The sequence below is a fragment of the Streptomyces sp. LUP47B genome, from assembly GCF_001746295.1.
In the GTDB taxonomy this organism is placed as follows: domain Bacteria; phylum Actinomycetota; class Actinomycetes; order Streptomycetales; family Streptomycetaceae; genus Streptomyces.
The window spans coordinates 110,945-168,615 of record NZ_MJAH01000008.1; the positions used below are offsets into that span (position 1 = coordinate 110,945).

At 70.2% G+C, this 57,671-nt stretch carries 43 protein-coding genes and 1 pseudogene (2 of these 44 running past the window's edge); 37 read left to right on the top strand and 7 right to left on the bottom strand.

The genetic code is table 11. The annotated features are described in order from the left end of the window. The 4 genes from BFN33_RS24965 to BFN33_RS24980 form a co-directional block, all read left to right on the top strand. A protein-coding gene (locus BFN33_RS24965; protein ID WP_069762385.1) for a glycine betaine/L-proline ABC transporter ATP-binding protein crosses the window boundary here: on the top strand, positions 1-164 show its 3' end. The gene continues 925 nt to the left of window position 1, outside the view; only the last 164 of its 1,089 coding nucleotides appear in the window; the start codon falls outside the window, past its left edge; the stop codon is at positions 162-164. Next, a complete protein-coding gene (locus BFN33_RS24970; protein ID WP_069762386.1) occupies positions 164-2,173 on the top strand; it encodes a proline/glycine betaine ABC transporter permease in 2,010 nt (669 codons plus the stop codon). Before BFN33_RS24965 ends, BFN33_RS24970 begins: the two co-directional genes overlap by 1 nt. Before the next feature lie 13 nt (positions 2,174-2,186). Then, positions 2,187-3,152, top strand: coding sequence for an ABC transporter substrate-binding protein (locus BFN33_RS24975; protein ID WP_069762387.1), 966 nt, complete (start codon positions 2,187-2,189; stop codon positions 3,150-3,152). A gap of 180 nt (positions 3,153-3,332) precedes the next feature. Continuing rightward, positions 3,333-5,771 (top strand): FAD-dependent oxidoreductase, encoded by a 2,439-nt coding sequence (locus BFN33_RS24980; RefSeq protein WP_069762388.1) that lies wholly within the window; start codon positions 3,333-3,335, stop codon positions 5,769-5,771. Between the two features lie 39 nt (positions 5,772-5,810). Here BFN33_RS24980 and BFN33_RS24985 read toward each other — a convergent pair whose 3' ends face one another. Next, the gene (locus tag BFN33_RS24985) at positions 5,811-6,602 is read right to left on the bottom strand and encodes an IclR family transcriptional regulator (RefSeq protein ID WP_069762389.1); all 792 of its coding nucleotides are present in this window, start codon (positions 6,600-6,602) and stop codon (positions 5,811-5,813) included. Positions 6,603-6,786: 184 nt separating this feature from the next. On the opposite strand from BFN33_RS24985, the gene BFN33_RS24990 reads away from it, so the two are divergent. From BFN33_RS24990 to BFN33_RS25000, 3 genes are all read left to right on the top strand, one after another. Next, complete coding sequence (locus BFN33_RS24990) at positions 6,787-8,892, top strand: alpha-galactosidase (RefSeq protein WP_069762390.1); 2,106 nt, start codon at positions 6,787-6,789, stop codon at positions 8,890-8,892. A gap of 457 nt (positions 8,893-9,349) precedes the next feature. Beyond that, positions 9,350-10,951: a metallophosphoesterase family protein gene (locus tag BFN33_RS24995; RefSeq protein ID WP_069762391.1), complete on the top strand. Its 1,602-nt coding sequence runs from the start codon at positions 9,350-9,352 to the stop codon at positions 10,949-10,951. A gap of 76 nt (positions 10,952-11,027) precedes the next feature. Continuing rightward, positions 11,028-12,086 carry a LacI family DNA-binding transcriptional regulator gene (locus tag BFN33_RS25000; protein WP_079141006.1) on the top strand — a complete coding sequence of 353 codons (1,059 nt, stop codon included), beginning with the start codon at positions 11,028-11,030 and terminating at the stop codon, positions 12,084-12,086. A gap of 18 nt (positions 12,087-12,104) precedes the next feature. On the opposite strand, the gene BFN33_RS25005 is transcribed toward BFN33_RS25000, so the two are convergent. Further along, entirely contained in the window at positions 12,105-15,710 is a 3,606-nt protein-coding gene (locus tag BFN33_RS25005; RefSeq protein WP_069762393.1) for a LamG-like jellyroll fold domain-containing protein, read from the bottom strand. Positions 15,711-16,104: 394 nt separating this feature from the next. Here BFN33_RS25005 and BFN33_RS25010 point away from each other — a divergent pair, with 394 nt between their 5' ends. From BFN33_RS25010 to BFN33_RS25030, 5 genes are all read left to right on the top strand, one after another. After that, complete coding sequence (locus BFN33_RS25010) at positions 16,105-17,115, top strand: LacI family DNA-binding transcriptional regulator (RefSeq protein WP_069762394.1); 1,011 nt, start codon at positions 16,105-16,107, stop codon at positions 17,113-17,115. Between the two features lie 136 nt (positions 17,116-17,251). Continuing rightward, the gene (locus BFN33_RS25015) at positions 17,252-18,499 is read left to right on the top strand and encodes an extracellular solute-binding protein (protein ID WP_069762395.1); all 1,248 of its coding nucleotides are present in this window, start codon (positions 17,252-17,254) and stop codon (positions 18,497-18,499) included. Between the two features lie 20 nt (positions 18,500-18,519). Beyond that, positions 18,520-19,473 carry a carbohydrate ABC transporter permease gene (locus BFN33_RS25020; protein WP_069762396.1) on the top strand — a complete coding sequence of 318 codons (954 nt, stop codon included), beginning with the start codon at positions 18,520-18,522 and terminating at the stop codon, positions 19,471-19,473. Further along, the gene (locus BFN33_RS25025; RefSeq protein WP_069762397.1) at positions 19,470-20,279 is read left to right on the top strand and encodes a carbohydrate ABC transporter permease; all 810 of its coding nucleotides are present in this window, start codon (positions 19,470-19,472) and stop codon (positions 20,277-20,279) included. The genes BFN33_RS25020 and BFN33_RS25025 overlap by 4 nt, the downstream gene beginning before the upstream one ends. Positions 20,280-20,337: 58 nt before the next feature. Continuing rightward, a complete protein-coding gene (locus tag BFN33_RS25030) occupies positions 20,338-22,071 on the top strand; it encodes an amylo-alpha-1,6-glucosidase (RefSeq protein WP_069762398.1) in 1,734 nt (577 codons plus the stop codon). A 34-nt stretch (positions 22,072-22,105) separates the two neighbouring features. Here BFN33_RS25030 and BFN33_RS25035 read toward each other — a convergent pair whose 3' ends face one another. Further along, entirely contained in the window at positions 22,106-22,513 is a 408-nt protein-coding gene (locus BFN33_RS25035) for a RidA family protein (protein WP_069762399.1), read from the bottom strand. A gap of 375 nt (positions 22,514-22,888) precedes the next feature. Here BFN33_RS25035 and BFN33_RS50180 point away from each other — a divergent pair. The 5 genes and pseudogenes from BFN33_RS50180 to BFN33_RS25055 form a co-directional block, all read left to right on the top strand. Further along, positions 22,889-23,064: pseudogene (locus tag BFN33_RS50180) on the top strand (gamma-glutamyl-gamma-aminobutyrate hydrolase family protein); the annotation flags it as partial. A 164-nt stretch (positions 23,065-23,228) separates the two neighbouring features. Beyond that, on the top strand, positions 23,229-24,212 hold the full coding sequence (locus BFN33_RS25040) for a hypothetical protein (RefSeq protein ID WP_069762400.1): 984 nt from the start codon (positions 23,229-23,231) through the stop codon (positions 24,210-24,212). A gap of 75 nt (positions 24,213-24,287) precedes the next feature. Next, complete coding sequence (locus tag BFN33_RS25045) at positions 24,288-26,147, top strand: HSP90 family protein (protein ID WP_069762401.1); 1,860 nt, start codon at positions 24,288-24,290, stop codon at positions 26,145-26,147. Positions 26,148-26,149: 2 nt separating this feature from the next. Next, entirely contained in the window at positions 26,150-29,083 is a 2,934-nt protein-coding gene (locus BFN33_RS25050; RefSeq protein WP_069762402.1) for a hypothetical protein, read from the top strand. Between the two features lie 64 nt (positions 29,084-29,147). Further along, positions 29,148-29,996 carry an endonuclease/exonuclease/phosphatase family protein gene (locus tag BFN33_RS25055; RefSeq protein WP_069762403.1) on the top strand — a complete coding sequence of 283 codons (849 nt, stop codon included), beginning with the start codon at positions 29,148-29,150 and terminating at the stop codon, positions 29,994-29,996. Positions 29,997-30,005: 9 nt separating this feature from the next. On the opposite strand, the gene BFN33_RS25060 is transcribed toward BFN33_RS25055, so the two are convergent. Beyond that, complete coding sequence (locus BFN33_RS25060; RefSeq protein WP_069762404.1) at positions 30,006-31,211, bottom strand: metallophosphoesterase; 1,206 nt, start codon at positions 31,209-31,211, stop codon at positions 30,006-30,008. 153 nt (positions 31,212-31,364) lie between these two features. Next, the gene (locus BFN33_RS25065) at positions 31,365-32,831 is read right to left on the bottom strand and encodes a non-reducing end alpha-L-arabinofuranosidase family hydrolase (RefSeq protein ID WP_069762405.1); all 1,467 of its coding nucleotides are present in this window, start codon (positions 32,829-32,831) and stop codon (positions 31,365-31,367) included. A gap of 316 nt (positions 32,832-33,147) precedes the next feature. On the opposite strand from BFN33_RS25065, the gene BFN33_RS25070 reads away from it, so the two are divergent. Next, positions 33,148-34,578 (top strand): endo-1,4-beta-xylanase, encoded by a 1,431-nt coding sequence (locus BFN33_RS25070; protein ID WP_069762406.1) that lies wholly within the window; start codon positions 33,148-33,150, stop codon positions 34,576-34,578. 92 nt (positions 34,579-34,670) lie between these two features. After that, positions 34,671-34,955: a hypothetical protein gene (locus tag BFN33_RS25075; RefSeq protein WP_069762407.1), complete on the top strand. Its 285-nt coding sequence runs from the start codon at positions 34,671-34,673 to the stop codon at positions 34,953-34,955. A gap of 23 nt (positions 34,956-34,978) precedes the next feature. Here the strand turns inward: BFN33_RS25075 and BFN33_RS25080 are convergent, their stop codons facing one another. Further along, entirely contained in the window at positions 34,979-35,239 is a 261-nt protein-coding gene (locus BFN33_RS25080) for a hypothetical protein (protein WP_069762609.1), read from the bottom strand. A gap of 283 nt (positions 35,240-35,522) precedes the next feature. Here BFN33_RS25080 and BFN33_RS25085 point away from each other — a divergent pair, with 283 nt between their 5' ends. The 7 genes from BFN33_RS25085 (at position 35,523) to BFN33_RS25115 (ending at position 43,308) form a co-directional block, all read left to right on the top strand. Then, on the top strand, positions 35,523-36,359 hold the full coding sequence (locus BFN33_RS25085; RefSeq protein WP_059207550.1) for an SDR family oxidoreductase: 837 nt from the start codon (positions 35,523-35,525) through the stop codon (positions 36,357-36,359). Positions 36,360-36,365: 6 nt separating this feature from the next. After that, complete coding sequence (locus tag BFN33_RS25090) at positions 36,366-37,685, top strand: NAD(P)/FAD-dependent oxidoreductase (protein ID WP_069762408.1); 1,320 nt, start codon at positions 36,366-36,368, stop codon at positions 37,683-37,685. A gap of 54 nt (positions 37,686-37,739) precedes the next feature. Beyond that, positions 37,740-39,224: a cytochrome ubiquinol oxidase subunit I gene (locus tag BFN33_RS25095; protein WP_069762409.1), complete on the top strand. Its 1,485-nt coding sequence runs from the start codon at positions 37,740-37,742 to the stop codon at positions 39,222-39,224. Continuing rightward, positions 39,224-40,264 carry a cytochrome d ubiquinol oxidase subunit II gene (locus BFN33_RS25100; protein WP_069762410.1) on the top strand — a complete coding sequence of 347 codons (1,041 nt, stop codon included), beginning with the start codon at positions 39,224-39,226 and terminating at the stop codon, positions 40,262-40,264. Before BFN33_RS25095 ends, BFN33_RS25100 begins: the two co-directional genes overlap by 1 nt. A gap of 63 nt (positions 40,265-40,327) precedes the next feature. Beyond that, positions 40,328-42,100 carry a sodium:proton antiporter gene (locus BFN33_RS25105; RefSeq protein ID WP_069762411.1) on the top strand — a complete coding sequence of 591 codons (1,773 nt, stop codon included), beginning with the start codon at positions 40,328-40,330 and terminating at the stop codon, positions 42,098-42,100. A gap of 225 nt (positions 42,101-42,325) precedes the next feature. After that, the gene (locus tag BFN33_RS25110; protein WP_069762412.1) at positions 42,326-42,745 is read left to right on the top strand and encodes a hypothetical protein; all 420 of its coding nucleotides are present in this window, start codon (positions 42,326-42,328) and stop codon (positions 42,743-42,745) included. 20 nt (positions 42,746-42,765) lie between these two features. Then, a complete protein-coding gene (locus BFN33_RS25115) occupies positions 42,766-43,308 on the top strand; it encodes a gluconokinase (RefSeq protein ID WP_069762413.1) in 543 nt (180 codons plus the stop codon). A 46-nt stretch (positions 43,309-43,354) separates the two neighbouring features. On the opposite strand, the gene BFN33_RS25120 is transcribed toward BFN33_RS25115, so the two are convergent. After that, positions 43,355-44,317 carry a DUF389 domain-containing protein gene (locus tag BFN33_RS25120; RefSeq protein ID WP_069762414.1) on the bottom strand — a complete coding sequence of 321 codons (963 nt, stop codon included), beginning with the start codon at positions 44,315-44,317 and terminating at the stop codon, positions 43,355-43,357. A gap of 130 nt (positions 44,318-44,447) precedes the next feature. Between BFN33_RS25120 and BFN33_RS25125 the strand changes: the two genes are divergently transcribed. The 11 genes from BFN33_RS25125 to BFN33_RS25175 form a co-directional block, all read left to right on the top strand. After that, positions 44,448-45,380, top strand: a complete 933-nt coding sequence (locus tag BFN33_RS25125; RefSeq protein WP_176742466.1) for a cyclase family protein — start codon at positions 44,448-44,450, stop codon at positions 45,378-45,380. Between the two features lie 159 nt (positions 45,381-45,539). After that, positions 45,540-46,454: a YhjD/YihY/BrkB family envelope integrity protein gene (locus BFN33_RS25130; protein ID WP_079141008.1), complete on the top strand. Its 915-nt coding sequence runs from the start codon at positions 45,540-45,542 to the stop codon at positions 46,452-46,454. 79 nt (positions 46,455-46,533) lie between these two features. Continuing rightward, positions 46,534-48,120 (top strand): GMC oxidoreductase, encoded by a 1,587-nt coding sequence (locus tag BFN33_RS25135; RefSeq protein WP_069762415.1) that lies wholly within the window; start codon positions 46,534-46,536, stop codon positions 48,118-48,120. Beyond that, the gene (locus tag BFN33_RS25140; RefSeq protein WP_069762416.1) at positions 48,117-49,535 is read left to right on the top strand and encodes a DUF2252 domain-containing protein; all 1,419 of its coding nucleotides are present in this window, start codon (positions 48,117-48,119) and stop codon (positions 49,533-49,535) included. Before BFN33_RS25135 ends, BFN33_RS25140 begins: the two co-directional genes overlap by 4 nt. A 25-nt stretch (positions 49,536-49,560) precedes the next feature. Next, positions 49,561-51,378 (top strand): glycoside hydrolase family 15 protein, encoded by a 1,818-nt coding sequence (locus BFN33_RS25145; protein WP_069762417.1) that lies wholly within the window; start codon positions 49,561-49,563, stop codon positions 51,376-51,378. Positions 51,379-51,855: 477 nt separating this feature from the next. Then, positions 51,856-52,137 (top strand): DUF6400 family protein, encoded by a 282-nt coding sequence (locus BFN33_RS25150; RefSeq protein WP_069762418.1) that lies wholly within the window; start codon positions 51,856-51,858, stop codon positions 52,135-52,137. Continuing rightward, a complete protein-coding gene (locus BFN33_RS25155; RefSeq protein ID WP_059207539.1) occupies positions 52,124-52,369 on the top strand; it encodes a hypothetical protein in 246 nt (81 codons plus the stop codon). Before BFN33_RS25150 ends, BFN33_RS25155 begins: the two co-directional genes overlap by 14 nt. A gap of 96 nt (positions 52,370-52,465) precedes the next feature. Beyond that, complete coding sequence (locus BFN33_RS25160; protein WP_069762419.1) at positions 52,466-54,241, top strand: enoyl-CoA hydratase-related protein; 1,776 nt, start codon at positions 52,466-52,468, stop codon at positions 54,239-54,241. A gap of 63 nt (positions 54,242-54,304) precedes the next feature. Next, entirely contained in the window at positions 54,305-55,393 is a 1,089-nt protein-coding gene (locus tag BFN33_RS25165; RefSeq protein ID WP_069762420.1) for a hydrogenase expression protein HypE, read from the top strand. Between the two features lie 86 nt (positions 55,394-55,479). Next, a complete protein-coding gene (locus BFN33_RS25170) occupies positions 55,480-57,264 on the top strand; it encodes a nickel-dependent hydrogenase large subunit (RefSeq protein ID WP_069762421.1) in 1,785 nt (594 codons plus the stop codon). Then, positions 57,261-57,671: the 5' portion of a hypothetical protein gene (locus tag BFN33_RS25175; protein WP_069762422.1), read on the top strand. The gene runs 108 nt beyond the window's last position; 411 of the gene's 519 nt are visible here — the first part of the coding sequence; its start codon is at positions 57,261-57,263; its stop codon lies beyond the right edge, outside the window. Before BFN33_RS25170 ends, BFN33_RS25175 begins: the two co-directional genes overlap by 4 nt.

The following is a 57,671-nucleotide window of genomic DNA, read 5'->3' on the forward strand; positions in this document are numbered from 1 at the left end:
TGGACGGACCCGAGCTGGGTCCCGACGTCGTGGTGAAGGAGGCCACCCGGGCGGTGCTCGCGGCCGACAAGCCCGTCAAGGTCGTGGAGAACGGCAAGCTGATCGGCATCGTCGGCGACGAGGAGATCCTCGCGGTGGTCGCCGGGCAGGAAGGCGACGCGTGATGACCGTCGCCATCGAGAAACCCGGGAATCCGGGGCAGACGAAGCAGGCCGAACCGCCGCCGCCCGCCGCTCCGGTACGCAGGATCAGCCGGTCCATGGTGGTCGCCGCGATCCTGGCCGTCTGGCTCGTCCTCTTCGCCGTACTGCGCGGAAAGCAGACCCTGTCGCTGGCCGCGGCCGACCTCACCGATCTGCACCGCTGGCTCAACGACGTCAACGACTCCATCGGCGCCAACCGCAACTCCAACCCGCTCTTCCTGTACGGCTTCAACGAGATCCGGCTGGTCATCGACAACCTGGTGACCTTCGTGCAGGACCTGATCTCCCAGCCGTCCGGTGACCGCCCGCTCCCGCAGATCGGCTGGCTCGGAGTCGTCGGCCTCGCCGGCTACGTCTCCTGGGCGGTGGCCAACTGGCGGGTGGCGCTGCTGGCCGTGGCCGGCTTCACCTTCCTCGGGCTCCAGGGCCTGTGGCAGGAGAGCATGGACACCCTGGCCCTGACGCTCTCCGCGGTCCTGGTGGCGCTGCTGTTCGCCATCCCGCTGGGCGTGTGGGCGGGCCTGTCGGAACGGGCCAACCGGATCGTCACGCCGTTCCTCGACTTCATGCAGACGATGCCGACGTTCGTCTATCTGGCGCCGCTGACTCTGATCTTCCTGATCGGCGGGGCCTCCGCCACCATCGCCACCGTCATCTACGCGGCACCGCCGGCCATCCGCATCACGGCGCACGCCATCCGCTCCGTGCCCGCGACGACGGTCGAGGCGGCCGCCTCCATGGGCGCCACCCGCAGACAGTCGCTGCTGAAGGTCCTGCTGCCGATGTCCAAGCGGACCGTGGTGATGGGCATCAACCAGACCATCATGGCCGCCCTGGCCATGGTGACCATCGCGGCCCTGATCGACGCCCCCGGGCTCGGCAAGACCGTCGTCCAGGCCCTGCAGTCCCTCGACGTCGGTACGGCCTTCAACGCGGGCCTCGCCATCGTCGTCATGGCGATCGTCCTGGACCGGGTCACCACCGCGGCGAGCGGACGCGCGGAGGCGGCGCGGCGCTCCGGCAGCCCCCTGCTCAAGTGGCGGCGGCACCTGCTCGCCGCCGGGGGAGTGGTGGCGGCCGTACTCGTGTATCTGTCGCACACCTATCTGTGGGCGGCCGAGTTCCCCGGCGACGGCGGCACCGGCAGCAACATCGCCAAAGCGGCCGACAACGTGACGACCTGGGCGCAGGACAACCTGTCGGGGCTGACCAACGGCTTCCGCGACGCCATCACCAACGGCCTGCTCAACCCCTTCCAGACGCTGCTGACCGACTCCCCGTGGTGGCTCGTCGGTGCCGCCCTGATCGGGATCGCGGTGGTGCTGGGCGGTTGGCGCGCAGGTGTCACGACCGCCGTGTGCGTGGGACTCCTGGTCGCCACCGGCGTGTGGTCGGACGGTATGACGACCCTGGCCTCGACCCTCGTGGCGACCGTGCTGGTCATGCTGCTCGGCGTCGTCATCGGGGTGTGGATGGGACGCAGCGCGCTGGTGGACCGGCTGGTGCGGCCCACCCTCGACGCGGCCCAGGTCATGCCGCCGTTCGTCTATCTCGTGCCGTTCCTCGCCCTGTTCGGCGCGACCCGGTTCACGGCCATCGTCGCCGCGATCGTCTACGCGGCCCCGGTGGCCATCAAGATCATCGCCGACGGGGTGCGGACCGTGCCCGCGACCACGGTGGAGGCGGCCACCTCCACCGGGTGCAACACCTGGCAGATCATCACCAAGGTCCAGCTGCCGATGGCCCGCGGCGCCCTGACGCTCGCGACCAACCAGGGCCTGATCTACGTGCTGTCGATGGTCGTCGTCGGCGGACTGGTCGGCGCCGGGGCCCTCGGCTACGACGTGGTCGCCGGCTTCTCGCAGGGACAGCTGTACGGCAAGGGCCTGGCGGCCGGGCTCGCCATCGTGCTGCTCGGCGTCATGTTCGACCGGATCACTCAAGCAGCGGCTCGCCGCACCAGTAACTGAGGAGCACGACACGATGGCAAGACACTGGCGATCCGGCGCGGCCGGCCTGGCCGTCCTCGGCCTCACCCTCACGGCCTGCGGCGGCGCGAAGGTCGGTGACTCCTCGGAGGCCGGCGGCTCGGGCAGCTCCGGCAAGTGCGGCACCTTCAACCTCGCGGTCAACCCGTGGGTGGGCTACGAGGCCGACGCGGCGGTCGTCGCGTACGTCGCCGAGCACGACCTGAAGTGCAAGGTCACCAAGAAGGACCTCAAGGAGGAGATCGCCTGGCAGGGCTTCGGGACCGGCGAGGTCGACGCCGTCCTGGAGAACTGGGGTCACGACGACCTGAAGAAGAAGTACATCACCCAGCAGAAGACCGCCGTGGAGGCCGGCTCGACCGGCAACAAGGGCATCATCGGCTGGTACGTGCCGCCGTGGCTGGCCAAGGCCCACCCGGACATCACCGACTGGAAGAACCTCGACAAGTACGCCGCCGAGTTCAAGACCTCGGAGTCCGGCGGCAAGGGCCAGCTCCTGGACGGCGACCCGTCGTACGTCACCAACGACGAGGCGCTGGTGAAGAACCTGAAGCTGGACTTCAAGGTGGTGTACGCGGGCAGCGAGACCGCGCTGATCCAGGCGTACCGCAACGCCGAGAAGAACAAGGAATGGGTGATCGGCTACTTCTACGAGCCGCAGTGGTTCCTGTCCGAGGTGCCGCTGGTCAAGGTCGACCTGCCCGCGTACAAGACGGGCTGCGACGCCGATGCGGCCAAGGTCGCCTGTGACTATCCCGTCTACGACCTCGACAAGATCGTCAGTGCCAAGTTCGCGAAGTCCGGCAGCCCTGCCTACGACCTGGTGAAGAAGTTCAACTGGACGAACGACGACCAGAACACCGTTGCCAAGTACATCGCGGTGGACAAGATGACGCCGGACGCGGCGGCCAAGAAGTGGGTCGACGCCAACCGGGCCAAGGTCGACGCCTGGATCAAGTAGTCCGCTCGTGGACGCCCGGTGGGCGGTGCGCACTCCTGCGCGCCGTCCGCCGGGCGTTGCCGTTTTCCGCCCTGTTCCGTGCCGTCACCGGCCTCTTGACACCCATCCGCGCGGCGGGCACATTGAGTTGCGCAGCCTGAATCGTGTTGCGTACAAAGCAACTTAACCGGAGGTGCGGCGATGGCGGGACCCCGAGTGGTCATCATCGGAGCGGGCGTCGTCGGCGCGGCACTGGCCGACGAGATCTCGGCACGCGGCTGGACCGAGGTGACCGTGGTCGACCAGGGTCCGCTCCCGGCCACCGGGGGATCGTCCTCGCACGCCCCGGGCCTCGTCTTCCAGGCCAACTCCTCCAAGACCATGACCGAGCTGGCCCGCTACACCGTCGAGAAGTTCTGCTCGCTCGACGTCGACGGACAGCCCTGCTTCCTCCAGGTCGGCGGCCTCGAAGTGGCGACCACGCCCGAGCGCGTCACCGAACTCCACCGCCGGCAGGGCTGGCTCACCTCCTGGGGAGTCGAGTCGCGGATCGTGACCGCCGACGAGTGCGTCGACATGCACCCCCTGGTCGACCCCGACCGGATCCTCGCGGGCCTCCACATCCCGACCGACGGCCTCGCCAAGGCCGTCCTCGCCGTCGAGGCGCAGATCCGCCGGGCCACCGAGCGCGGAGTGACCTTCCTGGCCCGCCACGAGGTCCTCGACGTCCTCCAGGCCGACGGAGAAGTGACGGGCGTCCGCACCGACCACGGCGACCTGCGGGCCGACATCGTCGTGTGCTGCGCCGGCATCTGGGGCCCGAGGATCGCCCGCATGGTCGGCATGAACCTCCCGCTCACCCCGCTCGGCCACCAGCTCGCCTGGACCGGCCCGGTCCCGGCGCTCGCGGGCCAGACCGAGGAGGCGGTGCGCCCGATCCTGCGCCACCAGGACGCCGACCTCTACTACCGCGACCGCCACGACACCCTCGGCATCGGCTACTACGGCCACCGCCCCATGCCCATCACCGCCGACGAGATCCTCTCCGTCGACGAGGCCGACGGGATGCCGTCCGTCCTGAAGTTCACCGAGGACGACTTCGCGGACGCCTGGACCGAGACGCAGTCACTGCTCCCCGCCACCCGCGAGGCCAAGATCGAGGAGGCCATCAACGGCCTGTTCTCCTTCACCACCGACGGCCTGCCCCTCCTCGGCGAGTCCCCGGACGTCAAGGGCTTCTGGGTCGCCGAGGCCGTCTGGGTCACCCACTCCGCCGGCGTCGGACGAGCCGTCGCCGAGTGGCTGGTCGACGGCCACTGCTCCTCCTTCGACCTCCACGAGTGCGACGTCAACCGCTTCGAACCGCACCAGCTCGCCCCGGAGTACGTACTGGCCCGCGACTGCCAGAACTTCGTCGAGGTCTACGACATCCTGCACCCGCTGCAGCCGTCCGGTGACCCGCGTCCGCTGCGCACCAGCCCCTTCTACGCCCGCCAGCAGGAGCTGGGCGCCTTCTTCCTGGAGGCGAACGGCTGGGAGCGGCCGCACTGGTACGAGGCCAACGCGGGCCTGGTGGAAGGCCGTTCGATCGTCACCCCGAACGGCTGGGCCGCGCGGTACTGGTCGCCGATCGTCGGTGCCGAGGCCCAGGCCACCCGCGAGACCGTCGCGATGTACGACATGACGGCCCTCAAGCGCCTGGAGGTGAGCGGACGGGGAGCGGCCGACTTCCTGGAGCGGCTGTGCACCGGCAAGGTCGCCAAGTCCGTCGGCTCGGTGACGTACACCCTGCTCCTTGACCACGACGGAGGCATCCGCAGCGACATCACCGTCGCACGGCTGGCCCCCGACCTCTTCCAGGTCGGCGCCAACGGCAACCTCGACCTCGACTGGTTCACCCGCCACCTCCCCGCCGACGGCACGGTCCAGGTCCGTGACATCACCCCCGGCACCTGCTGCATCGGCCTGTGGGGACCGCTCGCCCGGGACGTCCTCCAGCCGCTCACGGACGAGGACTTCTCGGCCGCGGGCCTGAAGTACTTCCGCGCCAAGCGCGCCTACATCGGGTCCGTCCCCGTGACGGCGATGCGCCTTTCGTACGTCGGTGAGCTCGGCTGGGAGCTGTACACCACCGCCGACCAGGGCCTGAAACTGTGGGACACCCTGTGGCGGGCGGCCCGCCCGCTGGGTGGCATCGCGGCCGGCCGGGGCGCCTTCAACAGCCTCCGCCTGGAGAAGGGCTACCGCTCCTTCGGCACCGACATGACCTACGAGCACGACCCGTACGAGGCCGGGGTCGGCTTCGCCGTCAAGGCCGACAAGGAGGACTTCGTCGGGAAGGCGGCCCTGGAGCGACGCAAGGCCGACGTGCGGCGGAAGCTGACCTGCCTGACGATCGAGGACCCCCGGGCCGTCGTCATGGGCAAGGAGCCGGTGTACGACGGACAGCGCGCGGTCGGCTACGTCACCAGCGCGGCCTTCGGCCACACGATCGGCAAGGGCATCGCGTACGCCTGGCTGCCCGCGGAGCTCGCCGTGGCCGGCCGTGCGCTGCACATCGGTTACTTCGACCGGCGCGTGGAGGCGATGGTGGCCGAGGAGCCGCTGTTCGACCCGGCGATGTCCCGGCTTCGGGGCTGAGCGGGTCGTAGCCGAGGCCGGGCGCCCCAGCGCCCGGTGTCAGCCCAAGTGGCCGAGTCGGCGGCTGAGTTCGTCGGCGGCCTCGATCAGCACCGGTGCCAGCTCGTGCATCCGCTCCTCGGTGAGACGGAAGGCGGGACCCGAGGCGGTGAGGGCGGCGACGACCTTGCCGTCGCCGGAACGCACCGGCGCCGCCATGGCGTTGAGGCCCTCCTCGTACTCCTCCACCGTCAGGGCGTAGCCCTGCTCGCGGACCCGGACCAGCTCCGCCTCCAGCGTCTTGCGGGTGGTCAGCGTGCGTGCGGTCATCCGCTCCAGCCCCGCCGTGGCGACGAGTTCGGCCCGGCGCTGCTCAGTGAGATGGGCGAGCAGGACTTTGCCGCTCGACGTGCAGTGCATCGGCGTCAGCCGGCCGACCCAGTTCTGCGCGGTGATGGCGGACCGGCCGCGCACCTGGTCGAGGTTGATCACGTGATGGGACTCCAGGACCGCGATGTTCATCGTCTCGCCCAGTCTGTCGGCGAGGCGTTCGCAAATTCCGCGGCCGTGCTTGGTGACGTCGATGCGCCCGGTGACCGCGCCGGCCAGGCGCACGATGCCGAAGCCGAGGCGGTACTTCCCGCGCTCGCCCTCCTGCTCCACCATCCCGTGCGCCTCCAGCGCGCCGAGCAGACGGAACGCGGTGGACTTGTGGACGTCGATCGCCTCGGCCACTTCACTGACGCCTGCCTCGCCACGCTGGGCGAGGATCTCCAGCACGGTGACAGCCCGGTCGACGGACTGCACACCGCCACTGGACGTGCCCCCGGACTCGGTACCGTTGCTGTTCATGGCGGAACTCTATGCGAGCAGGTCAACAGTGCGATCGTGATCCGGTCGACGTCGGGGGCGTAGACCTGTCGACCCAGCTCTGCGGCACTGCCCGGCGCTCGCCGCGCGAGCTTGTGTGACCGGTCACATGCATGCGAGGCTTGTGAGCGGTCACATTGCCTGAGTGCCGGAAGGGGAAACCGCGTTGAGCGCAGCCGTCGGAACACTCGAGAGATCCCGCCTCTGGTCGCACCCGGAGCTCAGGCTGCACGCCGTCCTGGACGCCACGGGCTCGGTTCGGCTGGGAGCACCCGACCAGGACTGGGCCGGTCTGGTCCCCCTCGTCGAGGTCACCGCCACCGGGCACGGACGCCTGTGGTCGGGGGAGCGCTTCATCGAGACCGCGATCGGCGACCGCCTGACCTACCGCGACCACGAGACGGTCCGGGAAGAGGGCAGGGAGCGTACGACGATCCGGCTCGCGGACCCCGCAACCGGCCTGGTCGCCGAGGTGGTCCTGGAGACGGCTCCGGGTGCCTCCTTCCTGCGCTCGCGGGTCCGTCTGGTCAACGAGGGCAGCACGCCCCTCCGGCTGGAGAGCGTGAGCACCCTGACCGTCGGCGGCATCACCGACGCGGGCGGCGGTCTCGACGGACTGACCCTGCACTGGGCGGACAACGACTGGCTCGCCGAGTGCCGTTGGCGCGAGGCCTCCTTCCGTGACCAGGTCGTCCCGCTGAGCCGGCCCATGCACGGTCACGAGGGGCGCGGCTGCTTCGAGCGCTTGTCGCAGGGGAGCTGGTCCACGGGCAGGAACCTGCCGATGGGGGCGCTCACCGACCTGTCCGGCCGTACCTGGCTGTGGCAGATCGAGTCCAGCGCGGGGTGGCGCTTCGAGACCGGCGAACGCGAGGGCGCCGCCTACGTCGCCCTGTTCGGCCCCGACGATGCCCACCACCAGTGGCAGCACACCCTCGCACCCGGCGAGGACTTCCACACCGTTCCCGCCGTCCTCGTGCACGGCGAGACGGGCGGCCTGGACGCCGCCTTCGGTGAACTCACCGACTACCGCAGGCTGATCCGCCGCGACCACCCCGACCAACGCGCCCTGCCGGTGATCTACAACGACTACATGAACACCCTCATGGGCGACCCCACCACCGACAAGCTCCTCCCACTCGTCGAGGCGGCGGGGACGGCCGGCGCCGAGGTCTTCGTCATCGACGCCGGGTGGTACGACGACGACGCCCAGGGCTGGTGGGACGCGGTCGGCGCATGGCAGCCCGCCCGGGGCCGTTTCCCCGGCGGCATCCAGGAGGTGCTGGACGCGATCCGGGGGCACGGCATGGTCCCGGGGCTGTGGCTGGAGCCCGAAGTCGTGGGCGTGCGCAGCCCGTTGGCCGACACCCTGCCCCCCGAGGCGTTCTTCCGGCGCGGCGGCCTGCGTGTCACCGAACACGGACGGCACCACCTGGACCTGCGCCATCCCACCGCCCGGGCCCATCTCGACGCCGTCGTGGACCGGCTGGTCGGGGAGTGGGGCGTCGGGTATCTCAAGCTCGACTACAACATCAACATCGGACCCGGCACGGAGAACGGCCCGGAGAGTCCCGGTGCCGGTCTGCTGGGCCACCACCGCGCCCACCTCGACTGGATGTCCGCCCTGCTGGACCGGCATCCCGGCCTGGTCCTGGAGAACTGCGGCTCCGGCGGTCTGCGCATGGACTACGCCCAACTCGCCGTCACCCAGCTCCAGTCCACCAGCGACCAGCAGGACCTGCTGCGCTACCCGCCCATCGCCGCGGCCGCCGCCACCGCCGTGGCCCCCGAACAGGCCGCGGTGTGGGCCTACCCGCAGCCCGACCACACCCCCGACCGGATCGCGTTCACCCTCACCGGCGCACTGCTGGGCCGGATCCATCTCTCCGGCTTCCTCGACCGCATGGACCACGAGCAGTTCGAGCTCGTCCGCTCCGCGATCCGCGTGTACAAGGACATCCGGCCACAGATCGCCGACGCCCGTCCCTTCTGGCCGCTGGGCCTGCCGGACTGGGAGGACGCCTGGATCGCCCACGGGCTGCGGGGGCGCGACGCGACGTTCGTCGCGGTGTGGCGGCGGGAGCGGGCCGACGTCCCGGAGAGCCGTACGCTCACGCTCGCGCACCTGCGCGGCGTCGAGGCGCGGCCGGAGGTGCTCCAGCCCACGACGGCCGACGCCACGGTGGAGTGGGACCCGGCCGAGGGAAAGCTCACCGTCGGCCTGCCGCGCACCGACACGGCCGTACTCCTCAGGCTGGCCGCGACCGGCTGAGCGCGGCTGAGCGCCGCYCCGMCRGCCGTGAGCCCGTTSCGCCTCCACTCYCGCCGGCCGGCACCGCGYTGTCCCGCGCTCAGGCCGGCCGTGACCGCCTGAGCGCGGCTGAGCGCCGCTCCGACAGCCGTGAGCCCGATCCGCCACCACTCTCGCCGGCCGGCACCGCGCCGTCTCGCGCTCAGGCCGGCCCTGACCGCCTGAGCGCGGGAGGGGCGGGCCCGCTCTGTCCGCCCCTCCCGGAACCGGTCACGAGGTGACGTTCCTCTTCCGGCCCGGTGTCCCCGGAAAGCCTCTTCCGAGCGTCAACGGCCGGGCGTCCCCCGGCAAAGCCGGAGGCAAGATTTGTCCTCGTGGGCCGTCACTCCCGGCTCGACGACCGTCTGGCAACTCGGCGTTCACTCAAGTGCCGCCGAGGCGCGCCAGGGTGCGGTCGTCGTCAGCCAGGGAGGGCACCATGACCGCACAGTCAGGTCCAGGTTCATCGGACGGGTCGGCGAAGGCTTCCGAGGGGGTCAGCCGGCGGCACGCGCTGGGCCTGTTCGGTACGGCCGGGGCGGGCGCCGCCGTCACCCCGTTGCTCGGAGCGGGAACGGCGCAGGCCGCCCCCGCTCTTCATCTCACCGCCGACTCGTCCGGCGCACCCCCGGTCCAGGGGCTGCACCTGACCTTCGGGGCGGACCCGCGCACCCAGATGACGGTCTCGTGGCTCACCGACCGGCCGGTGACCAGACCGATGGTGCGCTACGGCACCCTGGAGCACGGCTTCGGCTCCAGCGCGGAGGCCCGGACCGTCACCTACGTCGACGGCACGTCCAGCCGCACCGTCTATGTCCACCACGCCGCGCTGGAACGGCTCCGCCCCGGCACCGAGTACATCTACCTCGCCACCCACGAGGGGGCCACCCCCGACAGCGGAACGTTCCGGACGGCTCCGCGCGGGCGGCGGCCGTTCACCTTCACCAGCTTCGGCGACCAGTCCGCGCCCCAGGTGACCTGGGCGGCCAACGGCACCCCCGCGCTGGACGCGAACTCCACCCCCGCGACCAAGGACATCGTCACCGGCATCGAGCAGGTCGCCCCGTTGTTCCACCTCCTCAACGGCGACCTGTGCTACGCCAACCTCGACGTCGACCGGGTGCGCACCTGGAACAACTTCTTCACCAACAACACCCGTTCCGCGCGCTTCCGCCCCTGGATGCCCGCGGCCGGCAACCACGAGATCGAGAAGGCCAACGGCCCGCTCGGACTCGGCGCCTACCAGACCTACTTCGCCCTCCCGTCCACCGAGACGGACGCCGAACTCGCCGGTCTCTGGTACGCGTTCACGGTCGGCTCGGTTCGCGTGATCGTGCTCCAGAACGACGACAACTGCCTCCAGGACGGCGGTGACATCTACGTCAGCGGCTACTCCGGCGGGCGCCAACTGGCCTTCCTGGAAAGGGAGCTGAAGGCGGCGCGGTCCTCCCGGGACATCGACTGGGTGGTCGTCGCCATGCACCAGGTCATGATCAGCTCCTCGGACGCCAACGGCGCCGACCTCGGCCTGCGGCAGAAGTACGGCCCGCTGTTCGACACGTACGGCGTGGACCTGGTCCTGTGCGGCCACGAGCACAACTACGAGCGCTCCCTGGCCGTCCGCGGAGTCGTCACCGGCAGCGAGACGCTGACCCCGAACCCGGTCTCCGGCGCCACCGACTCCATCGACACCGGCCTGGGCACCGTGCACATGATCCTCGGTGGCGGAGGCGTCTCCGGCACCACCAACCAGAACTTCTTCAAGGACGGCACCGCCAAGGTGATCACCTCCGTGTCGGCGACCCCCGGTGCCAACGGGAAGCGCACGTCCACCTACACCAAGGAGCAGGCGGTCTGGACGGGGGTCCGGGACATCGAGCACCCCTACGGCTTCGCCGCCTTCACGGTCGACCCCGGCCGGCACGCCGGTGACACCACCCGCATGCACGTGACCTACTACAACGTGAACAAGCCCGGCGGCGACCTGTCGGTCTTCGAGACGTTCACCCTGCACCGCCGCCGCTCGGACCACGCCGGTTAACGGCGTCTCCCAGGGGGTTCAGGCCTCGACCGGTCGCTCTGGCTAGGATTCGAGCTGCCGGACATCGGGAGACTCAATGACGCCAGTGGGAGGACAGGGCCAGAGCCCTGGCGCGCCGCGTGCCGTGGACGTGGCCAGGCTGGCCGGTGTCTCGCAGAAGACGGTCTCCCGGGTCTTCAACGGTGAGCGGTACGTGTCCGCCGATGTACGGGGACGGGTGCTCCAGGCCGCGGAGGAACTCGGTTACCGGCTGAACAGCGCGGCCCGGGCCCTGGCCTCGGGACGTACCCGATCCATCGGCGTGGTCGCGCTCGGAACCGCCCTGTACGGCCCCGCGTCCCTGCTCATCGGCATCGAGCGGGCCGCCCGGGACGCCGGTTACGCGCTCCGGGTCGTCAACACGCAGGAGGGCGATCCGGCGGGCGTCGCGGGGGCCGTGGAGTCGCTCCTCGAGCAGGGCGTGGACGGCATCGTCCTGTCCGAACCGATCGACGAGGGTTCGGTGCCGCTGAGAGCCGACGTCCCGGTCCTGGTCCTCGGCGCGCCCGCGACGTTCGGAGGCCCGCGTGCGGTGGCAGCGGGCGTCGGTGCCGAGTCACTGGCGCGGGCGGCCACCGAGCACCTGCTGGACCTCGGGCATCTGACGGTCCATCATCTGGCCGGTCCGCAAAGGTGGTTCGCCGCCCGGGACCGTCTCCGGGGCTGGCGGGCGGCGCTCGCGGCACGCGACAGGGCACAGCCGCCCGTCATCGAGGGCGACTGGTCGGCCGCGTCCGGCTACACGGCGGGCCGCGAACTCGCCGCCGCCCGTGACGTCACCGCGGTGTTCGCCGCCAACGACGACATGGCCGTCGGCCTGATCCGCGCACTGCTGGAAGCGGGCCTGCGGGTGCCGGAGGACGTGAGTGTCGTCGGCTTCGACGACATCCCCGTCTCCGCCTATGTCACCCCACCGCTGACCACCGTGCGCCAGCCGTTCGACGCCGTGGCCCGGGAGGGACTGCGGCTCCTGGTGCAGGCCATCGAGAAACCGGACGCCGAGCCGGCCCCGGCGACCGACCCACCGGTAGAGCTCGTCGTACGCGCCTCCACGGCGCCCCCGCCGGACCAGTGGGGAGGCACCGGCGGCGCCTGACGGCGCCGCCGGTGGTGATCACTTCTCCCGCGCGTACGGCGCCACGGTGATCCGGTCGATCAGCGGCGCGTACCGGGACCGGAGCAGCACTCCGGGGAAGGTCTCCGAGGCGTAGGTCGTGCCGTCGAAGTTCGGCAGCTCCTCGGAACGGAAGGCGATCGTGTTCTGTCCCTTCTTCAGGGTGACGGGGACGGTGAGCTCCCAGAAGTTGTTCTCGTGGAAGCTGTGCGGGAAGCCGACGCGCCGCATCCCGCCGCCGTTGACGGTGATGTCGGCGTGGCGGGCCAGCGGGTCCGGGTTGTAGTGGGTGGCCTCGGACTGCTCCGGGTTGGAGTAGCGGACGCGCAGCGCGTACAGACCGGCCCGGTCCGCGGTGACGGTGAACGTCGCGGTGTTGCCGTTGCCCGGGTCGCCGCCGATGCCGGTGATCGCCGTGCCGTCGGTGGCCAGGGACAGCGGGGTGAGTGCGGCCGAGCCCGCGAGCACCGCGTCCTGGGCCTCGTAGGTACGGGCTTTCAGCGTGCCCTCGGTCGGTGTGACCGTCAGGCGGTCGACGAGGGTGGCCGACGAACCGCCCGTCAGCGTCACCTTGTTGACGCCCCCGGACAGGGAGACCGCGACGCTGCTCCTGTTCTTGGCCAGGCGCAGGACGTCGTGTCCGTTCACGGAGAGCCGCGCGCCTGAGCCGCCGAGGGTGTCGACGTCGAGGGTGGCCTCGCGGTCGGCGGGGGAGTACACCCAGAACGTGGCGGTCTGGCCCTTGGCGAGCCGGGCCGCGCCCGAGCCGGTGGCCGCCCGCTCGGGCAGGGTGTAGACGGGCTGTGCCCCGCCGCTCAGCCAGGCCAGTTCGCCCTCGTGGACCTGGGTGCCGGCGGAGGCCTTGGGAAGGGCGAGGGTGAGGCGGTCGACGATGGCGTCACCCTTCGTCGCACGCTTGCCGTCGAGGCTCTTCGCCGCGAGCGTCAGGGTGTGCTTGCCCTTGGTGAGCTTCACCTTGGTGTCGGTGTGGTCCCACACCACCCACTTGTAGCCGAGCGGCAGATACAGCTGCTGTTCGCTGCCGGCCCGGCCGTCGACGCGCAGGAAGACATTGGTGGGCCCCTGCTCCTTCACCTTGTCGAAGGTGTTGAGGGAGTTGGCGAAGACGCTCAGGTCGTACGTGCCGTCCTCGGGCACGTCCACCGTGAAGTCGAGCGTGACGTCCGAGCCGGTGCGCAGTCCGCCCACGTCGTAGCCGCCGGAGGTGTAGAACTTCGACACGTCGGAGGTGGAACCCTCCGGGCCGTTCTTCGAGTAGCCGGACCCGGTGTGGGCCGCGTCCTCCGCCTCGTACGAACCCTGCCAACGCACCGGCGGGGACTGGGTCTTCGCCGCCTTCCCGGCCGGGCTGAGGACGATCTCGTACGCCGAGGACTCCTTCAGCTTCGGCAGCGCGCCGTCACCGAAGTCGACGGTGACCGTGCCGTCGTCCGCGACCTTCAGGTTCGTCTCCGTGAGCAGCTTCGGGCCGGAGGAGTCACCGACCTGCCCGCTCCACTCGATCTCCCGCACCCAGGCGTGCACACGGTCACCGAAGAGCTTCTTCGGGACGCCCGAGAAGGTGATGTGCCCCTTGCCCGTGGAGCCGCCGAAGAGCAGCCGGGCCTGCTTCTTCTTCTGGTCCAGCGTGGCCACGCCCTGCATCGTGTAGTTCTCGCCGGGGAACGGGGGCGTCACCGCCACCGTGTGCCCGCTCATCGAGGCGTACGAATTCAGCAGCCACCACTGGCCGTTGCCGCGGTTGGACTGCACCGCGGAGTCGGAGAGGTTGCCGTCGATGTTCCAGTACGCGATGTCGGCGTCCACCTTGGACTCCTCGATCGCGGAGACCCACTGGATCATCTGGCCGGGGACGGAGGTGTGGTAGTTGAAGGCGTACTCGTTGATGTTGACGGGGAGTTGGGTGCCCTCGCGGTCGGTGCCCTTGAACAGTTCCTTCTCCCACACCCGGTACTTGGCGACGCTCTCGCGCACCGCCTCCGGGTGGCTCAGCTCGTGCCAGGTGATGACGTCCGGGAGGGTGCCCGCGGCCAGGGCATGGGTGAGGAAGCCCTTCACCTGGTCGTACAGGACGCTGGTGTTGGGACCGGCGATACGGGCGTCCGGCATCTTGCCCTTGATGAGCTTGTACGCGGAGTCCCAGGCGGCGAAGTAGTCGTCGGGGTCGCTCAGCCAGCTGACCTTGTTGTAGCTCCACTGGCCGGTGCCGAACATGTTGCCCTCGGGCTCGTTGAACGGCACGAAGACGATGTTGTCCTGGTACTGCTTCGGCAGTTGCAGGACCTGGTCGACCTGCTTGGCGATCTTCTCCTCATAGAGCTTGAGTTTCTCCGCGGGGGTGTCGCCCGGCCACTCGTACGGGAAGCCGCGGTGGATGTCGGTCATGTAGATGTACACGTCGCCGTCGGTGGAGTCGGCGAGCGGCCTGACCACGTCCAGCGCGTCGGCGCCGGGATGCTGCGGACCGTCCTGCGCCTTGGTGGAGACCGTGCGCAGGCCCATGCCCTCGATGAGGTTGTTGGTGGGGACGTCCGGTCCGTACACGCCGTAGAGGGTGCCGGAGGCGCCGCCGTGGAACGCGCCGGTGTCCGAGCCGAGGTCGACGGTGAGCTGCCCCTCGCGGACCACGGTGACGTTCGCCCGCACCGCGCGTCCCGCCGCCGTGCCGGCCACCGCGAAGGTCCCGGGCTTGGCGTACTTCTCGGGCGGTACGGCGTCCCAGGTGACAGGCGTGTCGCGGTCGTAGCCGTCGGAGAAGCCGGCGCGGACGGCCGCCGGGAGGGTCGGGGCGGTCCCGTCGGTCGTACGGACGTCGAAGGACGTCTTCGAGAGTTCCTGGAGGGTCGGCACGGCACCGACCAGGCCGGCCACCTGCTCGGCACTGAGCGCCGAGTGCCATACGGCGAAGTCGTCGACGGCGCCCTTGAGCAGCGGGTCCGGGTAGAGGGACTTGCCTATGTAGCCGGCGGCGGTCGCCGAACCGCTCAGCAGGTCCTTGGCCTTGATGGCGGTCGCGGCGGAGGACACCGCCACTCCGTCCAGATAGGTGGTGAGCCGGCCGGCGGTGGTGTCGAGGGTGACGGTGACCGTCCGCCACGCGTCCGCGGGCAGTGCCGCGTAGCCGCGGACCTGGGTCTCCGCGCCGCCTCCTCCGGTGGTCACGGAGGTCTGGAACAGCCCGTTGCCGTTGTACGGCGTGCTGAAGAGGTACTTGGTGGTGTCGGTCCCCAGGTCGAAGATCCGCTGCCAGGACGATGTGTCGCCGCTCCACTTCACCCGGGCGGAGACCGTCAGGTCGCTTGCGTCGCCGACCACCTCGCGGGGCAGCCGGACGTAGGCGCCGTCGGAGGTCGGGGCCCCGCCGGGCAGGGCCAGTGCCTTGCCGCCGTCCGTGCCCGCCACGGACTGGGCCGTCGAGCCGTTCACCAGGCTCGCCGTGAGGCCGTTGCCCGAAGTGTCGGTGATCTTTCCGGAGGCGAGATCGTCCTGGTCGAAGGTGTAGCGGGCGGCGGGCCCGGGCGCCTCGGCCGCTTGCGCGGAGACGGCCGGCGCGGCCAGCAGGCCCGCGCCGAGGGCCAGCGCCATGGCGGCCGGCGCACGGCGGCGCGTGGATCTGTCAGCGGATGACATGGATACGTCCTCAATCGTCGAGTAACGGGTTCCGTCGGCCCGTCTCAGTCGCCGTCGAATCGGTTCGATCCAGGCAAGGTGTGGGGAGGGCGCGTGTAGGGGGATGCGGGTGCGGCGGCTCTGTGACGGTGGGTGCGAGGGAGTCGCCCTGGGCGACTGTGTCGAACCGGTTCGGCGAAGCTAGCACCGGGACATCGGGCCAGCAATCCCTTCGACACAGGGGATCTCGCCGTTTCTCCCACCCCGTCAGCGAATATGTTCAGGGTATTGACAGGCGTCGGGGCAGTTCCTACGTTCACTTCCACGCGAACCGGTTCGACAAGCCGGTCGCCCGTCCCAAGGAGTCGCCGTGAACATCGGTGAGATCGCCCGGCGGGCCGGTGTCTCGCGCAGCACCGTGTCCTACGCACTGAGCGGCAAGCGCCCGGTGTCCGAGGACACGCGACGGAAGATCCAGCAGGTCGTCGACGAACTGGGCTACCAGCCCAGCGCCAGCGCCCGCGCCCTGGCCAACGGGCGGACCAGCACCATCGGCCTGGTCTTCCCGCCGGCCGGGAACCACTACACCGGGATGCAGCTGGACTTCATCGGCAGCGTGGTGGAGGCCGCCGCTGCCTACGACTACGACGTGCTGCTGTCACCCAGCGGCATGGACAGCGACCGTTCCTTCCAGCGGCTGCTGGGGGAGCGGAGGGTCGACGGCGCGATCCTGATGGAGATCAGGCTGGAGGACGACCGGGCCGATCACCTGGCCGCGCTCGGCTTCCCCTCCGTCGCCATCGGCCGCACCGCTCACCCGGAGGACGGCTGGTACGTCGGCCTGGACCACACCGCGCTGGCCGCGGCCTGCGTCCATCACCTCGCGGACCTCGGCCACCGCCGGGTCGCCTTCGTCAACCGGCCCGAACAGCTCCTGAGGACCGGGTACGAGTCCGCCCACCGCGGACTGGACGGCTTCACCAAGGCCGCGGCCGAACGTGGGCTGACGGTGCGGACGTACTGCTGCGGGGACGACGCCGCCGCGGGCCAGGCCTGCGTGGAACGGATCCTGCACGACGACCCGGCCACCACGGCCCTGGTCACCCTGAACGAGGCCGCGCTCGGCGGCCTCTACCGGGGGCTCGCCCACGCGGGCCGCCATGTGCCGCGCGACTTCTCCATCACCGGGATCGTCGCCAACCGCTGGGCGGAGACGGTGACCCCGCAGCTCACCGCGGCGGACGTACCGGCGGCCGAGATGGGCCGGCTCGCCGTCGACCTGCTGGTGGAGCGGCTGGACCACCCCGACGCGCCGCCCCGGCAGCATCTGCTCATCCCACCGATCTCGCTGCGGAGCAGCACCGGGCCCGCAGGGACCTGATCTCACTCCTGAGTTACGCGTCATCGTCACACCGCTCACGTCCGGACCGCCGCCTGACGGCGCTGTTCACCGTGCCCGCTTCTCCGCGCGACCCACCGCCGCGGCACCCGCATGCCACACACCGAAGGAACCCACCATGAACAGCTTCTCCGGACGGCGCCGTCCGACCGCCGTGGTCCTGCTCTCCCTGGCCGTCGCCACCGGCGTCACCGCCTGCGGCTCCGGCTCCGGCAGCAGCGGCACCAAGGGCGCCGACAGCGGCACGTACACCGTCTGGGACCCCTACCCGCAGTTCGCCAAGGGCTCGGCCTGGACGAAACTGCTCGACAAGTGCGGCACCGAGGCGGGCGTGAAGGTCAAGCGGACCGGCTTCGACACGAGTGACCTGACGAACAAGGCCCTGCTGGCGGCCCAGCAGGGCAACTCCCCGGACGTCCTCATCGTCGACAACCCGGTCGTCTCGACCCTGGCCGAGGCGGGCGTCCTCACCACGACCGACGAAAACAAGCTGGACACCTCCAAGGTCGACCCCAACCTCCTCGCGGCCGGCCAGTCGGGCGGCAAGACCTACGGCACCCCGATCGGCGCCAACACCCTCGCCCTCTACTACAACAAGAAGGTCCTCGAGCAAGCCGGCGTGGACATCGCCTCGGTGAAGGACTGGGCGTCGCTGACAGCGGCCCTGGAGAAGGTGAAGAAGGCCGGCAAGAAGGGCATCACCTTCTCCGCCATCGGCACCGAGGAGGGCAGCTTCCAGTTCCTGCCGTGGTTCTGGGGCGCGGGCGCGAAGCTGACCCAACTCGACTCCGCCCAGGGTGAGTCGGCGCTCTCCCTGTGGAAGGACTGGGTCAAGGGCGGCTACGCCCCCAACTCGGTCCTCAACAACACCCAGACGACCAGTTGGCAGGAGTTCGCGACCGGCGACTACGCCTTCGCCGAGAACGGCACCTGGCAGCTCGGCAACGCCAAGAAGGCCGGCCTCGACTACGGCGTGCTCCCGATACCCGGCGCCTCCGGCGGCGGCGCCGCCGCCCCGACCGGCGGCGAGTTCGTCACCCTCCCGGTCCAGGACGACACCGGCCGCTACGCCACCACCCAGAAGCTGGCGACCTGCCTGACCAGCACCCAGAACCTGTACGACACCGACACCACCCTGTCCTACGTGGCCCCCACCAGCGAGGTCCAGGACAAGCAGGTGGCGGCGAACGCGGAGCTGAAGCCCTGGGTCGACGCGGTCAAGGCGGCCAAGGGACGCACCAGTGACGACCTGGGGACCAAGTACCCCAAGATCTCGGAGCAGATGTGGAAGGCCGTCCAGTCGGCGCTCAGCGGCTCGAAGTCACCGAAGGACGCGCTGAACGCCGCGCAGTCCGCCGTCAAGTGAGCACACCCCGGGGCCAGTTGATGAGCCAGACGACACAAGTGCCGCGCCCGCGGACCGACTCCAAGGGCGCGGCCCCCGAGGCGCGACGCCGACCCGCCTCCCCGCAGTGGGCCGCCTGGGCCTTCCTCGCCCCGGTGACCCTCTACCTCGTCCTGTTCTACGCCTACCCGCTGTACCGCAACCTCGACCTGAGCCTGCGCCACTACACCGTGCGCTCGTTCGTGCGGGGCGACGCGCCCTTCACCGGCCTGGCGAACTACCGCACGGTCTTCGACGACCCGACCTTCGCCCCGGCCCTGCTCCACACCGTGGTGTTCACCGGCGTGTGCCTGGTCTTCCAGTACAGCATCGGCCTGGCGCTGGCCGTCTTCTTCAACCAGCACTTCCGGCTCTCCGCCACCCTGCGGGCCCTGTTCCTGGTGCCGTGGCTGCTGCCGCTGATCGTGTCGGCCTCCACCTGGTCGTGGATGCTCAACAGCGAGTCCGGCATCGTCAACGCCGTGCTGCACGCCGTCGGGATCGGCCCGGTGAACTGGCTGACCTCGCCGTCCTGGTCGCTGACCTCGGTGATCATCGCGAACATCTGGATCGGCGTCCCCTTCAACCTGGTCGTCCTCTACAGCGGACTGCAGTCCATCCCCGGCAGCCTGTACGAGGCGGCCGCCATCGACGGCGCGGGCCCCTGGCGGCGCTTCTGGAGCATCACCTTCCCGCTGCTGCGCCCGGTCTCCGCCATCACCCTGCTGCTGGGCCTGGTCTACACACTCAAGGTCTTCGACATCATCTGGATCATGACCAAGGGCGGCCCGGCCGACTCGTCCACCACCTTCGCCACCTGGTCCTACCAACTCGGCTTCGGCAACCTGCTGCCCGCCTTCGGCCCCGGCGCCGCCGTCGGCAACCTGCTGGTGGTCGCCGCCCTGGTCTTCGGCCTGGTCTACGTGCGGGTCCAGCGAAAGCAGGCGCTGTCATGAGAACCCGTCTGAAGACCGCCGTGGGCCTGCTGCTGACCGCGATCACGCTCTTCCCGGTGTACTGGATGCTCAACGTGTCCCTCACCCGCGACCAGGACATGCGCAAGAGCCCGCCGGACCTGTTCCCCGCCCACGTCACCCTGGAGGGCTACCGGGCCGTCGTCGACCAGCAGTTGCCCTACCTCGGCACCAGCCTCGTCATCGGACTGGGCACCGTCGCCCTGACCGTGGCGCTCGCCGCCCCCGCCGGCTACGCGCTGGCCAAACTGCGCCCACGCGGCGGCGGAATCATGAGCTTCGTCCTGCTGGCCGCCCAGATGATCCCCGGCATCATCATGGCGATGGGCTTCTACGCCATCTACCTCCAACTCGGCCTGCTCCAGACCGTTCCCGGCCTGATCGTCGCCGACTCCACGCTGGCCGTCCCCTTCGCCGTCCTCATCTTCACGGCGTTCATGTCCGGCATCCCCGGCGAACTCCTCCAGGCCGCGAGGACGGACGGCGCGGGACCCCTGCGCACCTTCTGGTCCATCGTCCTGCCGATGAGCCGCAACGCCGTCGTCACGGTGTCCCTGTTCGCGTTCCTGTGGTCCTGGTCCGACTTCGTCTTCGCCAGCACCCTGGTCAACGGCGGCGCCCACGAGCCGATCACCCTGGGCATCTACCACTACATCGGCAACAACAACCAGCAGTGGAACGCCATCATGGCCACCGCCGTCGTGGCCTCCCTGCCCGCCGCGGTCATCCTCGTCCTCGCCCAGCGCTATGTCGCCGCCGGTGTGACCGCCGGTGCCGTCAAGGACTGACCTCCGCGGCGCAGCCTTCCCCCCTGACGATCCCTGCTCGAGAAACGAGTGCCCCTTCATGACCGCCGACCGCTCCGGCCCGGCCTTCTCCGTCCACGACATCCCGTTCAGCACCTACGGATCCTGGTTCGGCATCTCCCCGGTGGTGGCGGAGAAGACGTACGCCGATGACCTCCACCTCGTCTCCCACCAGAACGGCATGCACGCCGTCCTGAGCCTCGTGCCGCTCGACCCCGTGACCGGCGAGCGGGCCGGGACCCGCGTCGAGGCGACACCGGGACTGCTCAGCTGGACCGGTACGGACGGGCGCATCGACCTCGCCTACGAGTCACCCGACACCGTACGGCTGCGCGGTGCGGGCGTGCCGCTGCGGATCTCGGCGGCGGCCCGGACGCTGACCCCGTTCAGCGGAACGTACTTCTACCGCGAACCGGCCGTGGACGCCTATGTGTTCACGTCGTACGAGACCGGACGGCGCTACCGTGTCTCGGTACTCTCCGGCACGGTGGCCGACGTGTTCGGCAGCCAGGCACTGGGCAGTGCCGACCGTGGTGTCACCGTCGCCGACGCGGACGGCGGCTGGGAGATCGCGGTCGAGGAACTCGACACCGCCCGCCCTCCCTACGTGCCGACGGCGGCCTTCGGCAAGGTCGTCGAGGCCGCGCGGAACTCCTTCGCGGACTTCGTCGACACCGTGGCCCCCTGGCGCTCGGCCGCCACCTCGGCCGCCGAACTCGCCGCCTACGTCCTGTGGTCGGCGACCGTACGCCCGGCCGGCCTGGTCACCCGCCCCGGTGTTCTGATGTCCAAGCACTGGATGGACAAGGTGTGGAGCTGGGACCACTGCTTCAACGCCCTTGCCCTGGCCACCGGTTGCCCCGAACTGGCCCGGGACCAGTTCCAGCTGCCCTTCGACCACCAGGACGAGACCGGGGCGCTGCCCGACTCGGTCACCCACTCCGAGGTGCTCCACAACTTCGTCAAACCGCCCATCCACGGCTGGGCGTTCGGCCATCTGCGGCGCCGGCTGCCCACGCCGTTGGGGCGGGCGGAACTGACCGGGACGTACGAGAGGCTGGAACGCTGGACGGAGTTCTGGCTCACCGCCCGCCGTGCCCCCGGCGCGACCCTGCCGCACTACCAGCACGGCAACGACAGCGGCTGGGACAACGCCACCACCTTCGATCCCGAACGCGTGGTCGTCACCGCGGACCTCGCCGCCTTCCTCACCCTCCAACTGCGTGAACTGGCCGACCTGGCAACGCACCTGGAGAGACCGGACGACGCCAGGCGGTGGACGCGGGCCGCCGAGGAGACACAGCAGGCGATGCTCGACCAGCTCTGGACGGGCGACCGGTTCGTCGCCCAGGGCGTCGACAGCGGCGACACCTGGGGCACCGCCGGCCTGCTCGACCTGATGCCCATCGTGCTGGGCGAGCACCTGCCGCCCGAGATCGGCGATGTCCTGGCCGGCCGTATCGAGGCCCACCTGACCCCGTACGGCCTGGCCACCGAGCTGCCGGCCTCGCCGCACTACCTCGCCGACGGCTACTGGCGCGGCCCGATCTGGGCCCCCGCAACGATCCTCGTCGAGGACGGTCTGCGGCGCGGCGGCCACCTCCGGCTGGCGGACGAGATCAGCGCCCGCTTCCGCGCGCTGTGCGAGGAGCACGGCTTCGCGGAGAACTTCGACGCCCTGACCGGGACGGGCCTGCGCGACCGCGCCTACACGTGGACGGCCGCCGCCTACCTCCTCCTCGCCGAAGCCCACGCACAGCGAGAGGGCCGGTGAGACGAAGTTGTGCACGTCCCGGCGGGACCCGTGCTCAGTCGAGGACAGCGACGGCCTCGATCTCGACCAAGTGATCGGGGACGTCCAGTGCCGCGACGCCCAGCAGCGTGGCCGGCGGGGCCGGGGTGACGCCCAGTCGCGCGGCCGCCCGGGACATTCCCTCCAGGAGGAGGGGCATCTTGTCGGGCGTCCAGTCGACGACGTGGAAGGTCAGTTTCGCCACGTCGTCGAAGGAGCCGCCGGCTTCGGCCAGGGCCGTGCCGATGTTGACGTAGCACTGCTCGACCTGCGCGGCGAGGTCGCCCTCACCGATCGTGCGGCCCTCGGCGTCCCAGGCGACCTGCCCGGCGACGAAGACCAGCTTCGTACCGGACGCGATCGCCACCTGCCGGTAGACATCGATCTCCGGCAGCCCGCCGGGATTCAGCAAGGTGATGGCCATCCTCGACGCCTCCATGGTCGGGCCCCATGAGCCCGTGGTCTCCAGTAGTTACTGGGGAACCGTAGGAGAGTGCTCGCTGACATGGAAGAACGCACTTTTCCGTGCCTGGGGAACCCGACGGTGACCAAGCAGTTCAGCGGCCTTCCCCGCGGGTGTACTCGGGTACACGACCGTCCACTCGGTGACACGCGTCGATGCCGGGTCGGAGGCCGAGGGGTTTTCCGGCCACGGGATACTTGCCGGAGACGACGTCGAGCACTCCGTACACGCCGTCACCGGCTCCACCTCCGTCGGCCGGCAACCTCAAGCGCGTCTGGCTGAAGTCGGCCCACTCGTCCGTCGTCGACCGGGTGACCGTCGCCCTCGGCGGCAGTGGACGCGTCCTGCTGCCACCATCAGCGGGTGGAGCGCCTCGGAGCCGGGCTCAGGGTCACCGCACGGGCCGCTGACGGCACGGTGGAGGGGCTCGAACTCCCGGTCCTGCCCGGATGGTTCACCGCCGTCCAGTGGCATCCGAAGTGCCCGCCCAGCAGTGCCTGTTCGACGCCCTGAGGGCATCGCCCCCCGGAGGCAGGACCTCCCTCCGAGCCGGTGTCGTAGAGCCGTCCGCGGGCGCCGGATCGGTGAAGTGCCGGTGAAAACCCGGTGGAAGCGCTGTCAGTGGGGCCGCTTATGCTGCACCGGACGATCACGCGGGACCAGGGGAGGGCGCGGCATGTTCGGCAAGCTGTTCGGCAGGGATGCGGAGAGACCGGTGGCGGATCCGCACGCCCTGCCCGTCCCGCGCAGACAGAAGAACGGGACGTATCCGCTGCGCGCCCTCGGGGACACGCGGGTGCTCGCGCTGGTGGAGGCGGCCGACGCCGGTGACTGGGAGGCGGTCAAGGAAGCCCTTGCCCCCTTCGATCTCGGCCGCGACCACGCGGTTCTGGGTCAGCTCGCCGACCTGGACGGAGTGCAGGACTGGATCGGCCGGGCCGTACAGGAGGACAAGGAGCACCGGGCGACCGCCCTGCTGGTATCCGGGGCGCGCCACATCAGCTGGGGCTGGGAAGCGCGCACCTCCGCGCGTGCCGTGAACGTCACGCAGGAGCAGTGGCGCGTCTTCCACGAGCGGCTCGAGATCGCCGAGGAACAGCTGCTCGAAGCCGCCGAGCTGCGGCCCGACTGGGTCACCCCGTGGCGTCGCCTCCTCACCTCGGGTCGTGGCATGTCCCTGAGCCCCGCCGTCAACGAGACCCGGCGCGACGCCGCCCTGCGCCGCGACCCGCTGGACCTGGACACCCACATCGAGTGGGTGTCCCAGTTGCAGCCCCGATGGGGCGGCGAGCCGGGCCAGGCCCTGGCGTTCGCCCGCGAAGCCTTCGCCGGCGCGCCCGACGGGCACCGTCTCGGCTGTGTGATCGCCATGGCGCACATCGAGGAGTGGGTGGAGTCGGACAACCGTGACTGCCTGCAAGACCCGCGGATCCGGACCGAGCTGAGGGAGGCCGCGGAGCGCAGCATCCTGCACCACTCGTACGAACGCCGCCTGGGCTGGCAGGGCGACTACAACATCTTCGCCATGGCCCTGTCGCTGGCGGGCAGCAGCAAGGCCTCCAATGTCTTCCGCGAACTGGACGGTGTCTTCACCGAGTGGCCGTGGACCTTCATGGCGGACCCCCAGAAAGCGTACGCGCGCTTCCGCAAGGCCTTCTGAGCCGAAGGCCGCACGTCCCCGCCCGTCCCGGCCGGACCATCGCCCACCCGCCGTTCCCATCTCCCGGACTGCCCCATGCCTCTGCGCCATGACTCCGCCGACCACGCCTCCACTGACCGCACCTTCCAAGTGGACCTGCGCGGCCTCGTCGATCTCCTCTCCCACCACCTCTACTCCAGCCCCCGCGTCTACCTGCGCGAACTCCTGCAGAACGCGGTGGACGCGCTCACCGCCCGGCACCGCCTCGAACAGGGCGCCCCCGCCGACGCGTTCGGCATCCGCCTGTACGCCGACGGTGCGGTGGTCCGCGTCGAGGACGACGGCATCGGCCTCACCGAGGCGGACGTGCACACCTTCCTCGCCACGATCGGCCGCAGCAGCAAGCGAACGGACCAGATCGCCGAACAACGCGCCGACTTCATCGGCCAGTTCGGCATCGGCCTGCTCTCCTGCTTCCTGGTCGCGGACGAGATCCATGTGCTGAGCCGTTCCGCCCGCACCCCCGAAGCCCCCGCCGTGGAATGGCGCGGACGCGGCGACGGCAGCTACACCGTCCGCACCCTGCCCGCCTCCGCGCGCCCCCGGCCCGGCACCACCGTCACGCTGACGCCCCGCGCCGACGCGGGCGAATGGACCGGCCCCGCCCAGGTGCACGCGCTGGCCCGGCACTTCGGCTCGCTGCTGCGCCACCCGGTGACCTTCGACGACGGCACCGGCGGCCCTGGCGCGTCCGTGGGGGCACCCGTCAACCCCGAGCCCGCACCCTGGGCGCGCAGCCACGCCACTCCCGGAGCCCGCTCCCGCGCCCTGGCCGCCTACGGCGAGCAGGTCTTCGGATTCACGCCGCTGGACACCATCGAGCTGGACCTGCCGGCCGTGGGCCTGAAGGGCATCGCGTGCGTGCTGCCGGAGACGGTCCCCGCCGGGCGCCGCCACGGCCACCGTGTGCACGTCAAAGGCATGCTGCTGTCCGAGCAGGCCGAGGAAATCCTGCCCGACTGGGCGTTCTTCGTCCGCTGTGTCGTCGACGCCGAGAGCCTGCGCCCGACGGCGTCCCGCGAGTCCCTGTACGAGGACGACACCCTCGCCGCCGTACGCGACGCCCTCGCCGAGCGCCTGCGCGCATGGATCGCCCGGGCCGCCGCCAGCGACCCCGAGCTGCTCGGCCGCTTCCTCCAGGTCCACCACCTGGCCGTGAAGTCGCTCGCGGTGCACGACGACGAGATCATGCGGATGCTGCTGCCCTGGCTGCCGTTCGAGACCACCGACGGACACGCCACCCTCGACGAGTTCGCGCGCACCCACCGCACCGTCCTCGTGACCTCGAGCGTGGAGGAGTTCCGCCAGGTCGCCGCGATCGCCTCGGCCGCCGGGCTCGGCGTCGTCAACGGCGGCTACACCTACGACCGTGAACTGGTCCACCGGCTGCCCGAGATCAGGCCCGAGGTCAGCGTCGCCGACCTCGACCCGTCGACCCTCACCGCCCACCTCGACCCCGTCGACCGGGAGACGGAACTGGCCGCCGCGGCCTATCTCGCCCAGGCCCGCGACGCCCTCGCCGTCTTCGACTGCGATGTCGCGCTGCGCACCTTCCAGCCCGCCTCCGCCCCCGCCCTCCTCCTCGACAGCCGTGAGGCCAGGCACGAACGCACCCGCTCGCAGCTGGCCCGCGAGCAGCAGGGCGGCGTGTGGGGCGACATCCTCGGCGCCCTGCGCCAGGAGGCCCCGCGGGCCCAGCTGATCCTCAACCAGCTCAACCCGCTGGTGCGCACCGCCGTCACCATCGACGAGCCCGAGCTGGCCCGCACCAGCGCCGAAGCCCTCTACGGGCAGGCCGCGATGCTGTCCCGCCGCCCGCTCAGGCCCGCCGAGTCGAGCCTCATCAACCGCTCCTTCCTCGACCTCCTCGCCCACGCCCTCCGCAAGGACAGCTGACGATGCCCACCACGATCCAGACCACCGACGAGCTGTACCAGGCGCTCCAGGACAACGACGAGCGTCCCTACGGCCGTACCCGCACCGTCACCGCCGAGGAACTCGTCGACGCCGCCGAGCAGTTCGAGGAGCCCGTACCGCTGATCCACGCCCTCCTCGAACTCCAGGAGGCGTACACCTACGGCTCCGAACCCCGGAAGTCTCCCGTCGTCTTCGCCCGTCTGCTCACCCTCTTCGACGAGCAGCCCGACGTCTTCGACGAGCGCCTGCGCCACCTGCTGTTCTGGCGGTTCAAGTGGGTGGGCCACGCCCTGCGCCAGCTGCCCGAGATACCGCTGGCCAGCCTGCGCCAGTGGCTGACGGAGATGCGCGACCGCTACGAGAAGGCCGGTCTCGGCCTCCAGCCCTACTACGGACAGGCGTACCAGCTCGCCGCCCATGTCGGCGAGGACACCGCGCTCGCCTACGAACTGTGGGCGGGCCGCGCCCGCACCCGGCTCAGCGACTGCGAGGCCTGCGAGATCTGCGAGCGCGCCCTGTTCCACCTCGCCGCCGGCGACGACGCACGGGCGCTGCGCACCTGGGAGCCCGTCCTGGCGGGGAAGGAGTCGTGCCAGGAGGAGCCGGCCCGCTCGCTGTCGTACGCGCTGCTGCCCCTGCTGCGCACCGGTCAGGCCGACCGGGCGCGCGAACTGCACCTCGTCGGCCACCGCGGCTGCCGCCGCAACCCCGCGATGTCCGGGGAGGTCGGCCGGCACCTGGAGTTCTGCGCGCTGACCGGAAACGAGGCCCGCGGCCTGGAGCTGCTCGCCGAGAACCGGAACCTGTTCGACGAGGTCGACTCGCCCCTGGACCAGCTCGACTTCCTTACCGGCGTCGAGGTCCTCCTCCAGCGCGTCGCGCACCTCGGCCACGGGGAACTGCCCGCCGCCGGGTACGCCGGCCGTACCTGGACGGTGGCCGGGCTGAACGCCGAGGTGCGGGGTCGCGCGGACGACCTCGCCGCCCGCTTCGACGCCCGCAACGGGACGACGACCCACACCGACCGCCGCCGGGCCCGCCTCGACCGGGCACCCCTCCTCGACGCGCTGGAACTGACCCTGCGCACCCGCAGCCTCGACGACGTCGCCCCGGCCGCCCCGGTCGCGGCGCCCGCCTCCCGCACGGCCGCCGCCGTTCCCGATGCCCTGCCCGAACTCATCGTCCAGGCGCGGAAGTTGGACGAACAGGGGCATCCGGACGCCCAGGCCTGCTTCGCGCGGCTGCGCACGCTCACCGCGGCCCGCGACTACACCCACCCCGACGACCCTGCCGCGGGCCCGCTGATCCGGCTGCGCGCCGACCTGTTGGCGGACGAGGCGACCTCGGCGACCAACAAGGACGACTTCGCCGAAGCCGCCGCCCTCAACGAGGAGGCCGCGGCCCTCTACGACGACGCCTCGGAGCCCGGTCACGCGGCCGTCGCCCGCGGCTGCGCCCTGCTCGCCACCGCCCGGATCCCCGCCGAGGACACGGACGGAGCCGAGGCGACGACGGCCGCGCTGACCGCCGCCCACGCGTCCCTCGTCCGCCTGCACGAGGAGACCACCGGCCTCGCGCCGTACCAGGAGGCCCGACTGCTCCGGCTGCGGGCGACCGCGCTCGGCCTGCGCCTGCAGACGACGGGAAGCAAGGAGTACGTCGCGCCGGTGTTCGCCGAGGCGGACCTGCTGCACGCGTTCGCCACCCGGCACGACATCACGGGGCAGATTTCCGGCGCCCTGATGCTGCGGGCCAGCACACACGCCATCGCCGGCGACCTGCCCGCCGCGGTCTCCGAGATCGACGCCCTCCTCGACCGGCTGAAGGCGCAGGGCCCCGCCTGGCACCTGCCCCGCACCCTCGGACTGCGCGGCCGGCTCCAGCTCGCCCTCCGGGACCCCGAGGCCGCGCACGCCAACCTCACCGAAGCTCTTCGACTGGCCGCCGACTGGCCGGCCGACACGGTCGACGCCAACCGCCTCCACGGCGATCTGGCCGAGGCCTGCATGCACCTGGGCCGTCCCGAGGAGGCGTTGCGGCACCTGACGCGTTCGGCGGAGGCGGACCTTCGCAACGGCAGCCGGATCGAGGCGTTCTGCACCTACAGCAACGCGGCGCAGCTCAGCCTCGACCTGGGGCGCGTCGAGGACTGCATCGCCCTGCTCGACTCCCTGCTGGCCGAACCGGACGTCGCCGCAGGCGAGTTGGACGACCGCCTCGCCGCGCAACTGCGCCTGACCCGGGCCCGCGCACTGCGCGCGGGGGAGGACCTCAAGGCCGCCACGGCGGAGTTCGCCGCGCTCGCGGCCGAGTCGGCCGGCTGGGACGACGACCCGGGCAGCCACGCCATGATCGCCGCGGAGACGGCCGTACTCCTCGGCGAGTCCGGCGAGTTCGGTCCGGCCCGTGAGGCCGCGGACCAGGCGATCGCCGCCCATGCCCGGGACCCGCGCTACGAACTGCTCAGCAACTCCCTGCGCGAACTCGCCCGCCTCCAGGCCCAGCAGCAGGGCACCGAGGGCCTGGCCGACGCCCTCGCCTTCCTCGCCGACGCCGGCCGGATCGCCGACGAGGCCCGCGCCGCCGGGTACGAGGCCCGTGGCCGCTCCCTGGACAGCGCCCTGGCCTACGAACACGGGCGGGTCAACGCCTACGCCGGCGCGTACGAGGACGCGCTGACCGCCCTGGAGAAGGCCCTCGCCCTCCTCGGCGAGCTTGGGCCGGAGGACGACCGGGTCGGCGAGTGGGCCGAGTGCGTCCGCCTCGCGGGTGCCGTGGAGGGCCTCTACCTGAAACGCCCCGCCCCCGCCCTCACCCGCCTCGACGCCGCCGTCTCCCACCTGACCGCCCTGGGTCACACCGAGGAGACGGAGCCGCTGACCTCCCTGGCGAGCCGGCTTCGCGACGAGGAGTGAGCCCCTTCCCATAACATCGTTCGTGCGGACGTCAGTTGCCCCATGGTTCCGCGTCGAGGAGGCGATGGTGTTCGGAAAGGGCACGTGGTTGCTCGTGGGCGCCCTGGTCGTGGCCTGGATGGTGCTCTCGGGACCCAGTGCACCCAGCGGTGCCCTCGACGCCAGGTCGCTGCCCGACAAAGCCGTCAGGGACGTCGTACCGAACCGGGTCATGACGTGGAATCTGTGCAACCCCTGCGAGACGGGCAACGACGACCGGGCCGCGGAGATCGCCACCTTCGCGCCCCAGGTCGTCGGCCTGCAGGAAGCATGTGTGGGTGACGTCGAGAAGATCCGGGAGTATCTGGAGAACCTCCACGGCCTCGTCTACCACGTCGAGTACGGGGCGGTTCTCCAGAGCTGGGGCCGTTGCGGGGGAGCGCCCTGGAACCCGGGCGGCTACGGCGAGGCCATCCTCTCGGCGGCCCCGATGACCGACGTCGTCACCGAGGAGTATCCCGACGGCGGCTCCGAGGACCGTGGCTACATGGAGGTCACCACCACGGTGGGCGGCCGCCCGGTCAGGGTCTTCAACACCCACCTCGCCGAACGACGTCAGGAGGCGGTCCGGGCGGACCAGGTCGGCGTACTCGCCAAGGAGGTCGCCCGGTACGACCGCACGATCGTCATCGGCGACTTCAACGCGGTGCCGGACGCCTACGAACTCACTCCGATGTGGAAACTGGCCGGGGACGCGGACCCACAGTGCCATCCTTCGTCGACCGGCAGCTGCGAGCCGACCACCGACTGGCAGAGCAAGTTCGACTACGTGTTCCTGCGGGGCTACGTCCCGCTCAGGCAACGCGTGCATCCGAACGCGGTCTCGGACCACCACCTGGTGTACGCCGACGTGGAGCTGGCCCCGCGCCGCTGACCCGCGAACTCAGTGCGAGGAGCGGAGCACCAGCAGGGTGATCTCGCTGGGCGCGAAGACCCGGAACGGCGGCCCCCAGAAGCCGGTGCCACGGCTGGTGTAGAGGAGGGTGCGGGCGCCGTGTCGGCTGAGGCCGGCCAGGGCGGGCTGATCGAGGCGGACCAGGTGGTGGAAGGGCCAGATCTGGCCGCCGTGGGTGTGGCCGGAGAGCTGGAGGTCGATGCCGGCGGCCGCCGCCCGGTCGACGAACGTGGGCTGGTGCGCCAGGAGCAGGACGGGTAGGTCGGGGTCGGCGCCGTTCAGGGCTCCGGCGAGGTGGGCCCGGTGGCCCGCCAGGCCGGAGGACTCGGCGGTGACGTCGTCCACGCCGGCGACCACGAGGGTGTCGCCTCCGCGTTCGAGCAGCAGATGGCGGTTGCGCAGCGGCTCCCAGCCGAGCTCGCCCATCAGGTCGACCCAGCCCTGGGCCTCGCTGTAGTACTCGTGGTTGCCGGTGACGTACACACGGGCCCGGGTGGCCTGCACGGTACCGAGGGGGACGGCCTGGGCGCGGCGGCGTTCGGCGGTGCCGTCCGCGATGTCGCCGGTGTGGCAGACCACGTCCGCTTCCAGAGTGTTCACCGTCTCGCACACCCGCGCCGACCAGCGAGCGCGATCGAGCGGGCCGTAGTGGGTGTCGGTGATGAGGACGACCCGGAGGCCGTCCAGACCGGCACCCAGCCGTGGCAGTCGCACGTCGAGTCGGCGCACGCGTGGCACGCGGCGGGCCTCGGCGTACCCCCAGGCGAGCAGTACGGCGGTTGTGCCGAGGACGGCCCAGGTGACGATGCGGGCCCGGTCCTGGCCCTCGCCGACACCGGCCACGGTCAGGGCGAGCCGCAGGAGGACACCGAGCAGAACGGACCAGGTGAACAGGACCCAGCTGCTGCCCAGCAGGGTGTCACCGACGATCGCCGCCCGGTCCTGCTGGCGCCGGCCGTGGCCGCGCATCATCGCGAGCGGCATACCGACGAGGCCGAGGACGAACAGGGCGGTGCCGGCCGACGTGACGGGCAGCGGCCAGTGCTGGCCGGCGTACAGGAGCACCCAGCAGGGCACGGCCCACAGCAGGACGGGGGCGATCAGGGGGAGGTAGCGCATCAGGCGGTGCAGTCTGCTCTGCCGCGGTGCCTGCGCTTCGCTGTCGGCGGGTCGGGTGTCGCTGGTGTCGGTCACGCTTCGCCTCCCTGACGGGGCTGCCGTCCCGCGCACTGTATCCGGTCGCCCTCGGGCCGGCCGGGCCGGTGTGCACGGGCGCGGACCCTCGGGCGCGCCGGCGTTGTCGCGTGACGTGGGCGGGCCCGGCCTCTCGCCGAGCCCGCCACGCCGTCAGCGCTGCAGTGTCAGCAGACCCGGACGGTAGGGCAGGAGGCCGTAGTCACCGCCTGAGCTGGGGCTGCGCCCCTGGTAGAGCAACTGCAGATTGCAGGGATCGACGGTCATGGTCTGATCGGCGCTCGTGCGGATCAGCTCGCCGTGGCTGATGTCATTGGTCCAGGTGGCGCCGCTGTTGGCCTTGCCGGCGAAGGGATTGCTCTCGGTCGCGGCCTGGGGTGTCCACGAGCCGTTCAGGCTGGTGGCCGTGAACGAGCGGAAGTAGCGGCCCTGCGAGCCGATCGCCTCGACGATCATGAGGTAGCGGTTCTGGCCCTGCAGCTTGTAGACCTGCGGGGCTTCGAACAGGTTGTTCGTCGTATCGCTCATGACCACGGTCGACGTCGTGCCGAAGCTGCCCGGGAAGTTCCCCATCGGCATACCGGCCCGGTAGATCTTGCCGTTGTCACCGGCGAAGAACAGGTACATGTTCGTCCCGTCACCGATGAGCGTCTGGTCGATCGGTCCGGTTCCGGAACCGGAGATGCTTCCGGAGAACAGCACCTGCGGGGCCGACCAGCCGTTCGGGTTGGTGGGGTCGCTCGACGTCCGGTAGGAGAAGGCAGTCCCGCCCCACTGGTAGGCGAGCACCCAGATGTTCTTCGGCGCGAAGTAGAAGAGCGTGGGTGCGACGGTGGAGGACGACATCGTGTTCTGGCTTGCCGAGGCCATCTCCGACCAGTTGGTGAACAGGCCGAAGTTCATCGAACCCCAGCTCGTCCCCGTGTCGTGCGTCGTCGCATAGACGAGTTGCCTGCCGTTGTAGGGGACGACGGTGAAGTCCTTCAGCGAGACCCATCCCGGCTTGGGCTGCGCCAGCGCGCCCGTGGACGTCCAGCGATACGTCGACGGAAGATCGCACGGGCCGGAGGTGTCGCCGCCGACCTTGACGAGCTGCCACTGCTGGTTGGTGCCGCCCCAGTCGTCGTACTGGACGATGTTCGCGCTGTCGGCGGTGGAGGCGCCCTGCACTTCGAGAGCCTTGTTGCTGTGGCGCGAGATGAGCCTCACGTAGCCGTCCGAACTGTCGGCCAGGCGCCACTGCTGGTTGGTGGCGTTCTGGTCGGTCCACTGGACGATCGCGCCGCCGTTCGCGGTGGACCAGTTGGAGACGTCCAGCACCTTGCCCGAGTGGCGGGACTTGATGCGGTAGTAGCCGCCCCCGGCATCGACGAACTGCCACTGCTGCTGGGCCTGATCGTTCCTGGACCACTGGGTGATGCGGGCGCCGTCGTCGGTCGCCAGGTTGTAGACGTCCAGGGCCTTGCCGCTGTTGCGGTTGACCAGCACATACGAGGCGCCGGGGTCCACGGTCGCCGCGCCCGCGGGCTGGGCACCGAGGAAGGCGGCCACGAGCAGCAAGGGCGCAAGGACCGCGAGTAAGCGTCTGAGCCGGACCGGGGACACGTGGCGACACCACATCAGAGGGCCTCCTTTGGGGGCCGGGGGGTGATTTCGAAAGTTTCGAAGAAATCCCGGATACTTCGACGCCACAAGCTAGGAATGTGCGACTCCTGGGTCAAGGTCTGTCGCGGATCTGTCTGTAAACAGCACCTCACCGGCTCGCCGGAATTACGAATGTTTCGGTCGAGAAACGGAAACTTTTTCTGCGGGGAGTATTGACGATCCATCATCGTCCCGGTCCCATGACCGAGGCGCCCGGTGACTCAGACTGCCCGGGTTCCGGCCCGCCCCTGCGCTTCAGTCCTTCCGTGAAGACCACCTTGGAGGCACAGTCATGGGCTCCTACGCCCTTTCCAGACCCGCTGTCCGCCGGAAGATCCGCGGCCTGCTGCCGGCGCTTGTCGTCGTCGTCCTCGCTGCGGTCACCGCACTGGTCCCGCCGCCGGCCGCACACGCCGCCGAGAACACGCTCGGCGCCGCGGCGGCGCAGAGCGGCCGCTACTTCGGCACCGCCATCGCCTCGGGCAGGCTGGGCGACTCGGCGTACACGACGATCGCCGGCCGTGAGTTCAACATGGTGACGCCCGAGAACGAGATGAAGATCGACGCCACCGAACCGCAGCGCGGCCAGTTCAACTTCACCGCCGGTGACCGCGTCTACAACTGGGCGGTACAGAACGGCAAGAAGGTGCGCGGCCACACCCTGGCCTGGCACTCCCAGCAGCCCGGCTGGATGCAGAGCCTCAGCGGCAGCACGCTGCGCCAGGCCATGATCGACCACATCAACGGCGTGATGGCCCACTACAAGGGCAAGATCGCCCAGTGGGACGTCGTGAACGAGGCCTACGCCGACGGCGGTTCGGGTGCCCGGCGGGACTCCAACCTGCAGCGCACCGGAAACGACTGGATCGAGGTCGCCTTCCGCACCGCGCGCGCCGCCGACCCGGCCGCCAAGCTCTGTTACAACGACTACAACATCGAGGACTGGACCTGGGCCAAGACCCAGGCCGTGTACGCCATGGTGCGGGACTTCAAGCAGCGCGGCGTGCCGATCGACTGCGTCGGCTTCCAGTCGCACTTCAACAGCGGCAGCCCCTACAACAGCAACTTCCGCACCACCCTGCAGAGTTTCGCCGCCCTCGGCGTCGACGTGGCCATCACCGAACTCGACATCCAGGGCGCCTCGGCCACGACCTACGCCAACGTGACCAACGACTGCCTGGCCGTCTCGCGCTGCCTCGGCATCACCGTCTGGGGTGTGCGCGACACCGACTCCTGGCGATCGCAGGACACGCCGTTGCTGTTCAACGGCGACGGCAGCAAGAAGCCCGCTTACACCGCCGTCCTCAACGCACTCAACGGCGGCACCTCCACGCCCCCCGCGGGATCCGGAACGGTCAAGGGCGTCGGGTCGGGCCGCTGCCTGGACGTGCCCAGCAGCAGTACCACCGACGGCACCCAGCTCCAGCTGTGGGACTGCAACAACGGCACCAACCAGCAGTGGACGTACACCGCCGCCGGTGAGCTCAGGGTCTACGGCAACAAGTGCCTGGACGCCGGCGGCACCGGCAACGGCACCAGGGTCCAGATCTACAGCTGCTGGGGCGCCGACAACCAGAAATGGCGCCTCAACTCCGACGGATCCATCGTCGGCGTCCAGTCGGGCCTCTGCCTCGACGCCGTCGCGGGCGGCACCGCCAACGGCACCCTGATCCAGCTCTACACCTGCTCGAACGGCAGCAACCAGCGCTGGACCCGCACCTGACGGATGCAGGGTTGCCTGGAGCGCAGCCTCCAGGCAACCCCCGGGCCGTCGGTCAGGATGCGAGGCGGCTCCCTTCGTTGGATGGTGGAGCCATGAACCAGGAATACCGCCACTCTCAGCGGATGATCGAGATCGACACCCGGCTCATCAGGACCGGCGCCGTGCTCACCGCGGCCGGTGCCGTGCTGGCGTGCGCCGGCATGGGCGTCGCGGCCTTCGCCGTGTTCTCGGCGGGCCGCCGCATGGTCCGCGAGATGGACGTGCCCCCCTCCCAGCAGGCGGCCATGAAGTGGCGACAGGCCAAGGAGGCGTCCCTGGCGGGCGCACGGGCGTGGCACTCCGCCTCCGACGCCCAGAACGGGTCGATCGCCCGCTAGGTTCGGGAACACTGACCGATGCCTCAGGCCTCTTCCAGTGCGTCACCGAATTCTCGCAGTGCGCGGCCATGGTGGCTGTGAGCGAGCTTGTGCCCAATTGTTATGGCAAGGGCCACCGGCCATTCGATGATTTCGAGTGCCGCGAGCACGCCCAGCCCTGCCATAAAGGCGAGGTGGTCGGGCGGCGGCAGTTCCAGGTGCTTGCCGAATACGTCGACCACCACGGCGTTGTGTGCGACGGCCGCGTCGGCTGCCGCGCGGGCGTTCTTGTCTTCCTCGTCCACGTCGGGGGCGCCCGGCTGAACGGGTCGGGACCGGGACTGCTGTACGGCGCCTATTGATGCAGTCATGTTGCTGTCCGTTCCATCAGATTCCCCTGATGTATTCGTCATTCATTTTACTGCTGATTCCCAGCGGCCCGGCGGCTGTAGCCCGACGGTGTGACATGTCCCGGTGAATTCGGCGGCACCGTGTGCCGGTCGGTGCCGCCCACGGGGCAGGGTGCTTTCGTCGCCCTCACCCGGTTCCTGAGGGCATGCCGTCCGAAACGTCCAAGGAGACATCGCGATGACAACGAAAGCCGAGAACCGCGGAACGACGTCCGCGCAACTGCTCAAGGGCCAGAAGGCACTGGTGACCGGGGCCAACTCGGGCATCGGCCTGGCGACCGCCGTCGCCCTGGGCCGGGCCGGAGCGGACGTCGTGGTGAACTACGTCGTCGGTGCGCACGAGGCGGAGAACGTCGTGAAGGAGATCGAGAGCTTCGGCGTCCGTGCCTACGCCCACGAGGCCGACGTGTCCGACGAGGACCAGGTGACCGCCATGGTCGCTCGGATGGTCGAGGAGTTCGGCACCATCGACATCATGGTGGCCAACGCCGGCCTCCAGCGGGACGCGGCCGTCACGGAGATGACGCTCGCCCAGTGGCAGAAGGTCATCGACGTCAACCTGACCGGCCAGTTCCTGTGCGCCCGAGAGGCGGCCAAGGAGTTCGTCCGGCGCGGTGTGGTGGAGGAGGTCTCCCGTTCGGCGGGAAAGATCATCTGCATGAGCTCGGTCCACCAGATCGTCCCGTGGGCGGGCCACGTCAACTACGCCTCCTCCAAGGGCGGAGTGGGCATGCTGATGCAGACCCTCGCCCAGGAGCTGGCGCCCAAGCGGATCAGGGTCAACGCCGTCGCACCCGGCGCCATCCGCACACCGATCAACCGCGACGCCTGGGACACCCCCGAGGCCGAGGCCGAGCTGCTGCGCCTGATCCCGTACCGCCGTGTGGGCGATCCGGACGACATCGCCAACGCCGTCGTCGCCATGGCGTCCGACCTGCTCGACTACGTCGTCGGCAGCACCCTCTACGTCGACGGCGGAATGACGCTCTTCCCCGGCTTCGCCACCGGAGGCTGACCCCCGATGCAGGATCACGTCACACCCCGCCGGGTGGTGATCCTCGGCGGGGGGTTCGCCGGACTCTTCGCCGCCCGTGCACTGCGGAAGTCACCGGTCGCGGTGACCGTCGTAGACCGCCGCGCCCACCACCTCTTCCAGCCGCTGCTGTACCAGTGCGCCTCCGGAATCCTCTCCGAGGGGCAGATCGCCCAGCCGCTGCGCGGGGTCCTGCGGCGCCACCACAACGTGAGGTGCGTGCTCGCCGAGGCCACCGACGTGAACGCCGACGCCCGACTGGTCCACGCCCGGCGGTCCGACGGCGCAGCCCTCGTGCTGCCGTACGACGAACTGATCCTCGCGGTGGGGATGCGCCAGTCCTACTTCGGGCACGACGAGTTCGCCGCGCACGCCCCCGGCATGAAGACCCTGGACGACGCGCTCGACATCCGCCGACGGATCTACCGGGCGTTCGAGATGGCCGAAACGGCGGCGAACGACCGCGAACGGCAGCAGTGGCTCACCTTCGCGCTCGTCGGTGGTGGGCCGACCGGCGTGGAACTCGCCGGACAGATCCGGGAGATCGCCGGCCACACCCTCGACCGTGAGTTCCAGAAGATCGACTCCGCCAACGCCCGGGTGCTGCTCTTCGAGGGGTCCGACGCCGTGCTGGGCGCGTTCGGCCCGGCACTGGCCCATCGCGCGGCCCGAACCCTGGAGGGGCTCGGTGTGGAACTCCACCTGGGCGCGAGGGTCACCGACATCGACGCCCGCGGCCTGACGGTACGAGACCACGACGGCAAGGCGACCTGGTTCGGCGCGCGCACCGTGCTCTGGACGGCGGGCGTCGAGGCGCCGCCGATCGCGGCCGCCCTGGCCCGTGCCACCGGTGCCAAGCAGGACCGGGCCGGACGCATCCTGGTCGAACCCGACCTCACCGTGCCCGGTCACCCGGAGATCCGTGTCACGGGTGACGTGATGAGCCTGGACCGGCTGCCGGGCCTGGCCGAGGTCGCCATGCAGTCGGGCGCCTACGCGGGCCGGACGGTGCGACACCAGGTCGAAGGCAGGACGAAGGAGCCGAAGCCCTTCAAGTACCTGGATCTCGGCAGCGCCGCCTACATCGCCCGCGGCCGGGCCGTGGTCAAGGCCGGCCCGCTGCACCTCTCGGGGTTCCCCGGCTGGCTCGTCTGGCTCTTCATCCACCTGGCCTTCCTCACCGGCTTCCGCAGCAGGCTGGGAGCGGTGCTCAGCTGGTCCGTCGCCTTCGCCACCGGATCGCGCCGCGAACGCGCCTTCACCATGCCCGACACCGACGCCGCGGCCGCCGGGCCGCCCCCTCAATAAACCTGTCCTTCCTCAGCCCCACCCGCTCATCCGGGGCAGACCTCCGAGGCGCACATGTTCAGCACAGCGGTCCTTCTCGCGAACACGCCGGACCAACTCCTGCCGGCTCGTGAGCTGATGGCCTTCACCCTGGCCTCACACATCCTGCTGGTCCCGTTCGGTGTGGCACTGCCGTTCATCACCCTGCTGATGCACCACCGGGGGCTGCGTCGCAACGATCCCGTCGCCCTCCTGCTCGCCCGGCGCTGGTCCGCGGTGATGGCCGTCCAGTTCGCCATCGGCATCATCACCGGCACGGTGCTGTCCTTCGAGTTCGGCCTGCTGTGGCCCGGCATGATGGGCCGCTGGGGCGACGTCTTCGGCCTCGGGTTCGGCGTCGAGGCATGGGCGTTCTTCCTGGAGGCCGTGCTCATCGCGATCTACCTCTACGGCTGGCGCCGGCTCAAACCCTGGACGCACTTCTGGCTGGCCGTACCGCTGCCGCTGGCCGCCCTGATGGGGGCGTTCGGCATCATCGCGGCCAACTCGTGGATGAACACCCCGCAGGGCTTCAGCCTCGACTCCCAGGGCAAGCCGATCCACGTCGACGTGCGGCAGGCGATCTTCACACCGATCTTCGGCCCGGAGTACTGGCACTTCGTCGTCGCGATGCTCCTGACCGCCGCCTACGTGGTCGCCGGCGTGTACGCGGTCGGCTGGCTGCGCGGGCGCCGAGACCGGTACCACCGGCTCGGATTCACCCTGCCGTTCACGGTGGCCGCGATCCTCACGCCGGTCCAGTTCATGCTCGGCGACTCCGCCGCCCGCTCCGTCTTCCACAAGCAGCCGGTCAAGTTCGCCGCCACCGAGATCGTCTGGAAGACCGACACCCATGTGCCCGAGTACATGTTCGGACGGCTGAACAGTGACGGGACGATCTCCGGGGGACTCAAGATCCCCCAGCTGGACTCGATCCTCGCCGGCTTCAAACCCAGCACACAGGTGACGGGTCTGACATCGGTGCCGGCCGCCGACCGTCCCACCGTCGTCCAGGCCACCATCGCCCACTGGGCCTTCGACATCATGGTCACCATCGGCAGCCTGCTCATCCTCCTCGCGCTCTGGTACGCCTGGTCCTGGTGGCGACACCGGGACAACCCCCGTGGCCGCTGGTTCTACCGCTGCGCCGCGATCGCGGGCGTCGCCTGCCTGGTCACCGTGGAGTGCGGGTGGATCACCACGGAGGTCGGCCGTCAGCCCTGGATCGTCTACCAGCACATGCGGGTCTCGGAGGCGGTGACCAGCACCCACGCCTCGGGGATCTGGACCATGCTCGGCATCGTCATGGCCGTGTACCTGCTGGTGTTCGGCGCGTTCCTCACGGTCGTCCTGAAGATGCGCACCCGATGGCGCATCGCCGACGAGGGTTCGGCCGCCGCGCACGCCGATCATCCCCCGGAGGCCGACACCCCGTACGGGCCCCGAAGCGAGCCCGAGCCCGCGGCCACCGGCGCCGCGCCCGACGGCGGGCCCGGCCACACCTCTGGCGGTGCGTCGTAATGGCCGAGTTCATCGCCTGGGTCCTGGTGCTTGCGATCGCCGCCTACGCCTGCGCCGGAGGCACCGACTACGGCGCGGGCTTCTGGGACCTCCTGGCCGGCGGCGCGGAGCGCGGCAAGCGGCCCCGCTGGCTCATCGACCACGCCATGGCACCGGTCTGGGAGGCCAACAACGTCTGGCTGATCTTCGTCCTGGTCATCATGTGGACCGGCTTCCCCACGGTGTTCCAGGCCGTGTTCTCCGCTCTGTGGCTGCCGCTCGCCCTCGCCGCCGTTGGCCTGGTGCTCCGCGGCGCCGGGTTCGCCCTGCGCAAGCCGACCCGGCGCCTGGCCCAACGACGGATCTACGGGGCGATGTTCGCCATCTCGTCACTGGTGACGCCGTTCTTCCTGGGGGCGGTGCTCGGCGGCATCGCCTCGGGCCGGGTCAAGGTCGGCACGACCGCCTCCGCGGACGCCTGGGCCAATGGAACCTCCGTCCTCGTGGGTCTGCTGGCCATCGCGGCCACCGCGTTCCTGGGGGCGGTCTTCCTCTGCTCCGACGCCCTGCGGTTCGGCGCGCACGATCTCGTCGACTACTTCCGCGTACGGGCGCTGATCGCCTTCGGCGCCGTGGTGGTCCTCGCGCTGATCGCCCTGCCCGTCACCCACGACGACGCCCGGTACGTCTGGGACGGCCTCACCGGGGGACTGGGCCTGCTGCTGATCATCCTGGCCGCGGTCTGCGGACTGGCGACGGTGCTGCTTCTGCTGCGCCGGTCCCACGGCTGGACCCGCTACACCTCGGTGGCGAGTGTCGCCCTGGTCGTCGGCGCCTGGGGCTGCGCGCAGCGGCCCTACGCGCTGCCCACCTCGCTGACGGTGGCCGAAGCGGCCGGTGCCGCTCACACCCTGCGTTGGCTGGTGATCGTCACCGCCATCGCGATCGTCCTGGTCGGTCCGGCGCTGGTACTGCTCTACCGGCTCGACACGATGGGCGAACTGGAGGAGCTCACCGACAGCGACACCGGGGCCGTCAGAGCAGCTGGGGACAACCCGTAGCGACCTCAATCTGTTGCTGACAAGAGCACCGACGCGTCCCACCACGCATCGAAAGGCCCACTTGTGACGACGGACCAGGTTCTCATCGGCATGGGTCTGATCCTCGTCCTGGCCGTCGGATCGCAGGTCCTGGCCGGCCGCCTGCGCATCCCGGCCCTCATTCTGCTGCTGCCGGTCGGCTTCGCCGCGGGCGCGTTGATCGACGACGTCGATCCCGAGCAGCTGCTGGGGGCGGCGTTCTCACCGCTCGTGTCGCTCGCCGTCGCCGTGATCCTCTACGACGCGGGCCTCGGGCTGGACCTGGCGAGGCTGAAGGGCCACACCCGCCGCGTCGTCGTCCGGCTGATCTGGATCGGTGTCCTGATCACCTGGCTGCTCGCCACGCTCCTCGCCGCGCCGCTGCTGGGGATGTCCCGACGCGCGGCCGTCATGATCGGCGCGATCCTCGTGGTCTCGGGGCCGACGGTCGTGGGACCGCTGCTCAGCTTCGTGCGACCGAAGGACCGTCTCCAGCACATCCTGATCTGGGAGGGCTCCCTCATCGACCCGGTCGGTGGCGTCCTGGGAGCACTGGTCTTCCACGCGGTCGTGGCGAGCTCGGGCCACCACTTCGGCAGCGGGACGGCACACTTCCTGGCCAGCGTGGGCATCGGGGCGGCCGGAGGGGCCGTAGGGGCGACCGTGCTGTGGCTGTTGTTCCGGGTACTGCGGCTCGGCGAGGTCCTCGGCACCACGGCGCAGCTCGCCGCGGTGATCGGTGTGGCGGCGCTGTGCGATGTGCTGCGGGACGACACGGGACTCATCGCCGCCGTGGTGATGGGCCTGGCCGTCGCCAACCTCCCCGGCATGGGCGCACCCGCACGCCGGCCGTTCTTCGAGACGCTGGTCAGCCTGATCCTGGGCCTGCTCTTCATCTCCATCTCGGCCACCGTCACCCCGCACTCGCTGCGCCATGTGTGGCTGCCCGCGCTCGGGCTCGCCGCATTTCTGGTGCTGGTCGTCAGACCGCTGGTCGCGGTCGTGTCCACCCTCGGCACCGACCTGACGCGCGGCGAGCGGGGCTTCATCGGCTGGATGGCGCCGCGCGGCATCGTCGCGGCCGCCACGGCCTCGACGTTCTCGGCCGGTCTGGTCGCCAAGGGGATCGGCGGCGCGGCGAAGATCCTTCCGGCCACCTTCGTGGTCATCGTCGCGACCGTGACGCTCTACGGCCTGACCGCCTCGCCCGTCGCCCGGCGTCTGGGCGTCGTGCGCCCGTCCCGTTCCCGGCCCTTGCTCGTCGGCGGCGACCCCTGGGTGGTCGACCTGGGCGCGGCCCTGAAATCGGCGGGGCTGGAAGTCCTGATGTGGGCAGGGGAAGAGGAACAACGCGACCGTATCCGTCGGGCGGGGATCGAACTCGCGCCGGGTGAGCTGCTGGGTGCCGCCACGGGTGGGGCCGCCGAGCTGGAGGGCATCACGGCGGTGTACTTCCTCACCGCCGAGGACGACTTCAACGCCCTGGCGGCGGTGCTGCTGCGAGGCAGCGTGGAGGGTACGGTCCACCGCCTGAACGCACCTTCCGACAGCCATGGCGTGGTGGCGCCGTTCATCGGCGGCGAGGTGCTGTTCGGCCCGGATCTGACCTGGCCGACCTTCTCCCGCAGATACGAGGAAGGGGCGGCCGTGCTCGGGCAGCCCGCCGACGACGCCGTGCGGCCGGGGAGCGATCCGCTGTTCCTCGTACGGCGCGACGGCCGCCTCGATCCGGTCACGGCGGGCAGCACGCCGCTGCCCCGGCCAGGGGACACGGTCGTCCTGCTGACTCCGGGCGGACGGGTGGACGAGAGCCCGTGAGGGTAGGGAAACGGCCGTCGGCTGCCCGAACCCCGTCATTCCCTACCCGGTGAGCGAAAGTAAGCCGCCGAATAAACAATTCTCGGCGCGCCGGTCTCTTCTATTCCGGAACACCGCATGCACCCACTCACGTTCTGCCGGTCTGTGATTCTCGTGGCAAGCTGAAATACGAGCCACCGATCGGCTGCAGGTCAGTGGCGAGGCCTACGCTGGAGGATCCAGGAAATGACTACAGCGGGAATGCACCAACGCCGAACCGGGGGAGTGTGGGCGTCCGGTTGGACCGCTTTCGCCGGGGTCATGATGATCTTCGGCGGAGCGATGGCGATATTCGAGGGCATCGCCGCCATCGCCGAGGACGACGTCTTCGTCACCACTCGGAACTACACCTACAACTTCTCTCTGACGAGTTGGGGCTGGATCCACCTCGCCCTCGGCGTCCTCGTCCTGGTCGCCGGCATCGCCCTCTTCGGTGGAGCGGTCTGGGCGCGTGTGGTCGGCATCGCGCTCGCGGGCCTGTCGATGATCGCCAACTTCATGTGGCTGCCGTACTACCCCGTCTGGGCCGTCGTGCTGATCGCCGTGGACGCCTTCGTCATCTGGGCGCTGTGTGTCGGAAGGAGCCGGGAGGCCCGCACCGGATAGGACGGTGAATTACGACAGCCGTGAGTGTCAGCGCCTACGGGCCGCCGATCGTGGTGGTCCTGGGCGTCTCGGGTTCCGGTAAGACCACCGTCGGCAAGGCGGTCGCAGAGCAGCTCGGAGTGCCGTTTCTCGAGGGCGACGACTTCCACCCGGCGGCGAACATCGCGAAGATGCGCGCCGGCCATCCCTTGGACGACGCCGACCGCGAGCCCTGGTTGCGGGCCCTCGCCGAGCGCATTCGTCAGTCCGCCGAGGCCGACGAGGGGCTGGTCATCGCCTGTTCGGCCCTCAAGCGCGCCTACCGTGACGAACTCCGGTCGGGCGCCGGCGCCGGGCTGTGGTGTCTGTATCTCGCCCTGGACCGGGCCACCGCATGGGACAGGGTGTCGCGGCGCACCGGTCACTTCATGCCCGCCGTGCTGGTCGAGTCGCAGTTCGCGACCTTGGAGCCGCTGCAACCGGACGAGCCGGGCCTGACCCTGGACGCCACCACCGATCTACCGGCACTTCTCAGGCGGGTGCGGGCCGCTGTCACACGCGGGGACGGGCGCGCAGGCAGCTGACGGCGTCGCATACCGGCGAACTCGCGTGGCGACGCGAGCGCCACTCCTACGCCGTCGGCCTGACCGCCCGCTCGCGTTGCCGTGCGCTCACCCGGCGCCAGATCGCCCGCTGACACTTGAGGGTGCCGGTCCCGACCACGATCAGTACGACGATGTTGAGCAGCAGCTGCAGCAGCGAGCCCCGGGCCTCGTCCCAGCTGGCGAACGCCGACGAGACGCCGATGTCCGCCGCCGCCGGAATCGTGGTCACCGAGATGAAGACACCGAGCAGCGCGCTCGTGCGGGCCTCGGCCAGGGAGACGATGCCGACGATCCCGGCCAGCACCGCCACCGCGGCGGAGAAGAAGTTGGGGGTGTCGATCAGACTCGAGACGGGCCTGAGTCCCAGCTCGAAGGCCCTCGGCTGCAGTCCGAAACCCCGGACCAGCAGGGCGAAGAGGAAGGTCGCGGCGATGGCCAGCAGGAAGCCCACGAGCAGCGCCATCAGGCCCTGCTCGATGCGCGGTCGGGCGCGGTGGTCGATGCCGAGCGCGATGCTGGTGATGGCCCCGTACTCGGGTCCGACCACCATGGCCGCGACGATGAGGATCTGGGAGTTGGTGATGATGCCCACCGCACCGATGAGCCCGGCGATGACCAGGAACAGGTAGAAGCTCGGGGGGTATCTGCCCTCGGCCCGGATCCGGGCCTCCACCTGCTCCCACACCGGCGCACGCAACCGGGCCCCGAGTTCCTCGGCGCCTGTCCTGGCCGCGAGGTCCGAGAACACCGTGTCCACCGGATCGAGGACGAGAGTGCCACGGTGTTCCAGCCCGAGGTCCCGCAGGCCGCGCAGCACCTCGTTCGCGGCGCCGGTCAGCACGTCGCACTCGATGGCGTCGCCGTCGGGGTTGCGTACCCGGCCCGGCTGCAGTTGCAGGTTCAGCACGCACGTCTCGGCGCTCAGCAGGGCCATGGTGCGTTCCGTGAGGTCCGGCGGACACACCGCTCGGACATGGATCATGTCCATCCGGACCTCCGCGGATCGGTTCGGTGCGGCGGTCTACGGCCCCGGACGGGGCGCCCATCCATTAACGCGGCGGCCCTCGGTCCCGGCAACTCGGCGTGCCGGTGTCCGGCGCCTGTCGGAGGGTGGGGGTATGCGAACGCCCGACGAACTGAGCGAGGCCGATTTCCGGTCCCTGTATCGCCGCCTGCGCGCCACGGCACCCGGCGGTGGCACTCCCAGGGGTGCCCTTGACACGATCACCGGCGAACAGGTGCTGGCGGCCGTCCGCGAGGTGCGGTCGGGACATACGGTGTCGCTCGCGGCCCCGGTGAACACCCGACCCGGACCTGACGACGCCGACCCTGCCGAGCACCGGCTCACGGCTCCGGCCGACGCCGAACCGGCGGGCAGGGGACTGGAGTTCGCGCGGGACCGCTTCGCCATGAACATCCACGGTGACGTGGACAGCCACCTGGATGCGCTGTGCCACGTCATCTACGACGGCACCCTGCACGGCGGTGCGCCGGCGGCCGGCGCCCTGTCCCCGGCCGGAGCGAGCGCGCTCTCCGTCGACCTGGTCCGCGACGGCATCGTCGGACGCGGCGTCCTGCTCGACTTGCCCCGGCTGCACGGGGTCCCCTGGCTCGAACCCGGAACGAGCGTGACGGCCGAGGACCTCGTCGCGACCGAGGCGGGGCAGGAGGTTCGGGTCGGCCGCGGCGACATCGTCCTCGTACGGGTCGGACACCGCCGACGCCGAGAGGAACTCGGCCCCTGGGACGTGACCGGCGCCCGTGCCGGACTCCACCCGACCGCCATGGAGTTCCTGGCCGAACGAGAGGCGGCCGTACTCGGCAGTGACGGCAACAGCGACACGGCCCCCAGCCCGGTGGAGGGGGTCGCGTTCCCGGTGCATGTGCTCGCCGTCCACGCGATGGGACTGCATCTGCTCGACTACCTGCGGTTCGAGGACCTCGCGCCGATCTGCGCACGGGAGGGCCGCTGGACGTTCCTCTGTGTGATCGCCCCCCTCCGCCTGCCGGCGGCCACCGGCTCCCCGGTCAACCCACTCGCGATCCTGTGAGGGCAGAGGGCAGAGGGCAGAGGGCAGACCCTCCCCGATGCCCTCACCCGTACGGCACAGTCGTGCACGCGCCGCGGGCGTCGTCGGCTGCCCGGAGCGGCACTCTGGTGAGGCGGTCACACCCCGGGCGTGACGCCCGGACCGGACAGCGGGAGCAGCATGCGCGCAGACAGAGAATCCGGCTCGTCCGCAGGCGGCGGGGGGAGCCGTTGGCGCGAACGGGCGGCGGATCGCAAGGCCCGGCTGCTGAGGCTGCGCAGCACCGCCGAGGAGCGGTTCCCGGTGATCACCCGCCTCACCGCCCACCTGATCGCGGTGAACCTGCTGGACTCCGCGACGAGGCTGGCCGCCCAGGCCTTCCTGACCGCCGTACCCCTGCTCTTCCTGGTCGCCTCCATCGCCCCGCAGGGCGTGCGCAACCAGATCATCACCTCTGTGCACGACCTCTTCGGCATCCATGGCGCCGCCGACCACGAGCTGAAGAAGGTCTACCAGGCCAACCCCGCCAATCTGCAGCAGAGCACCGGAGTGGTCAGCGCCTTGATGGTGCTGCTCTCCGCGACCGCCTGCAGCCGCGCGATGCAGCGGTTGTGCCAACGGGCCTGGCACATGCCGAGTGCGGGCGCCCGGGTCGCCGCCTGGAGATGGCCTGTGTGGCTCGCGGTCTGGCTTGTCGTCGTCGTTCTTCAGGGGCCGTTGCGGGAGGGATTCGGCGCCGGACTGTGGCTGGGCGTGCCGCTCCTACTGACCGTGGAGGTGGCCGTGTGGTGGTGGACCCAGCACCTGCTGCTGGCCGGGCGCCTTCCCTGGATGCCTCTGCTGCCCGGGGCGCTCCTCACCGGGGTCGCCATGACCGTGCTGTCGGTGATCGCGAAGTTCTACGTGCCGGCCGCGCTCAACCGCAGCCTGGACCGGTACGGGTCGCTCGGCGCGGTCTTCACCGTGCTGTCATGGCTGATCGGACTCTGCGTCGTGGTGGCCCTGTGCATCACCGTTGGTGCGGTCTTCGCCCGGGAACCCGCCGTGGCCCGACGTCTTGGATCACCCGCTTGGCCCAACTCGCCGGAAAAGTGACCCAGGGATACGTTGGTGGTGGATCAGAAGCCCCCTTGACCCGGCGGGACCGGAGCACGCTCCGAGAACGGTGGCCGGCATGACCGACGAACTGCACTACGACGTCATCATCATCGGAACCGGTGCGGGCGGCGGCACCATCGCCCACCGCCTGGCCCCCACCGGAAAACGGATCCTCCTCCTCGAACGCGGCGACTATCTGCCCCGAGAACGCGACAACTGGGAATCCACCGCGGTCTTCGTCAAAGGCAAATACCGCGCTCCGGAGTTCTGGTACGACAAGAACGGAAACCAGTTCCCGCCCGAGGTCAATTACTACGTGGGCGGCAACACCAAGTTCTACGGCGCCGCACTTTTCCGTATGCGCCCCGAGGACTTCGGCGAACTCCGGCACCACGACGGCATCTCCCCGGCCTGGCCACTGAGCTACGAGGAGCTCGAGCCGTACTACACGCAGGCCGAGCACCTCTACCTCGTCCACGGCCGGCACGGCGAGGACCCGTCCGAGGGCCCCACCAGCGCCCAGTACGCCTACCCGCCGGTCCAGCACGAGCCGCGCATCCAGCAGCTCAGCCATGATCTGGAGAAGCAGGGGCTGCACCCCTTCCACCTCCCGATCGGGGTGAACCTCACCCAGGACGACCGGGGCCGGGCCACCCACACCAGCGCCTGCATCCGCTGCGACCGGGTCGACGGCTTCCCGTGTCTGGTCGGCGCCAAGTCCGACGCACAGGTCATCTGCGTCGATCCCGCCCTCGAACACGCCAACGTCGAGATGATCACTCATGCGGACGTGCGGCGCCTCGACACGGACGGGACCGGTCGCAGCGTCACCTCGGTCGTCGCGACCGTGGGGGACGGGGACGCCACCACCGTGGAGTTCAGTGCCGACATCGTGGTCGTCGCCTGTGGTGCGGTCAACTCGGCCGCCCTGCTGCTGCGTTCGGCCGATGACCGGCATCCGCGGGGCCTGGGCAACAGCTCGGACGTGGTGGGCCGGCACTACATGCGGCACAACAACCTCGCGCTGATGGCCGTGTCCAAGGAACCCAACGACACCAAGTTCCAGAAGACCCTTGCGCTGCACGACTGGTACTTGGGATCCGACGACTGGGACTACCCCCTCGGCGGCATCCAGATGCTGGGCAAGTCCGACTCCGAGCAGATCCACGGAGAAGCGCCCCGCTGGGCCGGGGCCGCCGCCCCCGACATGCCCTTCGAGGTGCTCGCCCACCACGCGGTCGACTTCTGGCTGTGCGGAGAGGATCTGCCCCTCCCCGAGAACCGCGTCACCCTGGACCGGGACGGCGACATCCACCTGGCCCTGGACGAGACGAACAACATCGCCGGACTGAAGCGCCTGCGGCACAAACTGCAAGGCATGCTCAGTCACTTGGGCATGCACGAACACCATCTGCTGTCACACAGCATCTACCTGCACAAGGGCATGCCGATCGGCGCCACCGCGCATCAGGCGGGCACCGTCCGCTTCGGCCGCGACCCCGAAAGCTCCGCGCTCGACGTCAACTGCAAGGCCCACGACCTCGACAACCTCTACGTCGTCGACACGAGCTTCTTCCCGAGCATCGGAGCGGTCAACCCGTCGTTGACCGCCATCGCCAACGCCCTGCGCGTCGGCGACCACATCGCGGAGCGACTTCAATGACGTCGAACCACCCGGACATCAGCGACATCCGGCACCGCACACCTCAGGAACGAGCCGAACGCGGCAAGGCCGCCCGGTCGTCCGTACCCCGCTCCAGTCACGCAGAGTTCTCGCCCACGGTGAAACGGCCCGACCCGGTGGACATCATCGACGCGCAGTCGGCGACGCGGGTTCCCGAACTCGTACCGATCCGCTACGGGCGGATGACCGAGTCGCCGTTCCGCTTCTACCGCGGTGCCGCGGCCATCATGGCCGGAGACCTCGCCGACACCCCCGTGTCCGGGATCAGAGCGCAGTTGTGCGGGGACGCGCACCTGCTGAACTTCCGGCTGCTGGCCTCACCCGAGCGCCGCATGATGTTCGACATCAACGACTTCGACGAGACACTGCCCGGCCCATGGGAGTGGGACGTCAAACGCCTGTCCGCGAGCTTCGTCATCGCGGGGCGGGCGAACGACTTCAGCGACAAGGAGCGGGCCGGCATCGTCCGGGCGACGGTGCGCTCCTACCGGGAGTGGATGCGACGCTTCGCCAAGATGGGCAACCTCGCCGTGTGGTACGCCCAGTTCGACGAGGCGTGGGTACGGGACCACTTCGGCGCGGAACTGAGCGCACGGGCCCGCGACCGCTGGTCCCAGGCGGTGACCAAGGCACGCAGCCGGGACAGTCTCCAGGCCTTCGGCAAGCTCACCCACATCGTCGACGGGCAGGTCCGCATCGCCGCGGTTCCGCCGCTGATCACCCCGCTCCACGACCTGCTTCAGGGCGTCGAACGCGACGCGCTGGAGAAGGAGATCCACCGGTTGATCGAACGGTACGGCCGCACCCTGCAGTCGGACCGGCGATCCCTTCTGCAGCAGTACCGGGTCGCCGACATGGCCCGCAAGGTGGTCGGGGTCGGCAGCGTGGGCACCCGCTGCTGGATCGTGCTCCTGCTCGGCCGGGACGACCAGGATCCGCTGCTCATGCAGGCGAAGGAGGCCGACCAGTCGGTGCTGGCGCCCTTCGCCGGCGCCAGCGCCTACGGAACGCAGGGCGAGCGCGTCGTCTCCGGCCAGCGGCTCATGCAGGCCACCAGTGACATCTTCCTCGGCTGGGAGCGGGTCGAGGGGATCGACGGTCGCCGACGGGACTTCTATGTACGGCAGTTGCGCGACTGGAAGGGGATCGCCGAACCCGAGGCGATGGTGCCGGCCGGCATGCGGACCTTCGGCGAACTGTGCGGCGCCACGCTGGCCCGCGCCCACGCGCGGTCGGGCGACCGTATCGCCATCGCCGCGTACCTGGGCGGGGGCGACTCCTTCGACCGGGCGCTCGTGACCTTCGCCGAGCGTTACGCCGACCAGAACGAGAAGGACCACCAGGCACTCGTCGACGCCGTCCGTATCGGACGGGTAACGGCTCAAGCGGCCTGACGAGGCGATCAGCAGGGAGAACACCATGGAACGCTACCCGCCCATCGCCGATCACGGACTTGTCGGGGACCTGCAGACCGCGGCCCTCGTCTCGTCCCAGGGCGTGATCGACTGGTTCGCGGCACCGCGCTTCGACTCGCCGAGTGTCTTCGCCGCACTGCTTCACCACGACGGTGGCGGCTACTTCCGCCTCGCGCCCGATCATCCCGAGGGCACCTGGAAACAGCTCTACTACCCGGACAGCGCCGTCGTGGTGACCCGGTTCATGTCACCCGACGGAGTCGGCGAGATCGTCGACCACATGCCCGTCCTGCCGGGACCGACGGCGACCGACAAGCACCAACTGGTGCGCGTCGTCCGCGCGGTGCGCGGCACCGTACGCTTCGCTCTCGAATGCAGGCCGCGGTTCGACTACGCGCGGGCCACCCACGAACTCGACCTGACGGACGGCACGGCCACGTTCCGGGCCCCGGGCACGACCGCCTACCTCCAGGGCAGCATCCCGCTCGAACGGGACGGCCAGGACGTGAGGGGCGGCATCACCCTCAGCGACGGAGACTCGGCAGCCGTGGTGTTCACGGTGTGCGCGCAGGACAGGGAGGCGCCACCGCCCCCCACCACCGAACAGATCACCGAAGGGCTCTGGAAGAACGTCGAATTCTGGCAGCAGTGGGTGCGCACCTCGAGCTACCACGGCCGCTGGATGGAGATGGTGCACCGCTCGGCGATCACCCTCAAGCTCCTCACCTACGCCCCCAGCGGCGCCCCGGTCGCCGCCGCCACCATGGGACTGCCCGAGCAGGTCGGCGGCGAGCGCAACTGGGACTACCGCTACACCTGGGTGCGGGACGGCTCCCTTTCGGTGCGGGCGCTGCTCGACCTCGGCTTCGTGGAGGAGGCGACCCGCTTCACCCACTGGCTCGGCGACCGTCTGCGGGCAGCCGAAGGACCGGACGACGAGCCCCTCCAGATCATGTACCGGGTCGACGGCGACCCGCATCTGACCGAGGAGATCCTGGACCACTTCGAGGGCTACCGCGGCTCCTACCCGGTCCGGGCGGGCAACGCCGCCTCCGACCAACTCCAGCTCGACATCTACGGCGAGGCCCTCTACGCCCTGGCCGAGGGCCGCGAGATCGGCGAACAGGCGGGCTACCACGGGTGGAAGGGCCTGACCCGCACCCTCGACTGGCTCGCCGACTCCTGGGACCGCCCCGACGAGGGCATCTGGGAGACCCGGGGCGGGCGCAAGGACTTCACCTACAGCCGGGTGATGTGCTGGGCGGCCTTCGACCGCGGCCTGAAGATGGCAGCGGAGTTCAGCAGGCCGGCCGACACCGTCCGCTGGACACGGGCCCGCGACGAGATCCTCGAACAGGTCATGGAACGCGGCTGGAACGAGAAAGAGCAGGCCATGATCCAGCACTACGGCGGCGACGTCCTGGACGCCTCCCTGCTGCTGGCCCCCCGGGTGGGCTTCGTGTCCCCCCGCAGCCCCGGCTGGCTCAACACCCTCGACGCCATGGAGCGGGTCCTCGTCTCCGACAGCCTCGTCTACCGCTACGACCCCCAGGCCTCACCCGACGGACTGCGCGGCTCCGAAGGCACCTTCAGCCTGTGCACGTTCCTGTACGTCGACGCCCTGGCCCGCGCGGGCCGGCTCCCGCAGGCCCGCTACACCTTCGAGAAGATGCAGACGTACGCGAACCACGTCGGCCTGTTCGCCGAGGAGATCGGCCCGAGCGGCGAGCAACTCGGCAACTTCCCCCAGGCCTTCACCCACCTCTCCCTCATCATGGCCGCGACGACGCTGGACGAGGCGCTCGACCGGGCCCCGCGCTGAACGCCGGGATCTCCACCGGGACGGTCTCCGAGTTGCCGACGACGAGCACGACCAGTCGGAGCGTGGCGGCCGACGCGGCCGCCATGCCCGGTACGACGCCGAGCCCGGCGGAGGCGAGAGCAGTGCGGGAATGGCCGGACCGCCGCGCAGGCTGCCCAGGCAGATCGTGTACGCGACGCCCGCCGACGGACCGCGCGTGGGGATCGGCGGCGAGTTGCGCCAGGGTGGCCTGGCCGGACAGGGACACCTCGGACGGCGAACGGCCGGTGATGCCGGCGTAGAGCACCGCACAGACGGCCGCACCGAGTGCGCAGAGCACCGACGGCGAGCGCCAACAGCAGCGATCACCCCCACAGCACCACTCCGAGCCACGCGGCATCGAACGGAACCCCTCCGTGTGGACTCACGGGCCGACCTGCTGTGACTTGTCCCACCTGCTCTTGCCGGGGTGAGAGGCGCTTGCCTACGTTCGGTCCCATGTCCTCCCATGGCCGCGCCCCCTCAGGCGAACCGGACCGACCCGACCCGCTCCCGACGGTCGACCTGGACCTCGACCTGAGCTCACATGAACTGCTCCGGCGCGCTCATGTCCTGGACGCTCTCGGCCCCGACTGGGACCCCGTCGCCGCGCTGCGCGGCGAGGAAGCGGCGTACGACCTGCTGTATTCCGGCCTCGACGCGGAGCAGCAGCGCATGTACGACGAGCTGGTCGCGGCCGGTGTACTGCCGCGGAGAGGCGGCGGCGATGCTGCCGCTTGACCCGCAGGCGGACATCGGGCGCCGCGCCTGGGTGGCCTGCCCGAACTGCGACGACCGCCGCGGGTGCGCGACCTGCGAGCAGGGGCGCACCTGTTCCGAGCACTGGCGCTACCTGCTGTCCCACGTCGGCAGCCTGCTCCACCTGCAGTGCCGGTCGTGCACCCACATCTGGGCACACGAGACCCACTTCGGTGTGAGGCCGGACGGCGGATCGGCGCCCGCTTTCGGATGATCCCACCGCCTGTCGTCCGGGACGGCAGGTCGCCTTGCCTCAGGATCGCGTCCGGCGGCCATCCCTGCCTGCCGTTCGTCCGTCCCGGAGGCAGCCGTGCACATCCTGCTCCTAGCCAGCGCGTTCAACAGCCTCACCCAGCGTGTCCACGCCGAGCTGCGCGACCGTGGCCACACCGTGGCGGTGGAACTCGCCCTGCCCGGCGGCGACCTGCCCGAGACCGTGCGGCGGCACGCACCTCAGCTCGTCGTGGCGCCGATGCTGAAGACGGCGATTCCCGAAGAGGTATGGACAGCGCACACCTGCCTCGTCGTCCATCCGGGACCGGTGGGTGACCGCGGACCCTCCTCCCTGGACTGGGCGATTCACGAGGGCGTCGACCAGTGGGGCGTCACCGTCCTGCAGGCCGACGGGGAGATGGACGCAGGTGACGTGTGGGCCTCCGTGCCCTGCCGGGTCCCTCCGGTTCCCAAGAGCGAGCTGTACCGGGGCGAGATCGCCGACGCCGCGCTCGAGGCAGTCCTGCTGGCGGTGGAACGCTTCGCCGGCGGCATCTACGTACCGCGCGAGCAGGACGCGGCAGGCACGGCGGAGGCGCGCCCGCGCCCCTACCTCGACCAGAGTGTCCGGCGGATCGACTGGGCCGAGGACTCCACGCAGGACGTCCTGCGCAAGCTGAGAGCGGCGGACTCGCAGCCCGGTGTGCTGGACGTCCTGCTCGGCCGTGAGTGGTACCTGCACGGCGGTCATCCCGAGAGCGAGTTGCGCGGCCGCCCCGGCGAGCTGCTGGCCACCAGGGCCGGAGCGGTGTGCCGGGCCACCAAGGACGGCGCCGTGTGGATCCCCGAGCTGCGGCCCCGGCGCGTGCCCGGGCAACCGCCCACGTACAAACTGCCTGCCGTACGGGCACTGGGCGACACGCTGCCGCCCCTGCCCGATCACGCCCTGCCCCCGCTGCCCGAGGTGCGGCACGACACCTGGACGGACATCCGCTACCGGGAGGACGGGAACGTCGGGTTCCTCTCGTTCTCCTTCCCCGGCGGCGCCATGAGCACGGAGCAGTGCCGACGCCTGCTCGACGCCTACCGGAAAGCGTGCGAGCGGCCCACGTCCGTCCTGGTACTGGGCGGCGAACGGGACTTCTTCTCCAACGGGATCCACCTGGGCGTCATCGAGGCCGCGGACGACCCCGCTGCCGAGTCCTGGGCGAACATCAACGCCATCGATGATCTGGTCGAGGCGGTCCTGACCACGTCGGACCGGCTGGTGGTCGCGGCGGTCGCGGGCAACGCCGCGGCGGGCGGGGTGATGCTCGCCCTGGCGGCCGACGAGGTGTGGTGCCGCTCGGGCGCCGTGCTGAACCCTCACTACCGGCTGATGGGCCTGTACGGCTCGGAGTACTGGACGCACACCCTGCCCCGCAGGGTGGGTCCCGCGACGGCCGAACGGCTCATGCGTGAGGCGCTGCCGGTGAGTTCGGCGAGCGCCCTGCGCCTCGGGCTCGTCGACCGGGTGGTCGACCGTGGTCCCGACGAGTTCGCGCGGGAGGTCGGCGGCCTGGCTGCGCGACTGGCGTCACTGCCGGCGACGGCGGCACGGATCACCGCGAAGAAGACGGAGCTGGACCGGCTGGAGAGCGTGACCCCGCTGGCCGGCTTCCGTGAGCAGGAGCTGGCCCGGATGCGCCGGACCTTCGACGACCCGGACGCCCCTTACCACTCGCTGCGTCGTTCCTTCGTCCACAAGGAGCGGCCGGCGTGCACCCCGCCGCACCTCGATCCCGCCCGGGTCGCGCAAACCGGTCCGACCCCCTCCACCGCGGATGTCACCGGAATGGCCCTCTCCGGCGTCTCATCACGGTCGAACGGCTGATACGAAGAAAAGCGATGGTCGAAATCTGGGCTTTCATCCCTAACCTCCCCAGGAGGCGGTCCCATGACTGAGGCGACGCCGGACACGGTCGACGCTGCGGACGCGAGCGGCGCGTCCGCCGACGAGACACCCACGATCCACATTCTCTGGATCAACGCGGGCCTGAGCTGCGACGGTGACTCGGTCGCACTGACGGCGGCCATGCAGCCCAGCATCGAGGAGATCGTGCTCGGTGTGCTGCCGGGCCTTCCGAAGATCGCCGTCCACTGGCCGCTCATCGACTTCGAGTGCGGTCCGGTCGGCGGCTCGGACACGTTCATCGAGTGGTTCTTCAAGGGGGAGCGGGGCGAGATCGACCCGTTCGTCCTGGTCGTCGAGGGCTCCATCCCCAACGAGGCGATCAAGCCAGAGGGCTACTGGTGCGGCTTCGGCGACAACCCGGAGACGGGCCAGCCGATCACCACCAGCGAGTGGATCGACCGGCTCGCCCCGAAGGCCCTGGCGGTCGTGGCCATCGGCACCTGCGCCACCTACGGCGGCATCCACGCCATGGCCGGCAACCCGACCGGCGCGATGGGCGTTCCGGACTACCTCGGCTGGGACTGGAAGTCCCACGCGGGCATCCCCATCGTGTGCGTCCCCGGCTGTCCCATCCAGCCCGACAACTTCTCCGAGACGCTCACCTACCTGCTCTACCAGGCGGCCGGCGCCGCCCCGATGATCCCGCTGGACGACAAGCTGCGCCCGACCTGGCTGTTCGGGGCCACCGTCCACGAGGGTTGCGACCGTGCGGGCTACTACGAGCAGGGCCAGTTCGCCCTGTCGTACGACTCGCCGACGTGCCTGGTCAAGCTCGGCTGCTGGGGCCCGGTCGTCAAGTGCAACGTGCCCAAGCGGGGCTGGATGAACGGGATCGGCGGCTGCCCCAACGTCGGCGGCATCTGCATCGCCTGCACCATGCCCGGCTTCCCCGACAAGTTCATGCCGTTCATGGACGAACCCCCCGGCGCCAAGGTGTCGAGCAATGCCAGCGGAGCGTACGGCGCCGTCGTCCGCAGGCTGCGGTCCATCACCGCGAAGACGGTGGACAAGGAGCCCAAGTGGCGCCGTACCGGGGACAGGATCACCACCGGATACCGACCCCCGTGGTGAGCGTTCGCCGCAGCTGATCCGCTCCACGTTCTCGTGCATGCACCCCCCACACGAACCTCCCGCGCAACGAAGGGCACGGCACACAGATGGCACCGACGACGAAGGCGGCCGGCGACGGCAGCGGCCTGGTGGAGATGGCCTGGGACCCGATCACCCGGATCGTGGGCAGCCTGGGCATCCACACGAAGATCGACTTCAAGCAGAAGCGAGTCGCCGAGTGCTACAGCACCTCGTCGGTCTTCCGCGGCTACAGCGTCTTCATGCGCGGCAAGGACCCCCGCGACGCGCACTTCATCACGAGCCGCATCTGCGGCATCTGCGGCGACAACCACGCCACCTGCTCGGTGTACACGCAGAACATGGCGTACGGCGTGAAGCCCCCGCACCTCGGCGAGTGGATCATCAACCTCGGTGAGTCCGCAGAGTACATGTTCGACCACAACATCTTCCAGGAGAACCTGGTCGGGGTCGACTACTGCGAGAAGATGGTCAAGGAGACCAACCCCGGCGTCCTCGAACTCGCCGAGCGCACCGAGGCGCCGCACGCCGCGGAGCACGGCTACCGCACGATCGCCGACATCATGCGCTCGCTCAACCCCCTCGAGGGCGACTTCTACCGCGAGGCCCTCCAGGTCAGCCGCTACACGCGCGAGATGTTCTGCCTGATGGAGGGCCGCCATGTGCACCCCTCCACGCTCTACCCGGGCGGCGTCGGAACCATCGCCTCCGTGCAGCTCTTCACGGACTACCTCAGCCGGCTGATGCGCTACGTGGAGTTCATGAAGCGCGTCGTGCCCCTGCACGACGACCTGTTCGACTTCTTCTACGAGGCGCTGCCCGGGTACGAGGAAGTGGGCCGCCGACGTGTCCTGCTCGGCTGCTGGGGCGCGCTCAACGACCCCGAGTACTGCGACTTCACCTACGCCAACATGACCGACTGGGGTCGGCGCATGTTCGTCACGCCCGGCATCATCGTGGACGGCAAGCTCGTCACCAACGACCTCACCGAGATCAACCTCGGCATCCGCATCCTGCTGGGCAGCTCCTACTACGAGGACTGGCAGGGCCAGGAGCAGTTCGTCACCCATGACCCGCTCGGCAACCCGGTGGACCCCCGCCACCCGTGGAACCAGCACACCATCCCCACCCCGCAGAAGCGGAACTTCGACGACAAGTACAGCTGGGTCATGTCCCCACGCTGGTTCGACGGCAAGGACCACCTCGCCCTGGACACCGGCGGCGGCCCCATCGCCCGCCTGTGGTCGACCGCCCTGTCCGGTCTCGTCGACATCGGGTACGTCAAGGCCACCGGCCAGAGCGTGGTCATCAACCTGCCCCGCACCATGACCAAGCCGGAGACCACCTTCGAGTGGAAGATCCCGAAGTGGTCCAACGCGCTGGAGCGCAACCGCGCCCGCACGTACTTCCAGGCGTACGCCGCCGCCGTCGCCCTGCACTGCGCGGAAAAGGGACTGGCGGAGGTCCGCGCCGGACGCACCCAGACCTGGGAGAAGTTCGAGGTTCCGGACGAGAGCATCGGCGTCGGCTTCACCGAGGCGGTCCGCGGTGTCCTCTCGCACCACATGGTGATCCGGGACGGCAAGATCGCCAACTACCACCCGTACCCGCCGACCCCCTGGAACGCCAGCGTCCGGGACACCTACGGCACGCCCGGCCCGTACGAGGACGCCGTGCAGAACACGCCCATCTTCGAGGAGAACACCCCGGAGAACTTCAAGGGCATCGACATCATGCGCGCCGTCCGCAGCTTCGACCCCTGTCTGCCGTGCGGCGTCCACATGTACGTCGGGGGCGGCAAGACGGTGAAGTCCATGCACGTGCCCACCGGCCTGAGCGGACTGGGCGGATGAGCGCGGTCGGCTCCACGGAGCAGACCGGGCGCCGGGTCGAGGAAATCCTCGACAGGCTGGCCGAGAGCGGCGACCCGGCCGCCGCCGCGGCGGCGGAGGAACTCGTCCGCTCCCTCATGGACTTCTACGGTGCCGGCCTCGCCCGCATCCTCCACCTGCTGTCCGGCGCTCCCGGCGAAGCAGCGGCCCGCCTCCTGGGCGACGACCTGGTCGCGAGCCTGCTCGTCCTGCACGACCTACACCCCGAGGACCGCGACACCCGCATCGCCCGCGCCCTCGACGGGGTCCGGGAACACGGCCTGGAGGTGGTGGGCTTCGACGACGAGAGCGGCACCCTGCGGCTGCGGGCCCGGGAGGCCGACGGCTGCGGTTGCGGCTCCGGCACAGGTGCCCGGGAGGCCGCGGAG

What these genes read in the sequence shown, in the direction of transcription:
- BFN33_RS25065 (WP_069762405.1), bottom strand. Translation starts at nt 32,831, where the DNA reads ATGTGGTGTCGCCACGTGTCCCCGGTCCGGCTCAGACGCTTACTCGCG.
- BFN33_RS25140 (WP_069762416.1), top strand. Translation starts at nt 48,117, where the DNA reads ATGACGTCGAACCACCCGGACATCAGCGACATCCGGCACCGCACACCT.
- BFN33_RS25135 (WP_069762415.1), top strand. Translation starts at nt 46,534, where the DNA reads ATGACCGACGAACTGCACTACGACGTCATCATCATCGGAACCGGTGCG.
- BFN33_RS25015 (WP_069762395.1), top strand. Translation starts at nt 17,252, where the DNA reads ATGAACAGCTTCTCCGGACGGCGCCGTCCGACCGCCGTGGTCCTGCTC.
- BFN33_RS25040 (WP_069762400.1), top strand. Translation starts at nt 23,229, where the DNA reads ATGTTCGGCAAGCTGTTCGGCAGGGATGCGGAGAGACCGGTGGCGGAT.
- BFN33_RS25090 (WP_069762408.1), top strand. Translation starts at nt 36,366, where the DNA reads ATGCAGGATCACGTCACACCCCGCCGGGTGGTGATCCTCGGCGGGGGG.
- BFN33_RS25030 (WP_069762398.1), top strand. Translation starts at nt 20,338, where the DNA reads ATGACCGCCGACCGCTCCGGCCCGGCCTTCTCCGTCCACGACATCCCG.
- BFN33_RS25085 (WP_059207550.1), top strand. Translation starts at nt 35,523, where the DNA reads ATGACAACGAAAGCCGAGAACCGCGGAACGACGTCCGCGCAACTGCTC.
- BFN33_RS25150 (WP_069762418.1), top strand. Translation starts at nt 51,856, where the DNA reads ATGTCCTCCCATGGCCGCGCCCCCTCAGGCGAACCGGACCGACCCGAC.
- BFN33_RS24970 (WP_069762386.1), top strand. Translation starts at nt 164, where the DNA reads ATGACCGTCGCCATCGAGAAACCCGGGAATCCGGGGCAGACGAAGCAG.
- BFN33_RS25070 (WP_069762406.1), top strand. Translation starts at nt 33,148, where the DNA reads ATGGGCTCCTACGCCCTTTCCAGACCCGCTGTCCGCCGGAAGATCCGC.
- BFN33_RS24995 (WP_069762391.1), top strand. Translation starts at nt 9,350, where the DNA reads ATGACCGCACAGTCAGGTCCAGGTTCATCGGACGGGTCGGCGAAGGCT.
- BFN33_RS25165 (WP_069762420.1), top strand. Translation starts at nt 54,305, where the DNA reads ATGACTGAGGCGACGCCGGACACGGTCGACGCTGCGGACGCGAGCGGC.
- BFN33_RS25020 (WP_069762396.1), top strand. Translation starts at nt 18,520, where the DNA reads ATGAGCCAGACGACACAAGTGCCGCGCCCGCGGACCGACTCCAAGGGC.
- BFN33_RS25095 (WP_069762409.1), top strand. Translation starts at nt 37,740, where the DNA reads ATGTTCAGCACAGCGGTCCTTCTCGCGAACACGCCGGACCAACTCCTG.
- BFN33_RS25120 (WP_069762414.1), bottom strand. Translation starts at nt 44,317, where the DNA reads ATGGACATGATCCATGTCCGAGCGGTGTGTCCGCCGGACCTCACGGAA.
- BFN33_RS25170 (WP_069762421.1), top strand. Translation starts at nt 55,480, where the DNA reads ATGGCACCGACGACGAAGGCGGCCGGCGACGGCAGCGGCCTGGTGGAG.
- BFN33_RS25125 (WP_176742466.1), top strand. Translation starts at nt 44,448, where the DNA reads ATGCGAACGCCCGACGAACTGAGCGAGGCCGATTTCCGGTCCCTGTAT.
- BFN33_RS25075 (WP_069762407.1), top strand. Translation starts at nt 34,671, where the DNA reads ATGAACCAGGAATACCGCCACTCTCAGCGGATGATCGAGATCGACACC.
- BFN33_RS24980 (WP_069762388.1), top strand. Translation starts at nt 3,333, where the DNA reads ATGGCGGGACCCCGAGTGGTCATCATCGGAGCGGGCGTCGTCGGCGCG.
- BFN33_RS24975 (WP_069762387.1), top strand. Translation starts at nt 2,187, where the DNA reads ATGGCAAGACACTGGCGATCCGGCGCGGCCGGCCTGGCCGTCCTCGGC.
- BFN33_RS25005 (WP_069762393.1), bottom strand. Translation starts at nt 15,710, where the DNA reads ATGGCGCTGGCCCTCGGCGCGGGCCTGCTGGCCGCGCCGGCCGTCTCC.
- BFN33_RS25055 (WP_069762403.1), top strand. Translation starts at nt 29,148, where the DNA reads ATGGTGTTCGGAAAGGGCACGTGGTTGCTCGTGGGCGCCCTGGTCGTG.
- BFN33_RS24985 (WP_069762389.1), bottom strand. Translation starts at nt 6,602, where the DNA reads ATGAACAGCAACGGTACCGAGTCCGGGGGCACGTCCAGTGGCGGTGTG.
- BFN33_RS25050 (WP_069762402.1), top strand. Translation starts at nt 26,150, where the DNA reads ATGCCCACCACGATCCAGACCACCGACGAGCTGTACCAGGCGCTCCAG.
- BFN33_RS25100 (WP_069762410.1), top strand. Translation starts at nt 39,224, where the DNA reads ATGGCCGAGTTCATCGCCTGGGTCCTGGTGCTTGCGATCGCCGCCTAC.
- BFN33_RS25155 (WP_059207539.1), top strand. Translation starts at nt 52,124, where the DNA reads ATGCTGCCGCTTGACCCGCAGGCGGACATCGGGCGCCGCGCCTGGGTG.
- BFN33_RS25035 (WP_069762399.1), bottom strand. Translation starts at nt 22,513, where the DNA reads ATGGCCATCACCTTGCTGAATCCCGGCGGGCTGCCGGAGATCGATGTC.
- BFN33_RS25130 (WP_079141008.1), top strand. Translation starts at nt 45,540, where the DNA reads ATGCGCGCAGACAGAGAATCCGGCTCGTCCGCAGGCGGCGGGGGGAGC.
- BFN33_RS25025 (WP_069762397.1), top strand. Translation starts at nt 19,470, where the DNA reads ATGAGAACCCGTCTGAAGACCGCCGTGGGCCTGCTGCTGACCGCGATC.
- BFN33_RS25045 (WP_069762401.1), top strand. Translation starts at nt 24,288, where the DNA reads ATGCCTCTGCGCCATGACTCCGCCGACCACGCCTCCACTGACCGCACC.
- BFN33_RS25000 (WP_079141006.1), top strand. Translation starts at nt 11,028, where the DNA reads ATGACGCCAGTGGGAGGACAGGGCCAGAGCCCTGGCGCGCCGCGTGCC.
- BFN33_RS25110 (WP_069762412.1), top strand. Translation starts at nt 42,326, where the DNA reads ATGACTACAGCGGGAATGCACCAACGCCGAACCGGGGGAGTGTGGGCG.
- BFN33_RS25145 (WP_069762417.1), top strand. Translation starts at nt 49,561, where the DNA reads ATGGAACGCTACCCGCCCATCGCCGATCACGGACTTGTCGGGGACCTG.